Here is a 57671-nt window from a genome sequence, read left to right as displayed (position 1 = left end):
AACGAGCAGCATCTGCAGGGCTTGTATCAATTGTCTTGATATGGTCTCGACCTTCTTCATAAGGCACTGAACCAATTTCACCTTCCACTGAAGCACCAAGTGCGTGAGCAACATCGGCCACTTTACGCGTTCTTGCGATGTTCTCTTCAAGCGGTAATTGCGAACCATCAAACATCACTGAACTGAAACCCGCTTTTAGCGCGCGAAATACAATATCTTCTTCATAAGTATGGTCGAGGTGTAAGCACACTGGCACACTACTGTTATGAGCAAGATTCAGAAACATTGCCGCAGCAGTTTCAACACCGTAGAAATCAACCACATCTTTATTGCAAGCTAGAATGACAGGCTTATTTACTTCTTCTGCCGCTTCAACTACAGCGCGGGCATCTTCAAAGCCAAAGACATTAAAACAAGGAACTGAGTAGTTTGAAGCTGCTGCTTGTGGCAATAAATCATTTAAATTAACGAGCATAGTCTTCGCTCTCCTTATTATTTAAATTTGGCAATCATATCCTTGATGCCAGGAATGGTTTCCACTTGATACTCATGGTGTGGGTCGAAGTGTTGAACCAGTGATTTTGATGTTTTGCCCACGATGATCGTGAAGTAATACATTTCGTAACCTGGCGCAGCAACGCTTGGGTGGTAACCCTTATCAATCGCGATAACTGAACCCGTGCGTACATGGTAAACAGGACCGAAATCATCTTCATGCTCGTACAGAAATTGTGCACCGAAGCCAAAGTCTGGGTTAAAACGGAACTGATACACTTCTTCGTACAAGGTTTCTTTGCTACCGTCTTCTTTAACACGATCTTCATCATGCTTATGTGGCGGGAAGCCAGACCAGCCACCAGCACCAACCGTAAATAACTCACTCACCAATAAGCGGCCACGCTTGTCTGCATTAGATTGGCCTAATACATGTTTAATTTTACGGTGTGTTTTGGTGTCATCTGATCCGTATTGAACAAACTCAACATCTTCTTGACGGCTGCAAAACGGTTCCAGTGATTCTTCAAATTTACCACCAGCAATCATCACATCAGCATTGTCGCTGACACATTCAATTTCAGCGGTATAGCCAAGTGGAACATAAACCGACTCAGGGTCACCTTCCCATACCGATTTACGCTTACCGATATTGTCGAATACTTCGGTCTTTTCGCCATTGGTAACCGTGATAGAACACGTACCACCAGCTAGTACAATCACAGACTCGTAGCCTTCTACACTGTGCGTGTGTGATTCACCCTGCTTTAGGCAAACCTGATTGAAGTAACACAGTGGAGTGACTTCATCATTTACATCAACGATTGGCTGGTTCTTATTATCAAATGGTGGGATATGCTTACCCATAGTTCTCTCTCCTCACTGCCCTGTTTATAATACGTTTGTCGTTAAGCACAGCGTTATAATATTTAGATTTAATATCTTGATTTTTCAATAAAAAAGCCGGGCCTCGATGGTTTGCATATCACTTCTAAACGTGTCTAGGCTATGAATGCTGACCCGGCTGACCGTAATGACCTTTTGTCACACCGTCCGAAGACGAGTTTTAAAGGCCCTGTTCTCTAGTCTCAATAAAATCAAACAGTTGCTCTTTGGTTGGCATAGCTTCCGTACAGCTATTACCACTTACATTTATTGCTGCAGCCGCGGAGCCATGCTTCACGCCATCTTCAAGCTCTCCACCATTAACCAGCGTCCAAATAAGACCGCCTGCAAATGAGTCACCAGAACCGAATGGTTTTTGCACCTCAACACGGAAAATACCTTGTTGGAACTTATAACCATCGTTGAAATACACTTTCGAACCGAACTCACCCGCTTTAATCACCACCACTTGCGTGTTCGCACGAAGGAAGCGTTCGGCTGTCGCATCATCATCGGTATTACCCGGTGCTAACACGGTTTCCATCATGTCGAACTCTTCACGGTTACCGATAACGATGTCTGACAGACCCGCGGCAATACCGTAATAAATGGACGCATCAACATCGGTGCGCCAGGAGTACGGGCGGTAATCCACATCCAGCACCACAACGGTATTACTACGGCGCGCATGCTCCATCGCAATCAGTGTTGCTTCGCGGCTCGGGCTTTCAGACAGCGCCGTACCTGTGACAACCAGTACTTTTGAACTTGCGATGTAAGCAGGATCAACTTGCTCTGGTTTAATCGTTAAATCTGACGCCTTATTACGGTAAATCAGTACAGTGCAATCACTTGGCTTCATTTCAGTAAAAGCGACAGACGTTCGTGAGCCTGAATCGTCTGTCATCATGCCGTCAAGGTTGATACCTTGGCCTGACATGTACTGTTTTACGTAGCCGCCGAATGCATCATCAGCAACACAGCCGATGAATCCGACATTGCCACCGAGCTTGCTGACAGCGACAGCGATGTTAGCTGCAGAGCCACCAACGAACTTGTTAAACCCTGAAATATCTGCCATGTCCGTGTTGGATTCACGAGCGTATAAATCAACGCCTGCGCGGCCTAATACGATGGCATCCAAAGGACGGTCTTGCTGAAGTGCAATCTTTGTCATGGTGTTATCCTTTACTTGTATTCAACCCAAGCGGCGTTTTGGTCTGCTGACTCTACGCACTTCTCACACAGGCGTACGCCTTCAATACCCGCATCAATACCTGGGAACCAGATACCTGCCAATGCTTCTTGGTCATCGCGGTTTGCCGCATCAAATGCCATGGCGAAACGGTGGTAAAGGTTTGCCCAAGACTCAAAGTAGCCTTCTGCGTGACCACCACCAACACGGTTCGCTGCAACACCCGGTGCGTCTTGGTGTAGGTAGCCCATGCCACGCTCTAGTACTCGAGCTGGCTCGCCTTGTATTTCATAGCGAAGTTGGTTCGGTTGCTCATCCCACCATTCGATAGACGCTTTTGAGCCAACAATACGGATTTTCTGCTGGTGCATCGCGCCAGAGTTCACCGCTGAAGCCCAAAGCGTACCAACAGCACCGCCTTTGAATTCCATCATTACATGGGCATTATCTTCTAATGGCGTACGAGACTTAATGAAGCTCTGACGCATACAAGATAAGCGGTCAACTTCAAGGTCTGTCATCACTTCACACAGGTAGAACGCGTGAGTACCAATGTCACCCAATACATATGTTGGACCAGATACTTCTGGGCTTACACGCCACTTCAGACCTGGATCGTTTAACTCGTACTCTTCGTTATGGAAGCCATGCGCGAACTGCATGTTGATAACACGGATTTCACCAAGGTCGCCACGTTTCACCATTTCACGTGCTTGCTGCACCATTGGGAAGCCGCTATAGCCATACATCACACCGATAACACGGTTGTTTTTCGCTGCGATTTCTTTTAATTCTTCCGCTTCTTCCGTGGTGAAGGTAATCGGCTTTTCACACACGACATGTAGGCTTGCTTCTAGCGCGGCTTTACAAATTTCATAGTGGGTAGAGTTTGGTGTTGCAATGGAAACTGCTTGAATGCCGTCTTCACGTTGTGCTTCTTGCTCAAACATCTCTTTGTAGTTGGCATAACAACGATCGCCGTCGAGGCCAAGGTTGATACCAAAATCGCGACAACGATCAGCATTTAAATCGAATGCACCCGCGACTAATTTGAACAAACCATCACGTTGTGCTGCATTACGGTGCGAATAACCAATTTGGCTACCACGGCCACCACCGACCATTGCCCAGCGGATTGGTTGTTCAAAATGCGTTTCTTCATTAAACATAGCTTTGCTCCTTGGCAGGTATCACGACCACGTTAAGTGATACTTATCTGTGATACCTGCATATAGATATTGGAAAAATGAAAAATAATAACTTTTAACTAAATTCGTTAGCGCTTATACACCGCGACGCTGTGCTGAACGGCCTTCTTCCCAGTCAGAGACTTTTTGCGCCGTTTCATCGTTGCGCGTCACTTCAGGCAAACCGACTTCCCACCAACAGTCACACTTAGACCATGCCGCTGGTGATACTGGGTCGATATCCACCACTATCACGTAAGTGCGGTCAGCTTCTTTAGCACGGGCAAAGGCAGCATCAAATTCATCCACCGAGGTCAGCTTTTCACTGATAGCGCCTTGCGCTTCTGCATGCTTAGCGAAGTCCACACGTGCTAGCTCACCATCAGGACGACGACAGTCTTCAAGCAGGTTATTGAATGACTCATTACCTGTGTTGTTCTGTAGCTTGTTGATAACCGCGAAACCGCCGTTGTCACACACAACCACAATCATCTTGTGCCCAGTTAACACTGAAGAGTAAATGTCAGAGTTCTGGATTAGATATGAACCATCACCAACGAGTACGACAACATCGTTGTCAGGATTCGCGATTTTCGCGCCCCAGCCACCTGCAATTTCATAACCCATGCATGAGTAACCAAAGTCGATATCAAACTTACCAATTTGGTAGTTCTGCCAGTTCATTGACAGCTCGGCTGGTAGACCACCCGCGGCCGTCAGAATCGTATCGCCTTTTTCCATCGATACATTCAGTTTGCCGATCACCTCTGCATAAGAAGATGTACCCGGAAGCAAATCACCTTCTTTCGGGTGTGTGCGACGCTGTACTAATGCTTTCCACTCATCAGCTTCTGTTTTTGCCTTATCAGACCATTCATCGCCCGAACGCCAATCACCTAACAATGCAGATAACTTGGTCATTGACGATTTCGCATCACCCAATACTGGGTAAGACATATGTTTAATTGCATCAAACTTAGCAACGTTAATACTGACCAGTTTCATGTCTGGGTTTTTGAATACCGTCCAAGAGCCTGTTGTGAAATCTTGTAGGCGGGTACCGATAGCAAGTACCACATCTGCATCATTAGCCATATGGTTGGCTGAATCTGAACCAGTTACACCGATTGGGCCAGCGTTCAGAGGATTGTCCTGAAGCATAGTGGCGCGGCCTGCAATGGTCTCTACCACAGGGATATTGTGCTTACCTGCAAACTCGGCCAATTCATCGGTTGCCAGTGAGTAATGCACACCACCACCAGAAATAATCAGCGGTTTCTTCGCTTGCAGTAGAATTTCTTTCGCTTCTTCCAGAACAATCATTTCTGGCTCTGGGCGGCGAATGCGGTGTACTTTTTCAGCAAAGAAGACTTCAGGGAAATCGTATGCCACACCTTGTATGTCTTGTGGTAAGCCTAGGAATGCAGGGCCACACGTTGCAGGGTCTAGCATGGTATCAAGCGCTTGTGGCAAGGTGTGCATCAGCTGTGGAGCAGACAAAATGCGATCCCAGTAACGAGTCAGCGGCTTGAACGCATCATTTGACGTAACAGACGGATCTTCAAAGTTTTCCGGCTGTTGCAATACAGGGTCTGGTAGGCGACTAACATACGCATCGCCAGAGATAAGTAATAGAGGTAGACGGTTTGTGTGTGCAATACCCGCAGCCGTGACCATATTGGTTGCACCAGGGCCAATTGAGCTGGTTGCAATACCAATACGACGACGTTGGTTAGCCTTGGCGTAAGTAATGGCTGCTGTTGCCATTGACTGCTCATTCTGACCACGCCATGTCGGTATTTTATCTTCGATATTTTTTAGTTGCTGGCCAAAACAAGTAACATTACCGTGACCAAAGATGGCGAAAGCAGCACCGAAAAGTTGTTCTTTCTTTCCATCAATCTCAATCATTTGTGCTGCAAGGTACTTAGCAAGTGCTTCAGCAACAGTCAGGCGTACAGTATTCATCTTCTTCCTCGTTTTTCGTTATCCGAAAAATAGTGTCCTTAATCTGACTGCGTATTTTTTTCATTTCTATTGCAATCAGTGTGTTTTAAGGGGGCATCTAGCCTCGCCCCCTTAATTCGCTTTTAAACTTACAAGCCGTATTTAGTTGCGTAGCCAGTGATGTTTTCGTAAGCAGTTTTAGCGTACTGAAGTGGGTTAGCTTTTGCTGGGTCTTGCTCAGCTTCAACCAGTAACCAACCTTTATATTCACGCTCTTTTAGTGCAGCGAATACGTCGTCATAATCCACATCGCCAGTACCAGGAACGGTAAATACACCATCAAGAACTGCATTAAGGAATGATTTGTCTGCATCACGTGCTGCCTTCATGACATCTAAGCGAAGATCTTTAAAGTGCATGTGGCCAATACGGTGACCCCAACGCTTGATCATTGTTACCGGGTTACCACCGCCGTATGTGATGTGACCTGTATCCAGTGTTAGGTGAACAGAGTCGCCAGTTAGCTCCATCATTAGGTTGATGTCGTCTTCTGTTTCACAGATTGTGCCCACATGGTGGTGGAAAGACAGCTTGATGCCATGCTCATTAAGTAGGTAGTCAGCCACTGTCGTTAGTTTTTCACAGTAAACTTTCCACTCATCCATTGTTAGGATTACGCGCTGTGATAACGGCTTATTGATATCACCATGAACCGTGTTGCTTACTTCGCCAAATACCATTGCGCCACAGCCTGCAGCTTTAAGTAATTTGATGTGCACTTGCATTGCTGCAATTTCTTCTTCAGCGGTTAGCGTCATTAGGTTGCCGCTGTACCAGCCCGAAGCCAATACCAAACCGTGCTTTTCTAGAAGAGGAATTAACACTTCTGGCTCACGTGGGTATTTAGTACCTAACTCTGTCCCTGTAAAGCCAGACTCTGCCATCTCGCTCAAACATGTTTCCAATGGGATATCACCGCCAAGTTCAGGCATATCATCATTAGTCCAAGTCAGTGGGCTGATTCCATATTGCACATTGCTCATGTTTGTTCTCCAACAATTTCTTCATTAAATAATTAATTTGATGAGATAGCTTTATTGTTCTTTGGATTATGTCTTTTCCACAACCGGATAAAGAACGTTTCAATCTTCACCATTTGCTTCGTTGGAATTACTATACCCAAAAAAACACAAATGAAAAATATTTTTCGAGCGTGAAAATGATTTTCAAAAATAATTATCAACATTGAAAAAACCCAGTAAACATGCGGCCTGCGACGATTTTATGAGCAAGATCACACGCAGAAAAATAACAACAAAAACAACAGGTTAAACTAAAAACTTGGATTGATAAATATTTTTCGCAATTTGAGCCAGCTAACACTTTTGATGAAAACACTCTTTCACCTGTAGCCGGATGCGGATTGAAAGCATATGATTTGAATCACCGCCAAATGGAAAAAAATTTCCAGATAGCAAAATATAACTTCTAAATATAAATGGCGGAACCAATAACCGATACAAACATACCCTACAGTAATAAAAGTATCGGACGACTACCCAACTCAAACTTATTCGATGGTTGAGTATGAGAAGGGAATCTCAACAAGGAGTAGAACATGTCACCCACAATTGGGGCTGAGTCCCATAAACATAATATTGCCTATATAGTACGAATCTGTTGTATCGCCGCCCTGGGGGGGATTTTATTAGGCTACGACACCGCGGTAATATCAGGGGCTATCGGGCCAATAAGAGAACATTTTGGTCTAACATCTGCACAAACTGGCTGGGCTGTATCCAGTGTTGTATTAGGTAGTATTATTGGTGCAGTCAGCGCAGGTTGGTCAGCATTAAAATATGGACGTAGAAAAACCCTTTTCATCGCCGCTATTCTCTTTATGATTTCCGCCATCGGCTCTGCCGTTGCTGATACCTTCACCATTTATGTCGCATTTCGTATCATCGGTGGCATTGCAGTTGGTTTAGCGTGTGTTGTTTCACCTATGTACATGTCTGAAGTTGCCCCTAAAGACTTCCGTGGGCGTGCGGTTAGTATGTTCCAGCAATCTGCTGTTATCGGTCAGACTGGTGTCTTCTATGTGAACTACTTAATCGCAAAAGGCATGTCAGAAGCATGGTTAGTTGATATGGGCTGGCGTTGGATGCTTGGTTCAGAAGTGATCCCTGCTCTACTCTTTGCTGGGTTACTTTTCCTTATTCCTGAATCACCACGCTGGTTAGTGCTAAAAGGGCAAGTGGATAAAGCAAAAGAGACCCTATCACGTATCTCTAACCCTGCTCACGCTGAACGCCTAATCGGTGAAATCCAAGCATCTTTGGTTGATTCAAACTCACCCAACAAAAAGAAAGTTAGCCTACGCTCTCCGCTACTGTTCTCTATCTTAATCATTGGTACATTCGTTGCTGCTGCACAGCAGTTAACCGGTATCAACGTTATTATGTACTACACCCCTGAAATTCTAAAACCAATTGCAGGAGGTACTGAAAACGCCTTGTTCCAGACCACGTTCGTGGGTGTTGTCTTTATTCTCGGTAATGCACTAGGTATGTACCTGATTGATAAAGTCGGCCGTTTACCATTAATGAAATACGGTACCTTGGGCTGTGCATTAGGTATGACTATCGTCGGCTATGTGCTTTACACTGGCACTGAAGGTTATGCCGCACTATTCGCCTTGTGTTTATATGTTGTTGCATACGCAACCTCATGGGGCTGTGCATGTTGGACCATGATTTCTGAAATCTTCCCGAACAGCATCCGCTCTCGTGCGATGGCTATCGCGGTTGGTGCACAATGGTTCACTGGTTTCATCGTAACGCAAAGTTTCCCTATGCTGAACGACAATGCGTTCCTGAACGAGCACTTCAACGGTGCATTCAGTTTCTGGGTATTCGCTGCACTATCTCTAATCTGTATGGTTGTTGTAGTGAAATTTGTTCCTGAAACGAAAGGTGTTAGCCTTGAGGATATGGAAAGTGTAATGGCAGAAAAGTTGGGTAAGAAAGCCCCTGCAAAAACAGCAGAGGCAACTGCTTAATTTAACGTTTTGCTAAACAATGGCAGGCTTCCCTTGGGTAGCCTGCTTTTCGCATTAAACGGCATGTTAAAAGAGAGACGCAATGCTAGATAAAATGGCCTTCTTTGTTTATGTCATCCGCACTGGATCTATTTCTGCAGCGGCTCGTAAATTCAATATTTCGGTATCCGCAGGTAGCCGTTGGCTGCAAGATCTTGAACAAAGTTTTGGCATTACCTTATGCCGTCGTACTAATCGCTTGTTAACGGCGACACCTGCGGGGCAAAAGCTGGTTGATGAGTTCTCCCCTTTAGTGGATAACGCAGAGCAGCTGTGTCGAACCATGCAAGACTATCAAGATCACGATAAAGGTCACATCAATATCGCTTGTACGCCTGTCTATGCCAATAACTATTTGATGGAAAAGATTAGCCGCTACCTTATTGACCACCCAGAAGTAACATTCAATGTTAATGTCACGCCTTGGGCGCTTGATCATGCCAGCGATGCCGATTTAGTCATTAGCGCCAATGCTTGTTATCAAGGGTATCGAGAGAAAGATCTACATCTTGTCCGTCGGGAACTGATGCAAAGTCCATTTTCAATTGTTGCTTCACCGTCTTATCTTGCGCGCAAACCTGTTTTGTCACAACCCAGTGAGCTTGCACAACATCAATGTTTATTTGCGACAACCCTAACGGGTAGTAACGATTGGATTTTCAAAAAACAAGGCGAGACTCAAATGGTCAAGGTACCTAAATCGCTGGAAGTGAATGACAGCGACTTACTATTACAAAGTGCCATAAATGGCGCAGGTATTGCCTACCTACCAGCATTTATTGTTGAAAAAGATTTATCATCCGGAAAGCTGATTTCATTGCTAAGCGATTATGAAACCAGCATTTGGAGCTTGAACCTGTATTATCACCCGCCAGCAAAAGCTTCTGCTGTTGCTAGCCACTTTAAGGCTTTTTTACTTCAGAAATAGTCAATGGCCGTTAATCAGGGTTAACATTTAGTGCAAACAACACTTACGCTTTTTTAGATAACAGCAGACGCTTAAATCTTTCCATGTTGACAGGGCTGCTATGAAGATAGCCCTGGCTATAATCTACCTGTAAACTTGATAAGTAAGTAAGTTGCTCTTCTGTTTCAACGCCTTCGGCAACAATTTTTAATTCTAATAGTTTGGCAATACTGACAATATTCTCGACCAACTTCTGCCTTATTGACTCCCTTTCTGCTTCCCAAATAAAGCTTTTGTCAATTTTCAGGCCATCTATTTGTAATTCCCTCAGTCCCTCAAAATTCGAAAAACCCGTACCGAAGTCGTCAATAACAACGCTAAAACCAACAGTGCGCAAATGGCGAACACCTTTGCACAAAGCAGGTAGATCATGAATTTTTTGTTCCGTTATCTCAATAGTAAACATAGAGTAATATTTAAGGGGCAATAACCGATTAAATACCTGGAGAATATGATTTGAGGCAATGTCATCAGGAAAAGCATTTATCGATATACGGCACCGCCCAAGTAAGTTTTCCTGTTTTAATTCAGCCACGCACTTTCTAATAACTGCCTCGGTGAGCTCTCGAGTCTGCCGATTACTTTCAATATATTGAATGAATTTTTCAGTCGGTATCCACTGATTATCAATGGCTTTCCAACGACATAGTACTTCTGAGCCAATAATCGTATTGGATGTTAACTCAACAATCGGCTGATACTTGAGGTGTAGCTGTTGTTCATTAATACCATGGTATATCTGGCGTGGTAGGCTATACATTGAGGTATAAAGACGCCCACCTAATAACGTAACCAACCCATACACTAAGATAAAAAAGAACACCAAGAAAATAACAGCGGCAGGTTCACTTTTAAAATAGGCAATAAGGTCAACACCGATGACTTTACATTCTGAACTTCCACGGCACTCACTATAGAGCCAATGGCCGTCTTCGTACCATTGTTGTCCAGAGGTCAATTCGACAAATTGTTCAGGTGAGAAATTATTACTACCGTAACTATAAGATACCTTCCCATCAACAATCCCGAAGCTAATATATTTCAACCACAAAATTGTTGAGCGACTCTGTACTTGCTGGTAATCAAGAAAAGCTAGAAAATCCCCCTCCAGTACTGCGATCCCTGTTTCTTTGCCATCAAATAACGGGATAGGCTGTGCTAAAATCACACTGACTCCTTCAGCCGTCACCCAATCAGGATAAAGTATAGGGACTGGTTCTGCTAACAGACCACTATCAGATGTACAGACAATATTGCCATTTCGTGTATAAGCAATAGTCGTTAAGTATTTGGCATGATAATCAAGCTTTTTCATATTATGAATTAAGCCATCGTTGCAACTTATATCTTCGGGAAACAAATCCTCAAGCTCAACTATACTGGCAGAAATGTCATTATTAAAACCATCAGTCAACCTGTCTAGCTGCTCGACCAAAGTGTTTTTATGATCCTCCCACCCATTAATCAATACAAAAGCAGAAAAAGGTAAAAGGATAAGAGACGCAAGCACCCATAAAATGAACAATAGCTGGTATTTCTTAAGGCAGGTGGGTGCTTTTTTCATTATTCTAATTGCGCCGCTAGCATGTAAAGCGCAGCATAATACTGCAATAGGCCGTATCATTCACATGCTTTATATCAATAAACCTGTCGTACAGTGTAAATTAACAAAGACCGCAACAAAAAAGCTATTCAGCCATCAACTGAGCCAGAATCAGCACCCCCTGCGTAATTTCATCTTCAGTAAACCCACAAAAGCCAAGTAATAGTCCCTGTTGCGACTGCCGTTGGTCTGCATAGAAAGGGGATAATGCGGAAACGCCTAGTCCACACTGCAGTGCTCGACGTTCTATCTGCTTATCACTTTTATCAATGGAGAAGTGAAATGTCAGTTGCATGCCAGCTTGATGATCTTTGATATAACCACCCCACGACAAGTGCTCATCAAGCAATTTCATTAGATGTCGCCGACGCTTTGCATATATTCGCCTCACCCGCCGTAAGTATCGATAAAAATCACCATTATTCATAAAATCAGCCAATGGCTGCTGAGGCATAATGGGCGCTCTAGATAATAACGGTTTATTCAAAGCTTGAAATACAGGCACAAGTGACTTGGGAATCACGACGTACCCAAGGCGAAATTGGCTCGAAAACAGCTTACTGAAACTCCCCACGTATAAGGTTCGTTGTTGTAGGTCCAAGCTCGCTAAGGCCGGAATTGGGGAGCCAAAGTAACGAAACTCACTGTCGTAATCATCTTCAACGATCCAACACTCTGTTTTACTCGCCCATTGAAGCAATTGCTGTCGTCTGTCTGCAGCCATCGCCCCACCCAATGGATATTGATATGACGGAGTAACAAGTATTAGCTGAGGATTGCAATTCGGTAACATTGCCCCTTTATCATCAATGTCTAAATCAGCAACAGTATAGCCTTGTTGCTGAATAAATTGCCGTGTGGGTAAGTACCCCGGATTTTCCAAGCCAATGGTGACTCCTTTTGCAGTCAGAGCATTAATACACCGTTCCAGTGCATCCGTTGAACCCGATGTCACCACCACCTGCTCAGGCTCTGTATTCATCCCCCGCCATTGATGAAGGTGATCGCAAATCGCCCCCCTTAGCTCTGCATTCCCATTGGGGTCATCGCAAAGCAACAAAGCTTCGGGGTAATGACGACAAACCTTAGCTACCGTTTTAGCCCACAGTTTGTAAGGGAACAATCGCATATCAGCAACACCGGGCTGTAGCAACTTTTGTCGCTGTTCACCAGCGGTAGGTGATAATGCTTTCTTACCCGGAATTATGTGTCGTAACGATCCATTCGGTTGTGCTGCCGCATCTTCGGTATAATTAACTCGATAACCCGATCCTTTGATTCCTTCTATATATCCCTCGGCAACCAGTTGTTCATAAGCCATCACTACCGTTGAGCGGGAGACCCCTAACTCTGCAGCAAGCGTTCTTGTTGCTGGTAGTTTTTGCCCTCGCCCCCACTTAACACCGTGCACTTGTTGACGAACATAACGGCAAATTTGCTCAAATAATGGCAACGACGACGATTTATCTAAAGCAAAAGAAATACTACAGTTTTGTTGGGGTCGCATAATATTGGACTGGTTAAAAATACATTTATTGGACGTTAACAACAATCCAAAATAAGTACAAGATACACGTAAGGTAAGTAAACTATTCAATAAAGGAAAATGAAATGACCACGCGATTGAACCGCCTAAATCAACCTATCGGCCAAGCCCTACCGGATTGGAGCGGTGCACAGCAAACATCCCCAATGACTCTAAATGGCAATTATTGCCAATTAGCCCCCCTTAACTGTCAGCTGCATGGCGATGACCTTTATGACGCATTCTCACTCGATAGTGAAAACCGTACTTGGACCTATTTATTCATGGGGCCGTTTGGCAATAAAGCTGACTTCAAGCAATGGTTAAATGATATCGAGAACAAGGCAGACCCACTCTTCTTTGCCATTATTAATCCCACTACCCAGCGGGCTGTCGGCCTTGTTTCATACATGCGTATCGATCCTAAAAATGGGGTGATAGAAGTGGGTAACTTAGTATTCTCTCCGCAACTAAAGCAAACACCATTATCAACAGAAGCACTGCACTTATTAATAAAGCATGCTTTCGAAAAGTTAGGCTACCGACGTTGCGAATGGAAGTGTGACTCGCTTAATGAACCGTCACGCCGTGCTGCTGAGCGCTTGGGGTTTAAGTATGAAGGGCTATTCCGACAAGCTATTGTGTATAACGGACGAAACCGAGACACCACATGGTACTCAATAATTGATAGTGAATGGCCTCAGCTATCCCAAGCGCATCAAGCTTGGTTATCACCTTCGAATTTCGATTGTAATGGAATACAAAAACAGCGCTTAGGTGATTTCATCCCTCATATTTCGCCTTGTTCAAACGGTATTGCCTAACGCTGTTGCTTTCATTTAACATACAGTCTTGCCGTAACAGCCTAATAAAATTGCAATTTTAGGGACATATAGTGAAAGTTTTTCAGATCACAGATACTCACTTGACTAAGACAGCCGGAGAGCATGACGCTAACTTGGAGAAACTGTTAAATATTGTTGACCAAGACCCGGAAGAGAGCATTCTTCTACTTACTGGAGACTTAGCAAATGATGCAGTACCTGCTGCCTATAATCGGCTTAAATCGAGTATTGAAAAAAGAGCCAATATCTCCCATTGCTTTGCATTAGCTGGTAATCATGATGACTTGAACTGTATGAAAGCGTGCTTTAAAGACAGTAAAATCCAAATAAAGCAAACAGCGAATATTAATGGGATCCCTTTTCATTTCCTTGATACAAGTAAAAAGCCTCTAGGTACCGAGCTTGCTCTGGGGGCTGGAAGAGTCGCAAGAAAAGAAATGGCAGCGTTGAAGAAAACGATAAGAAAAAAGCAGGCCGTCATTGTTTGCCATCACCCTATTCTGGATGTCAGCAACCAATGGTTTAAACAAATTGGTATTGAAAACCAAAACCAGCTTATTCATGCTTTTAAAACCAAGCAAATGATCATCAGTGGCCATGCTCATCATTACTTTGAAATACAACAAGGTAACATCCAACAATTTGTTGGTATTTCATCATCTTACGGATTTGAGCATGATTCGAGTACACCACAAAGAACAAATATGGCAGGGATGACAATATACAATGTCGAAGTGACTAACAGCCAGATCAGCATCTCATTTGCAGGTACACAGTATATACACGGATGTGGGTTACAGCAGTGAGAAGAAAAACAACTCATCCTCAACCTAGAATGAGTTGTTTTTTCATTAAAACGGCGATCGGCTATTCACTTCAGTAAACTCTTGATAGAGCCCTGCGACCTCAACTGGATTAAAAGCTTCGGTATACGTCAGTTCACTTAAGCGGTGAGTGATATTTTGCAAATCGTGTGAGCGTTGCTGGGCACGTAATTGGTAGCGCTGAAATGCAGCAGGCACATCATAAAAGTTCGAAGCTAAGCTCTGAGCAAGAATAAATGCGTTCTCAATACCCAAGCTAAAACCAATCCCCATCGTCGGTAAAACCGCACAACACGAATCACCCAATAACACCGCATTATCACGAGACCAGTTATCAAAAGGTGCCACATCAGCAAGTGGTGATGGCATAATTTGCTCTTCCGGTGTTTGCTTAATCATTTCCAATAAGTACGGTGAGTAGCCGCTAAACTGTTCGAGGATCGTTGCTTTATCTAAGGTTTCACCTTGCTCAACAGCACAAGCAGCAAACCAATATTTAGCATGAGTTTCACGATCGTAAGTGTAGGTAACAATACGTGAGTGCATACCAGCGAACACATAACATTCATCATCACTGAGCTCGTCAGTATCAAAGTTTACAATACCGCGGCAACAATAGACGCTAGGATTGCGAACAGAGATGTCAGGGGCGACAAATTGACGAACTTTAGAGAAAATACCATCAGCACCGACAATTACATCGGCAATTAACGGCTCGCCATTCACCATTACGGTATCATTCTCAACACTACATCGCTGACCTGTTCGAATATTTTCCTGACCATAAGTATCTAGCAAGAGCTGATACAGATCACTGCGGTGGAACAAACCAACTTCTGCATTTACCTTGCTGCCCGCTTCACGCATAGAAAGCCAGTTTATTATCTCAGATGAAGCTGTTGCAGTGGTGAGTACATCGACCGTATTACCCAAGGCTTTTACTTTTGCTGCATCGGTTAATGCAGCAAGCACCTGCATCCCCTCAGGCCACATAATAATACCGGTGCCATCAATGCGCGGTTTATCTGACTTTTCATAAACTGTCGCTTCAATACCAAACATCCTCAGCGACAATGCTAGCGCTAACCCATTTAGCCCTGCCCCAACAATTGCCACATTTAGAGACTGTTTATCCATTACCTTCACCATATGTTATTAGTATTTTGCGATAAGGTAGCAATAAGTCGTGCAATTTAATACAGTAATGTCTAACTTTTCGGTCAGTATTATATTTGAAATAATTCTCTATAAAATTCATCGACTAACGCTTGCACTTTCACATGACTAGGTTTTAGCTATAATCTGTATTCTTCCAGCAGTACTCTTCGCAGGCATTCCCCAAGCCGCTAACACCGCGCCTCCCATCAGCGTTGCCAACAACCAGTACAAATGAGTAAAGGCGCCTGTCGTTCCATAAATAGTCGCGATAAGCCCATACGCTGCAGGGCCCGTGCTGAAACTGAGCATATACTTAAGCGCATACATTCTCGAGCGCCACTGATTAGCCGCATACTTACCTATTAACCAATCGTTGATTGGAATTTGAGCGTACATACTAAAGACTAAACCTGTTAAGCATAAAACTAGCCCCCAGCCCGAAGCGACAGAAGACAACAGAAGAAAAACTGTTTGAGCTGCAACAGAAACCAATAGTAAAGATCGTGCTGAAAGCCGATCTAACAACTCTCCGATAATGAGCTGTGAAACAGCCGCTACGAGAAAAATACCCGTTGCCAGTAGGCCAATCGCAGATAGCGAGGTGTCGAACGTGCTTTGCAAAATTTTGGGCAATACCGTAGTGATACTTTGAAAAACTAACCCACCAAACGTCGCAATAACGGCAATCGAGACAAAGAGCTTAATTAAACTGGCTTTTATATCCCCTGTTTGAGCCTTTGAGTTGTGTTTCGGCTGCTGGGGATACGCAATGGCTTTTACCGTAAAGCTATAAGCGACACCAACGAGTAAACAAAAAATACCGGGGATTAAAAAAGCCACCTGCCAACCAAACATTTGAGAGAGATAAGATGTTACAACGGCAGCACAGGCTAAACCAATATTTCCAGCAAGACCATTTATAGCAATAGCCCGCCCAGTTTTATTTGCTGTACTGTAAATAATGGCTAGCCCTACGGGATGGTATATCGAAGCAAAGAGCCCAATTGCAGTAACCCCTAACGCAAGTTGTGTCGGTGTTTGAGCAAAAGCGGTAAAAATACCAGCCAACCCCATACCGTAGAAGAAGATGTGCATCATTGCTTTTTTGCTCCAACGATCACCCAACCAGCCTGAAGGCAATGCCCCTAGGCCATACGCGAGTACACCAAACATACCTAACTTCAATAACTCTGCGTAGCCAATGTCCCATTGCTCTTGCAACCCCAGCACCACTGCTGGGAAAATTAAGATAAAGAAATGATTAAGTGCATGCCCTAAGTTCATAATCTGAAAATGTCGTCGCTGTATATTCATCATTGTTCCCGTTTATTCCATGATGAAAACAGTTTACAGCGCCAGCATTTGTCTCATAGACTTCATTAAGCCAACTTATTGCCCAAATGAGACATTATGAGTAACGCTATTTTGAATACTGGAATACCACATGCGGCCATTGTTATCCCTAAGTCTTATCCAGACGGCCACATTATTGACTGGCATCATCATAACTTTTCCCAATTAGTTTTTGCCTGCAGTGGCGTCATGATCGTGGAAACCCATGAGAACCTTTGGGTTATTCCATCTCAAAGAGCCGTATGGATACCAGCAGGTACATTGCATAAAGTATCAATGCACGGACATGCTGAAATGCGTAATTTCTATGTACAAGCTGAATATGGCAACGACAAAGAGCTACCAAAGCAAAGCTGTGTATTGAATGTAACCCCGTTGATGCGAGAATTACTCCTGCATCTAGCAACCATAGATCTGGAAACCGCAGATAAGCACGAAGTAGCAAGGCTAATCAAAGTTGTTCTTGATCAACTGCGTTCAGCCCATCAAATAACCTTCTACTTGCCTGTTGCCACAGACACAAGGTTAGTAACCATTTGTGAAGCTTTAATCGCAGCCCCTTCTAATCACGACTCTCTTAACGAATGGGCAGCACGCATCAATACCAGCAGCCGCACATTAAGCCGTTTATTTCGCAAAGAGTTAGGCATGTCTTTTATTGACTATCGCCAACAAGTAAGACTGTTTGAAGCCTTAAAACAACTAGCTAAAGGAAAGTCTGTAACCATAGTCGCTATGGAAGCAGGTTTTTCAAGCCAAAGTGCATTTAGCCGATTATTCAAAAGGAGTTTTGGGGTTACGCCTGGCAACTTTTTCAGTCAAAAGTAAGTCATTCTCATGCCAAATCCCACCCCCAAACGTGAAAAGTTAGCTGAAATTTAATGGTAATCAGGATGTTCATCACCTTCCATTATAATGCAACCTGTTAATAACTTATTATTGTTTGTTTCATTTACTCAATAAGAAAATCTAAACCAAGATTAGCTAACCATGCTCCGTGGTAACCTCTAGAAGCTGAACTCCACCTATTAAGCATAAAATGGAAACACATTAAGAGTGATTTTTACAAAACCTAACTCTTTCTTTACTATGGTTTTATATGTAACCTGTCATCAGCCCAGTTCTGATTCGTACACTCCCCTTCTAAAAAGTCATCGCTCTACACGAAATTGTAATCATATATTGCAAATCTTTAATATAAAAAAATATGATTTACACATATAATGCCATCAGTTTTTCTTATTACAGCATCGATTGATACTTTGCCTACCTCACTTGAGCAAGAAGCTTAAGTGGAAAATGGTAAACCCCGAAGGGGAAAAGATGTGCAGAACTTGGGGTAAGCATGAGTAACGGGGATTCCAACAACAATCAGCTGTTTTCACCAATGGAAATGATGGCGGAAGCGGAAAAATTCGCACTAAGTAAGGCTAAGAAAACCAGTGGCATGACACTGGGACTAGCGACCATGGCAGGGGCGTTTATCGGTTTAGCTTTCGTGTTTTATATTACTGTAACAACAGGGAGTGCCACTTCAGGGTGGGGACTTAGTCGTTTAGTCGGCGGTATTGTTTTCAGTATGGGGCTGATTTTAATTGTTTTGTGTGGAGGGGAACTGTTCACCAGTTCCGTATTATCAAGTATTTCTTGGGCTAATCGCCAAATCTCATTTAAAAAAATGCTGTCTATATGGGCCAAGGTATACATCGGTAACTTCATCGGTGCCATGTTTATGCTTTTACTGATCAGCGCTGCCGGGCTATTCCTATTGAATCAAGGCCAGTGGGGACTCAATGCACTGAATATCGCCCAACATAAAATTCACCATACGCCAGTACAAGCCTTTTCTTTAGGTGTGCTTTGTAACCTATTGGTATGCCTAGCAATTTGGATGACATTCAGCTCTGCAAATGCCTTAACAAAGGCCGTACTCATGATTCTGCCCGTCGCTATGTTCGTTTCTAGCGGGTTTGAACACTCCGTCGCAAACATGTTTATGGTACCGCTTGGTATCGTTATTCAAAATTTCGCTCCTGAACAATTTTGGCAGATGGTTGCAGCAGAACCACAGCAGTACAGTGATCTGACAATATCAACCTTCCTTATCGCGAATTTACTTCCAGTGACGCTTGGCAATATTTTTGGCGGAGCGGTATTGGTTGGGCTCACTAATTGGTGTATTTTCCGCCGCCCACAGCTAAAAGCAACGAACATCCGGTCAATCACTCAGCGTTTAGATATCGTGTCAGTCAAGGAGGCAGATATGCTCTCTCACGTAACAATAAAAGACATCACAAACACACAGCCACTTACATTAACAGCCGATATGCTTGTGCCAAATGCGGTTGATAAAATGATTGAAGGGAATGTTTCAGGCGCACCAGTGTGTGATGTAAATGGTCGCTTAGTCGGATTCCTTTCAATGTACGATTTAATGAAGGAGCTTTGGTACCAAGACTACCAGCCCAATCAGGGAACTAAAGTCGTCGACCTGATGAATTGTGATGTAGTGGCCGTTGATGTAAAAGATCGCTTGGTAGATGTTGTTGAATATCTCTGTATCGATAAAGATCAGCTTTACCCGACCTCAGCAATGGGAATAGCAACCAGCATGACTTCTCTACCATTGGAGGAGCGTGTAAAAGCCATGAAAGTAAGCAAACCGCGCATACTACCAGTGCTACAAGATGGGGACTTTATCGGTACCATCACTCGTGATAGCGTCATGGCAAAGTTACGACATGTCTACCCAAAGCACGCCACTGAAGAAGTGTCCCGGCTAGAAATTGCATAATTAAAGAAAAAGGGATCAGCATGGAAAGCTTAATGGTTATGTCATCTGCGATATTGTGGACTATTGGACGTTATTATATTTGTACCCCTACACAGTGGCAGGACAAACATTGGTTTATCAAAGGGCTTGCTATAACATTGGCACTCTTTCCGACGGTGTTATTTTTCCATTGGGATAAATTAATGACGTCTGCGATGATATCTTCAAAAAATCAGGTCATCTACTGCGAAATATCGCTACGTCTATTTTTAATAATTATCGCAATCCAAGGCGTTATGGGAGTAACTTTTATCGTTAGCTCATTAAAAAGTAGAGCGTAACCTTTATTTTTTCATGCATTTCAGAAAAGCACTTACCCTCAATATTTTTATGCCATCAAAAAAGCCCCTTAACGGGGCTTTTCAATTACGTTTATCAAATACACAGCGTTAAATAAGCCCATCAATAAAGAGTTTTAACCCCGATATAAATAAAAATACATAGCATAAACGATAAACCCATTCTTGACTGACACGGTGTAATAGCCATACCCCCATATATACTCCCACTGGTGCTAATGGTATGAGTAATAGAGCAGTCAACAAGTTGGTAGAATCAAATTCACCTAGCAAGGTATAGGGAATCAATTTAAATAAATTAATGATAGAAAAAAGCACAGCCATGGTTGCTATCAACGTGACTTTTTCAAGTTTTAAAGGTAATAGATAGATACTCGCGGGTCCGCCACCAGCATGGATCGCAGTACTAGAAAAGCCACTTAAACTACTCCACCACCAAGCACTCAATGCCCCCGATGGTTTGGACTGCTCACTTTGTTTGAGCACATACTGGGCACAAAACAACAATGACAAGCCACCTATCAATAACTTTAAACCAGCTTCTGGCGTTACACTCAAAAATACACCCGCGAGAAACACACCCAACAGTGAACCTGGCAGCATTTTTCTTAATATCGAGTAATCTGCATTTTTATAATGTTGCTTAACAGCAAAAGCATCCATAACACAAAGAATTGGCAACAAAATAGCAGCGGCTTGAGTGGGTGATATCACCAACGCCATTAACGGTACAGCGATAATACCAAGCGCCCCACCCAAACCACCTTTACCGATCCCGTAGATCAACACTGCAGGAATAGCCGTTACGTAAAACCAAGGATCGGTAACGATCATGAAGCTACACTCCAAGTTCTGCTAAGTAAGCGCGGCTCTTAACAAGATCTGATTTGACTGTCGCCGCCTGCGTAATTGGACGCTCCTGCTCAACGACTATCCAGCCATCATAATTGATTTTTTCAAGTGCTTGAAAAATTTCTGAGTAATGAATATCGCCCTCACCCAATGGGCGAGTAAGTCCAAATGTATAAGCTTGACTCGTTCCACATCGGTCACGAAGTGACTTATGAAGCTGCTGCCCATCAATATCTTTTACATGTAGGTGTTCAAGGCGATCACCATAACGCTGGATATATTCTTCAGGCTTCATACCATCAATATATAAATGCCCTACATCAAGACATAAACCAAGCAGATTGGCTGGGATACTATTCATCACGGCGGAAATTTCATCAGAAAACGCCACATACCCGCCAGAGCTAGGGTGAATCAACGTGCGAAGCCCTTGCTCTTTTGCTAATAATGCAACAGCGGCTATTGTATCAATCATATCTTGTTGTTGCTGCTTGGATAAACGAGGTGCTATTACACTGTGTCCAATATAAGCATCACGTACTGTATTGGCTTTATCCATGATGATCAGTTTATCAACACCGATCGACTTTAATTGCTGAATAACTTGTTCTGCGGCTTTAAGGATCGATTCTTTCTTCGAGGGCTGGCTAAACTCGCCATGTAAGTTACCGGCACACACTTGTATACCACGGATTTTTAATGCGCCGCGTAGCACCTCCGTTTCTGATGGGAAAAAACCAACAGGGCCCAACTCGATACCTTGATAGCCTGCAGATTGTGCTTCAACTAATACCTTGCCCCAACTTGGATTTTGTTCAAGTTGTGCTTGCTCAACACCCCAACAACATGGGGCACATGCCACTTTCATTGTCATAATTATATCCCTTCACGACAAACTACTAAAATTCAACTCAGCCTTGCTTATCAGCTACAACGCAAAACCATTATCGAGTAAATACTGACGGCTCTTTTTAATGTCGGGTAAGGTCGTGTCAGCATTGCGTGGATCACGTTCTTGTTCAATGGTGATCCAGCCGTTATAGCCAATGGTTTGAAGTGCATGCGCCACTTGTTCGTAATTAACAGCACCTTCTCCGATTGGGCACATCACCCCATCTGCACATGCTTGCCAAAAACCAACTTGCTCCGTTATGGCTTTATCTAATCGCGCTTTATTTACATCTTTAAAATGGACATATTCAAGACGCTCAGCATAGTCAATCAAACTTTGAGCAGGATCCATTTCTGCATAATAAAGATGACCAGTATCAAGGCATAAACCAGCATCATCAGCAGAGATATCATTTAACATTCTATCCAGTTCATCTTGATACTCGATATAACCCCCAGCATGTGGATGAACGACAGCACGCACCTGATATTTTTTTGCAATATCGCTGATCATTTTGATAGTTGTCATCATCACATTCCAACGCTGATCATCGAGTCTTGGTGCTTCGTCGCTTATACCTGCATAACGGCTACGAATATCATTAACACAGTCAATAACCACTAGTTTTGTGGTGCCAATATTTTGCAGAAACGCGCATAGGCGTTCAGTTTTCGCCAAAATATCAACTTGGTGTTCTAACTCAGATAAAGGTTCAAAAATGGTACCAGCACATATTTCCAGTTCTTTTAAGTAAAGCGCGGTATTAATGGTGTCGGCTTCTAACGGCAAAAAACCATATGGCCCAAGTTCTAATCCAACAAATCCTGCTTGTTTGGATTCACATAGTACTGTCATCCAATTTGGATTATATGGATTATCACTAGATTCCACACCCCAGCAACATGGGGCACATGCTATTAAGTTACCCATTTTTAAACCCTCTACAAATACATTCAATATCAATAAAATAAGCTACTGGAAATAGATCTTATAGATAGATACTCGTTAATTTCGTGATACCTCCCTCATCCTATCTTTGCATTTTCGCAAATCAGATTTGAATCTTTGGCTATAACACCTCCACATACCCTACCCGTACACTAGAACCATGTTGTTAAGTAGTCATAGGAATTAAGTTGTATGGAACCTATTTATATCGTTGCGGCAAAACGTACACCCATTGGTAGTTTTAATGGTGCTCTTGCCCCCGTTTCAGCACCTCAATTAGGCGCAACGGCTATCAAAGGCGCATTGAACCAATGTCACCTTGATCCCAGCTTTATTGATGAAGTGATCGTGGGTAACGTACTCAGCGCAGGAATGGGCATGGGGCCAGGACGTCAAGCCGCTATTGCTGCTGGTATTCCTGAAACGGTTCCAGCCTATACGCTTAATATGATCTGTGGCAGCGGTATGAAAACAGTCATGGATGCAACAAGTCATATTCGCTCAGGTGATGCAGAAGTTGTATTAGCCTGTGGTATTGAAAGTATGTCACAAGCACCTTTTGTTAGCTCATATCAGCTTCGAAATGGCGTAAGAATGGGTCACCAAAGCCTTGAAGATACCATTATCAAAGACGGCTTAACGGATGTTTTCAACCAATACCATATGGGGCTAACCGCAGAAAATATCGCTGAACAATTAAATATTAGCCGAGAAGAGCAAGACACTTACGCACTTGCAAGCCAGCAAAAAGCTGTCGCAGCAATTGAAGAACATGGCTTCAGCACAGAAATTGAGCCTGTTCGTGTTACCCATCGCCGCAAAGAGTACTACGTGAGTACTGATGAATACCCAAAATCAGATGCGACGTTTGAAAAACTACAAGCGCTACGCCCTGCTTTCAAGAAAGACGGTACGGTAACAGCAGGCAATGCATCAGGCATTAACGATGGTGCCTCTGCAATTATTCTGGCCTCTAAATCAGCAGTTGAACGTTATCAACTTGAGCCTCTCGCCGAAATTATTGCCTGTGGTCAGGCAGGTATGTCACCGCAAGTAATGGGGTTAGGCCCTGTACCCGCCATTGCGAATGCATTGGATAAGGCACAACTATCACTCACCGATATTGATTATTTTGAACTTAATGAAGCATTTGCGGCTCAAGCACTTGGCGTAATTAATAATCTAGCAGAACAGCACAATGTTGAATCAGCGTGGATTCAATCTCGCACCAACCACAATGGCGGAGCAATTGCACTGGGTCACCCACTTGGAGCCTCCGGCAATCGCATACTAACCACACTTATTTATGAGCTGGAACGTAAACAACTTAATTACGGATTAGCCTCTTTATGTATTGGTGGTGGCATGGGTACCGCGGTCATTATTCGTCGCTGTACAGCCTAAAAGGAACACATAATGAAAAAACATATTAATGAAGCAGCCATTGCTGCACTACTGCATGATGATATGACCATTATGATCGGCGGATTCATGGCGAACGGTGCCCCCGAAGGCTTAATTGATATCATTTTAAAAAGTAACATCAAAAACATTACCCTTATCACAACCGACACGGGCACACCAACAACGGGTTCAGGTCGTTTAATTAGTGCTAAGCGTGTTAGCAAACTCTTTGCCTCACACATTGGTACCAACCCAGAAACTGGCGCACAAATGAATAGCGGAGAGCTGGATGTCGAGCTTGTTCCACAGGGGACATTGGCTGAACGTATTCGTGCCGCAGGTGCAGGGCTTGGTGGCGTGTTAACACCTACAGGGCTAGGCACCGTTATTGCCGAGGGAAAAGAGGTCATTAATATCGATGGTAGCGACTTTTTACTAGAGAAACCATTACATGCAGATTTAGCTCTAATTCGTGGCTCTGTAGTCGATACAAAAGGAAATGTTTTCTACAAACGCACTACTCAAAATTTCAACCCCCTAATGGCAACAGCGGCTAAAACCGTAATTGTCGAAGCCGTGACGCTTGTTGAAACAGGTGGAATTGAACCTGAGTCTGTACACACTCCTAGCCTATTTGTTAATCATATCTACCAAGGAGCAACAGCATGACTGTTCAACGTGAAAGACATCAAATTCGCAGAATGATTGCATGGCGAGTTGCTCAAGAACTCAATGATGGTGATGTGGTTAATTTAGGCATTGGTCTTCCTTCTCTAGTTGCCAATGAAACCAATAGCGATATCGAAATCTTACTTCAAGCAGAAAATGGTTTGATCGGTATAGGTGAAATGCCAGATGAAGAAAATGTAGACCCAGATCTAGTCAATGCTGGCGGGCAGCCGATTACCGCAACAGCAGGCGCTTGTTATTTTAATAGTGCGGACTCTTTCGCGATTATTCGCGGGGGTCATGTTGACGCAACAGTACTCGGCGCGCTCCAAGTGGATGAGCAAGGTAACCTCGCAAATTGGATCATTCCGGGAAAAATGGTACCAGGGATGGGGGGTGCAATGGATCTCGTTGTCGGTGCAAAAAAAGTGATTGTTGCTATGGAGCACACTGTTAAAGGTAAGGCTAAACTGCTTAAGCACTGCTCTTTGCCATTAACAGCAGCGAATCAAGTAAATCTTATAATTACGGAATTGGGTGTTATCGAAATTACAGATCAAGGCATGATGTTATTAGAGATTGCACCGGGTGTGACAGTGGAAGACGTTGCAGCAGCAACTGAGGCTACCTTACATATTTCATCCAATCTAACTGAAATGCCAATCCCTACCAATTTATAAGCGTTCAACGACAATAAAATTGTAATAAAAAACCAGCGATTAATCGCTGGTTTTTTTATTTAGCATTATGAATATAACCATTATGCTTCTTGTTCTGACTCTTTCTGAGCATCTAATGCATTAGAAACTTCAATAGGTAGCTTCTGCAAGACATAAGAACCAGGTGCAGGTGCCAATACTGGGAAGTTATCATTGCCAGCCTGACGAGCCTGAATTGCTTCAGCCTCCTCAAAGCCTGCTAGCCAACCATTCCAGTGACCCCACCATGAACCTTCTTCACGTTTAGCACCACTTAGCCAAGTATCAGCATCCGCTGCTTTTTTGCCATTAACCCAGTAACCGTACTTGTTCTTTGCAGGGTGATTAACAATGCCAGCAATATGGCCTGATTCACCCAGAACAAACGTCGATTTTCCACCTAAGTTTTGTGCACCGCGGTATGTACCTTGCCACAAGGCAATATGGTCTTCCTGAGTAGAAATAAAGTATGTTGGAATTTTGATCTTAGCAAGATCAATATATACCCCACCCACTTTAAATCCTTTAGGGTCAACCAGCTTATTTTCAAGGTAGAATTGACGAAGCAAGGTGCTATGACAAGCAACCGCGACATTGGTACTATCACCATTCCAATACAGCAGATCAAAGTCGATCGGGCTATTACCTTTAAGGTAATTATTGATGTAATAGTTCCAATACAGGCTATTCTCACGCAGTAAACTGAATGTCACACTCAATGAGCGCCCATCCATATAACCGTTAGCTTCGTTTTGTGCTTCAATGGCCGAGATAATCGGATCATTTACATACGCACCAATTTCACCCGGTTGTGAGAAATCCAACAATGTCGTAAAGAATGTCGCTGACTTAATGCGATTACGCATTCGTTTAGCAGCATAATACGCCAAAGTCGTTGCCAGCAAAGTACCACCGATGCAATAACCAGCAGCATTGATTTGCTTCTCACCCGTTACGTCTTCAATGACATCAACAGCTTTTACAACCCCATCAATAACATAGTTATCGAAGTCAACATCAAACATGCTGGCATCAGGGTTACGCCATGACATCATGAATACAGTGTGCCCTTGTTCAACCAACCAGCGCACCATTGAGTTCTTCTCACGAAGATCCAATATGTAATACTTATTGATGAATGGTGGCACGATCAGCAACGGTGTTGCATTCACATTTTCAGTAAGTGGCTTATATTGAATAAGCTCAAACAAATCATTTTTAAATACCACATCCCCAGCTGTATTCGCGACATTTTCGCCAAGCTGGAATGCACTATCATTTGTCATTCTGATCTTCAAAACATCAGCACTTGACTGAAGATCTTGCTGTAGTAACTCCATCCCTTTAATGAGGTTTTCACCGTTGCTTTCAACGGTTAGTTTTGCCAGTTCAGGGTTGGTTGTTACAAAATTCGTTGGAGACATTGCGTTAATCGCTTGACGAGAAAAAAAGCCTAAGCGCTCTTTCGCTTTATCGTCTAAGCCATCTATTGAGTCAATGGTCTCTTTCATCGAATTACTAAATAGTAAATACGATTGCTTTATATAATTATAAAACGCTTCATTTTCCCACGCAGGATCAGTAAAGCGTTTATCATCTTTTTCAGGCTTAACAAGATCGGCTTCGTCACCCGTTTTCATGGTGACATTTTGCCAAATCTTCATCTGATTTTCCCACCAATCCATTTGCACTTTTGCAATAACGGCTGGCTGCGCTGATGCTTGTTCTATCAACTTCGTCGTATCTTCTAAGCTGACTTCATTGAGCGCTTTATTTAAGGGAGTATTCATGGCTGCCTTGCCAGAATCCAGCTCCTTCCACCATACTTGGTTCATTTCTTGGAGCTTGGCAAAGTAGTCCGTAAAGAAGTTATGGTTCATTGCAATGACCTCTATAGCTGGACTAAAAATGCCGCCCACAAGTGGGGCGGCACAGGTTGGTCATTTTGCTTAAGCTGGTGTTGCTTGCTGTACGTTTTCAGCTACTAGCTCTTCAACTTCAGTTTTGAAGCTTTGTGCAACAGAGTTGAATTTGTTGCTATCGTCAATAAGCTGCTGAGAAAGCTTAGTTAGTGTTTCCAATTGCTGGCTATTAAACTCAGCAAAAGATTGAGCATCTTTAACTTCGCCAACAGCTTTAAGCTGAGTAAGGCCTAGGTCGCTATATGCGCGAACAGCAGCAATTTGAAGCTCAGTTAGCTCTTCAACGTTCTTCGTGAACATTTTGTTGAACTTAACGTATGGTGCTAGTGATTTTTCAGTCTGCTCTGAGAATGATTTAAACATTTCCGTATACATAGCTATTTCCTTTATTTCAGTAATGTGTAAGTGTCTGAGCCATGGTGATTTCAGACACAAATTAATATCAGTTAATTAAACGTTTTTCAGTACGATTGCCGTACCCATACCACCACCAACACATAGCGTGGCAAGACCATGCTCTGTACCGCGGCGACGCATTTCATGAAGAAGACTGACAATGATACGGTTACCCGATGCACCCAGTGGGTGACCCAGTGCAATAGCACCACCATTAACGTTTGAACGTTCAGCCAAGTCTTCAACTTGTGTATCTAGTTCACCAGCAAGTTCGTGAAGCACACCTAGTGCTTGACCAGCAAACGCTTCGTTAAACTCAAATAAGCCAACAGAATCAATAGAAAGCTGAGCTTTATCTAGCGCCTTAACAACCGCTGGTACTGGGCCTAAACCCATAATCTCTGGTGAGATGCCTGCCTGAGCATAGCTTTCGATCTCCGCTAACGGAGTTAAGCCATATTTTTCAACGGCAGCTTCAGAAGCAACAATAATCGCAGAAGCACCATCGTTAATACCAGAAGCATTACCTGCTGTTACTGAACCACCTTCACGTTTAAATGCAGGGCGCAGCTTAGCAAGGCCTTCAATCGAAGCATCTGATTTTGGATATTCATCTGTATCGACAACACTCGTTTTACGACGTACTGTCACTTCAACCGGTGCAATTTCTTCAGCGAACGTGCCTTGCTCGATAGCAGCAACCGCTTTTTGTTGGCTAGCAAGTGCGAAATTATCTTGCTGCTCGCGGTTAAGACCTACTTTTTCAACCACATTTTCAGCTGTTACGCCCATATGGAAGTTATTGAACACATCAGTAAGTCCATCAGAAATTAGCAGATCAGCCATTTCAAGGTTGCCCATCTTCTGACCATCACGTAGTGATGAAGGCAGGCAGAACGGAATCTGTGACATGTTTTCAGCACCAGCAGCAACAACAAGATCTGCGTCCCCTGCCTTAATGTGCGCAGCAGCATCCATTACCGCTTTCATGCCTGAACCACAAACCATGTTCAGGCTATAAGCAGGTACTTCAACAGGGATGTCGGCATAAAGTGCAGCTTGACGACCAGGGCCCATGCCCTGACCAGCGCCAATGACGTTACCTAAAATAACTTCATCAAGGTTAGCTGGGTCAACATTGGCTTCTTTAATCGCCGCTTTAATTGCAACTGCCGCTAAGTGTGCAGCTGAAACTGTTTTAAGTGCACCATTAAAGCTACCAAGAGGCGTACGTTTTGCTGCAACAATATAAACTTTTGACATAATTTCTAGCGTCCTTTCAAACTACGAAGAAGAAGATTAGTGCATGTACAAGCCGCCATTCACAGACAATGTTTCGCCTGTGATGTAAGCCGCGCCATCGCTTGCAAGGAAAGTAACTGCCGCTGCAACTTCAGCAGGAGCAGCAAGACGTTTCATTGGAATTTCAGCTTTAATGCTATCTAGTACTTCAGGCTTAATCGCTTCAACCATTGGAGTACCAGTATAACCAGGGGCGATTGCATTCACGGTAACACCTGAACGAGCACCTTCAGCAGCAAGTGCTTTAGTAAAACCAATCATGCCCGCTTTTGCTGCTGAATAATTCGCTTGGCCAAACTGACCTTTAAGACCGTTTACTGATGAAATGTTGATAATACGTGCGTTTCCATGCTCACACATAGATGCAAACAACGGCTGAGTAACATTAAACAAACTATTTAGGTTTGTTGAAATAACATCATTCCATTGCTCTTTTTTCATTCGCTTGAAGGTAGTATCACGTGTGATACCTGCATTGTTGACCAAAACATCAATGTTACCTTCTTCTTTCAACAATGTTGCAAGAGCCTCTTCACAAAACTCTGCATCCGTAACATCTAGAGGGAAGAGACGCACCTGTTCTTCTGAATAATTATTCTCTTTAAACCATTCTTTTGCCGTTGCTTCACCGCTTGGGAAGTATGTCGCAATTACACGATATCCCGCTTCAACTAATCCTTTAGTGATCGATGAACCAATACCACCTTTCGCACCAGTTACTAATGCTTTTTTACTCATTTCAGAAGACTCCATTCCATCGCCATGATGAATTAAACTTAAATTACAACAACTTAATATTGTTTACCTTAAGACGCCAACCAACATAACTCGTTTGCCGATTTGTCTTTTTATTCTTTAAAGCATCCTAGCTAAAGAAAAAGACATTTTGGTTACCCTTACGTTGCACGTTTATTATAAGAACATAAGCACATATTAATATCAACACACGGAATCAATGGTCGTACCAATATACCTGCATAGAATCACATAACGACCAATGCAACAGATTTAACAAAGTAATGTGTCAATATTGTAAACAACGCACCAAGATATAGCAGAAAAAATAAAGCCCTCTCAAAACAACAACATACATTAAGTGCTTTGGTGCATATCAAGCAAAGTGAAACTTAATTCATCAATCTGATTGATATTTGCTTAAATAAAAAAAGCCAAGCTAATGCTTGGCTTTAAAAATCTTGAACAATATATATTAATAAATGCACACGCTAAAATTACATTTATTAACATTTGAGCAACAAGTTCGCGCTTGAATATTAATCATCAAATTAAAAAGCGACCTTTTACACTGTAACTACAAATTAGCGCTACTAGTACGCAACATTCCTTGAGTTACGATAAAATCAATAATTACATCTAAACCTGTACCTTTTTTTAAGTTGGTAAAGACATAAGGCTTGTCTGGTCTCATTCGAGCGGTATCTTGCTCCATAACTTCCAATGATGCTCCCACATAAGGTGCAAGATCTATTTTATTAATAATCAATAAGTCAGAACGCGTGATTCCTGGCCCCCCTTTTCGCGGAATTTTTTCACCCTCGGCAACATCAATCACATAAATGGTTAAATCCGCTAATTCCGGGCTAAACGTCGCACTAAGATTATCACCACCACTTTCAACAAAGACAACATCCAGATTCTTATGCCTAATTGCTAGCTCTTCTACCGCAGCGAGGTTCATCGACGCATCTTCTCTTATTGCAGTATGCGGGCACCCTCCGGTTTCGACGCCAATGATCCGATCGGCATCTAAGGCTTTTGCTTTCGTTAAAATTTTCGCATCTTCTTGGGTATAAATATCATTCGTCACAACCGCAATATTGTATTGATCACGTATCGCTTTACATAACACTTCAAGCAGTGCCGTTTTACCAGATCCAACCGGGCCACCAACGCCAATTCGTAACGGTGATTTATATGTCATTCTCTATTCCTTAAGATCGATATAGTCTTGTATATTGAGTTTCATGACGGCTACTCGCGATAGCTTGTGCAGGCGTAAAACTACCCACTTCATGATCCTCGACCAAATAGGAGGCCTCTATTGCATTCGGTAATAATTCCGAGACCGACAGCATGAGCTTTTGCCCGTCGGTTTGTCCGAGCGGTATTAATTTAATCCCTGCAGTTGTTGCGTTTTCCAACCAACTCCAAAGGTAGCCCGCACATAAGCTTTTAAGATCGATGTGCCATGAGTGAGCTGCTAACGCAAAGCAGGCAAGCTGGTTGGCTTCAACGTGCTCAATGGCATCCGGTGCAAAATGGTTATCTAACTGCTTAAGTAACCTAGCCGTCGCTTTACCTCTTTGGATCTCTTCGAGCCTTAACTCTTTCGTTTCTCGACTTGCATATAGCCATTGGTTCCACATTTCTAATGACGGTTTATTTTCAGATGCTATAGCATGGAAAGCTCGCTGTAATATCGGCAACTCTAATGTCACTAAGCTGTGGTGAAGTATATCCACCAGCCACTGCTCTAAACTTGCCCTGTCTTTTACCCAACCATTTTCAATCGCCCACTCTAAACCTTGCGAATACGTAAATGCGCCTATTGGCAAAGAAGGACTAATGAGTTGATAGAGGCGAAAGTCAGGCAGTGTTGATTTTCCTGCCTGCATATTATTTTCCTCGCTTAGCTCGCAAGTAGTAACAGCACAGTTCCACTTGCTGCCAATAAAGCACTTTGCCATTTAGGGCTAATGTATAGTGCTAATCGGTAACCGCACAAAATAATCGCAGTAGCCGCCAAAGCCATACCTGAAGCAAAGGCGACAAGGCTTACACCACTGGCTTCCGCCCCATGTGCCCAACCATGAAATAGCACCAAAAGAACGGCTGCAGAAGATATCAACGTTGATACTTTCGCTGTCTTAACTTGTTTTTGATATACAGCCAAAGCGGCTATAAATATTGAAGCAATAATAAGCAGTTCAATGCCAGTAACAAACCCTGTTACCGCACCCAGCCCCATACCTGCCACCATGCAGATAACAGCCATTGACATAAAACGTTTTTGATGGCCTTGCGGTTTATATTGCATAGCAATAAAACCAACAGCTAATAGCATGATCAAATGATCAAAACCTGTTATTGGATGAACTAAGCCAGCCCAAAATGAATCAAACATTCCCGTATTATGGTGACCATGGCCAGGGTGAGCATAAACAGAACTAGAAGCTATTAAGCCTAAAAATGCGAATAATGTCTTCTTGAATACTGTGCCTTGGCGAAATAGAAAATGGATCATAGAAAGTCCTTTTATATAGCGGCGTCATGCCAAAAAATAATTAAAATATTCTTAATAAATAGGTGTACTAATAAATAAGTGCATTAATGCGTGTGGCTGTAATCGTCACTTTCATGATGCGAATGACTATGGCCGCCACCTTGTGTGCCGCCATAAGCCCCATCTTCTGGTTCAAACGGCGCAAGTTCTGATGTTACCGAAGCACCCAAGCCTTCAACCATCGCATCTAAAACATGATCATGCTGATAGCGCACCCATTCAGGGGTAATTTGCAACGGTACATGACGATTACCTAAGTGATAGCAAACCCTTGCCATTAGATGAGAGTCATGACAATAAATAGTCGAGACTTGCTCATCGGCAGCACGGACTTGAACCTTCACCCCCTGCTCACTGACTAATACATCACCGTGGCGAAGTGTTTTCCCCCTCGGAAGAAATAACCCACCATCAGAGCCATCATCTAGGGTAACTTTTAACCGACTTTTTATTCTGGCATTAATTGGTAAGCTTAACGTTAGTGATAATTCCGTATTTTTGGCGTCTTCAGCCAATATAATTTTTGTTAGTACAATCATGTCTTCCCCTAAAATAGAAAATATCGTTGTGCCATCGGCAATACTTCTGCAGGCTCACACACCAACAACTCTCCGTCGGCTCTTACTTGATAAGTTTGGGAGTCAACTTCAATCTTTGGCTGCCAGTCATTCAGCAACATATCGGCTTTACGAATTGTGCGGCAATCTTTAGCAACACCAATCAAGCTCTTTAACCCAAGTTCTTCATTCACACCGCGTGATTTGGCCTCTCCAGACAGAAATAACATCGAAGTGCTTTGCACTGCTTTTCCATAACTGCCAAACATCGGTCGGTAATGTACCGGCTGTGGCGTTGGAATCGATGCATTAGGATCACCCATTGGTGCTGCAGCAATCATGCCACCCTTGACTATTGCACTGGGTTTAACGCCAAAAAAAGCAGGCTTCCACAATACAAGATCTGCTAACTTCCCAATTTCGACCGAGCCCACTTCGTGACTAATTCCATGCGTTATTGCGGGATTTATGGTGTATTTGGCAACATATCGCTTCAGGCGGAAGTTATCACTATAGCTTGTGTCTTGCGGCAAACTGCCTCGCTGTACTTTCATTTTGTGGGCTGTTTGCCAAGTCCGAGTGATCACCTCACCCACCCGGCCCATGGCTTGTGAATCAGATGCAATCATTGAAAATGCACCCAAGTCATGAAGAATATCTTCTGCAGCAATGGTTTCTCGACGAATTCGAGATTCGGCGAAAGCAACATCTTCAGCAATTGAAGGCGACAAGTGATGACATACCATCAACATATCTAAATGTTCGTCTACCGTATTAATGGTATACGGCCGGGTCGGATTGGTTGATGAGGGCAACACATTTGATTCACCACAGGCGCGGATAATATCAGGAGCATGTCCACCACCAGCCCCCTCGGTATGATAGGTATGAATAACCCGATCACCGATAGCAGCTAAGGTTGATTCAACAAAACCCGATTCATTTAGCGTGTCAGTATGAATCGCAACTTGCACATCGGTCTCATCTGCAACCGTCATACAGTTATCAATTGAGGCAGGAGATGTACCCCAGTCTTCATGTAGCTTCAAACCAATAGCACCGGCTGCAACTTGTTCGTGCAATGCTTCAGGTAAGCTCGCATTACCTTTCCCTAATAAACCAAAGTTCATTGGAAATGAATCCAGAGATTCAAGCATACGGTGTATATTCCAAGGCCCTGGGGTACAGGTTGTGGCATTTGTACCAGTCGCAGGCCCTGTTCCCCCACCAATCATTGTTGTCACACCAGAACAAAGCGCTTCTTCAATTTGCTGTGGGCATATGTAATGGATATGGGAATCAATACCACCAGCTGTGATAATGGATCCTTCACCCGCCATAATCTCAGTGCCGGGGCCAATCACAATATCAACACCAGACTGTACATCTGGGTTACCAGCTTTACCGATTGCACTAATACGGCCATTTTTGATGCCAATATCAGCTTTAACAATCCCCCAATAATCAAGGATTACCGCATTAGTAATCACTAAGTCTGGCGTGTGGGATGACGGAAGCTGACTTTGTCCCATTCCATCACGAATAACCTTACCACCACCGAATTTCACTTCATCGCCATAACGAGTGAAATCTTTTTCAACTTCAAGCCAAAGCTCGGTGTCTGCTAACCTAAGTCGGTCTCCGGTTGTTGGGCCAAACATTTCACCATAGGCCTGACGCGATATTGTTGCCATTTAGCACTCCACATCCTTGTTTAATCCGTTCTTATCTTTATACGATGAGACGGTATCCATTACTTTGCCTTGAAAGCCATAAATAGTTTGCGTACCGCCAAAGCTAACGAGCTCCACTGTTCGACTTTGACCAGGCTCAAAACGTGTAGCTGTACCTGCTGCAATATTGAGTCTGAATCCCAACGTACTTTCTCTATCAAAATTCAGGGCATCATTTGCTTCGAAGAAGTGATAATGAGAGCCAACCTGAATCGGCCTATCTCCGAGATTAGCGACTTTGATTGTAACTATTGGCAGACCGACATTGAGTTCAATGTCGCCTTTAGCAGATTGTAATTCACCAGGTATTATTGGCGTTGTTTGGTTTTTTTCCTGTGTCATAACCCTATCCTTAAAATGACTTAAACAATGGGATCATGAACAGTGACTAGCTTGGTACCGTCTGGAAACGTCGCTTCAACTTGTACATCATGGATCATCGAGGGTATCCCCTCCATAACATCCTCAACGCCAAGAATTGTACGGCCAAAATCCATTAACTCAGCGACAGTCTTACCTTCTCGTGCCCCTTCTAAAATGGCAGCACTAATTAAAGCGACAGACTCTGGATAATTAAGTTTTAATCCCTTTTCTTTTCGTCTTTCAGCCAATAACGCTGCGGTAAATAACAGTAATTTGTCCTTTTCTCTTGGTGTTAATTCCATTTATTTAACGCTCCTAACCGCTTTATTCCTATATGCCTGTGTGGCTATTTATCTATACCTGTGTGGCTCTGTGTCTGTGCATATATGCACTATGTCGCCCAAATTCTTGGCGCATTTGGAGAGTGACCAAACCAATGCACTCTTACTTCTTGCCATACTTGCGAGAAAAGCGTCATCATTGGTTCACTGTGATGACCTAAAGCCCGAATAACCAAGACTCGGTGTTTCTCACTTAATGAAGTGATTTCGGTGACACCAACCACTCCATCACTCCCTTTTAGGTATGTATTATTCTTATTTAGCAACTCTTGTACCAAGTTGCATAAATCATCGGTTGAACCCGTTACAAACATGGTCCCTGTCATTGGGTAGTCTCGTAATCCGGCGCTTTTTTGGTGCAAATCCCCACCTTGAACATTCAATTGTTCCGCTAAAATCAGCTCATTACCCACTTTCAAGCGAGTACAACCGACAACACTCCCCATAGTGAAGCCCTCTTTTAGTGCAGGCCGCCCAAAACAGTGCAACTCCCAACCTATAAATCGCCCCCCTTCCTCGACGTTTATTTCTGTATCCATACGTACATTGGCGTTTGGGAAATATATATTTTCTTGCGGTAGCCACTCTAAAAGTCCATTTTCTTTTACCGTCAACAGCTGCTTTTGGTGTGCATAAATCGCATCGGAACGGTAAAATTTTGTTGCCCCTGGTGTGGTCACCAAGGCATGAGCCTGAGCCTGTACTTCGGTGCTGATTAACAGCTTGTCGCCTCCAACAACACCACCTGGTGGATGAAGTAGGTATACATGACAAATTCCAGCTTCTGGATACAACGGCCGCTGTACCGCTAAGGGCCCATGCTGTTTTCGATGCTTTAAAATTGTCTTGTTATTAAGGCTATTAGTGGATGCAGCGAAGCCTAACTCAAGCTTCGCGCGCCACCCTGCTTGCTCATTTAATACAGCAGCGGTTGGCTTAGGTCTCACCGATGCAATATCAAACTCTGAAAGAGAAGAACATGGGCGTTCGGCGACAGGGGCAACATCATGACTCATACCGTGAGGTACTCCTTTACTAACTGGTCTGAAAGATTATCCATTTCACCGTTGGCGACGACTCTGCCTCTATCCATCAGGCAGAAGTTATCACCAACCTTTCTAGCAAAAGGCAATTTCTGTTCCACAAGTAGCACAGTTAGACCAAGCTCTTGATTGAGCTTACAGATAATGTCTCCAATTTCTTGCACAATATTCGGCTGAATCCCCTCTGTCGGCTCATCGAGGATCAATAAACTGGGGTCAATTACTAGTGCCCGTCCGATTGCCAACTGCTGCTGCTGACCACCCGACAAGTCCCCACCACGGCGGTGCCGCATCTCTTTTAGTACTGGGAAAAGATCGTAAATATGTTCAGGGATTTTTCGGTCGCCTCTCGGGCGAATGGGTAAACCAATCTGCAGGTTTTCTTCTACGGTGAGCAAAGGGAATATTTGACGCCCCTGAGGTACATAACCAATACCGTGCCTTGGCCGGCTCTCTGCTGAACGCGTTGCGATGTTTTCGCCACGAACGAGTATTTCGCCTTCCTTTATCGCTTGAAGCCCCATAATGCACTGAAGCAATGTTGTTTTACCGACCCCATTTCGCCCCATTAATACTGTGCACTTTCCTTTCGGTATCATTAAATCGAGATCCCACAGAGTATGGCTTTGTCCATAAAATTGATTAAGTCCTTTGATTGCCAGCATGATTACTCTCCGAGGTAAACTTCTTTAACTTTTGGGTTGGATTGGATATTAGCCATGTTACCTTCGGCAAGAACATGCCCTTGGTGGAGTACCGTCACCGTAGAAGCAATAGAGCGGACAAAATCCATATCATGCTCAACGACCACCACCGAATGCTCACCAGTCAATGAATTCAACAGTTCTGCGGTGCGATCCATTTCTTGATGCGTCATTCCAGCAACAGGCTCATCAACCAACAGTAGCTTTGGCTTTTGCATCAGTAGCATTCCAATTTCTAGCCATTGCTTCTGACCATGAGATAAACTTCCGGCGAGTAACTGAGCATGATCTTGTAAGCCAATGAGTGACATCACGCGGTTAATTTCATCGCGTTGTTCACCATTTAATTGCGCTCTAAATACTCCCCAGACGCTACGTACCCCCACCATTGAAAGTTCTAAGTTGTGCCAAACAGATAGACATTCAAAAACCGTCGGTTTCTGGAATTTACGGCCAATACCTGTATTGGCAATTTCAGCCTCATCCATTTTTAACAGATTGATTTTCGAGCCTAACCACACTTGGCCTGAATCAGGTCGCGTTTTTCCCGTAATAATATCCATCATGGTCGTTTTACCAGCACCGTTAGGGCCGATAATGCACCGCAGCTCGCCTTCTTTGATATACAAGTTCAGGTCATTAATTGCCTTAAAACCATCAAATGACTTATTAACCCCTTCTAAATACAACAACACGTTGTGTCGGGTATCTATTAATGGGTTTGCTTGTGGCTTTAAAAATTCAAACACCTCATCGCGTTTAACAAATTGAGACACTGAATGGCGCAGTGAATTTGGAAACAATGAACTTGTAGTTGCTGCTTGAGGCTTATCCGCATTCTTTGCGGGTGACAACGTCGTGTTTAACGAATTCATGCTGTCACCTCCTTCTGTGTTTGGGGTTTCGCTTTCTTAGCCGTCAATTTTTCAACTAAGCCAATGACACCTTTGGGTAAGAAAATCGTTGCGAGAACAAACAGGCTACCCAGCACGAACAACCACACTTCTGGGAACTCAATGGTGAACCAACTCTTTGCGTAGTTGATGAGCAATGCCCCAACCACGGCACCAAAGAGTGTTGCCCTGCCACCAAGTGCGACCCACACAACAATTTCAATTGAGTTTAGAGGCGCGAACTCTCCCGGATTGATGATGCCAACCTGCGGTACGTAGAGTGCTCCCGCGATACCGGCAATCACAGCAGAAAGAACAAAAATCCAAAGCTTGAATTTATCGACGTTGTAACCGATAAACCTCACTCGAGATTCTGCATCGCGCGTGGCAATGGCGACCTTCCCCAATCGACTGGCAATCACTGCGCGACAAGTCAGATAGCAGAGACTCAATGCCAATACGGTTGCGACAAATAACCCAATTCGGGTTGATTGTGCTTGAAGGCTAAAACCGAGAATTTCTTTGAAATCGGTTAATCCGTTATTACCACCAAAGCCCATTTCATTGCGGAAAAAAGCCAGCATCAAAGCAAAGGTCAGTGCTTGGGTCATAATTGATAAATACACACCTGATACTCGGGAGCGAAATGCTAAGTAGCCAAACCCCCACGCCAAAATACCCGGCACTAATACCACCATCAAACAAGCAAACCAGAACATATCAAAGCCTTGCCAAAACCAAGGGAGCTCAGTCCAATTCAGGAACACCATAAAATCAGGCAAAATGGGATCGCCATATACACCACGGTCCCCCACTTGACGCATTAGGTACATCCCCATCGCGTAGCCACCGAGAGCAAAAAATGCGCCATGGCCAAGACTTAATATGCCGAGGTATCCCCAAACGAGATCCACAGCCATCGCTAATAAAGCGTATGTCAGGTATTTGCCAAGCAACGAGATAGTGTAAGTTTCAACATGCAAGAAATGACCTTGCGGCACAAGTAGGTTTAGCGCAGGAATAACTAACCCTGCCACCAGTAGTAATATCAATAGCAGTTGACCACCACGATCATCTTTTAAAATTGAGCGAAACATTAATTAGCCCTCCACTGCACGACCGCGCTGTGGAAATAATCCACGAGGGCGCTTTTGAATAAACAGAATAATGAAAACAAGAACAAGTATTTTAGCTAATACCGCTCCAGCCCAAGGTTCTAATATTTTATTAAACATACCGAGAGTAAGCCCCGCAACGAGCGTGCCCCATAAATTACCTACACCACCAAATACCACGACCATAAATGAATCGATAATATAGCTCTGCCCCATATTCGGGCCCACATTCGTTAGCTGGGATAACGCCACGCCTGCCACACCGGCAACACCTGAACCTAAACCAAACGTCATAGCGTCAACCCATTCGGAGCGTACACCCATCGCCTTAGCCATCGAGCGATTTTGCGACACGGCACGGACTTGCAAGCCTAACGGGGTTTTCTTCAATACCAATACCAAAGCAGTGAAGACCATTAGACAGAAAATAACGATATAGAGGCGGTTATATGTCAGTGATAACATTGGATTGATTTCAAGCATCCCTGTCATCCAATCCGGCGTAATTACTGAGCGGTTTAGAGGAGAAAAAATACTGCGTACAGCTTGCTGCAAAATCAAGCTAATACCAAACGTAGCTAATAACGTTTCTAGTGGGCGCCCATATAGAAAGCGGATCACTCCCCGCTCAATAGCAATACCGACTAAACCTGAAACAATAAAGGCTGCAGGAATGGACACCGCTAGCGATAAACCGATGTGATTGGGCATTAACTGCTGTATTACGTAGGTTGTATAAGCGCCAAGCATAATTAGCTCGCCGTGCGCCATATTGATCACCCCCATTACCCCAAATGTAATGGCAAGGCCAATACCAGCCAGCACCAACACAGAACCTAAGCTCAAACCAAAAAACAGCGTTTCAGCAACATCATAAACCCGTTGGCTCTGCTGATAACTGGTAATCGCTTGTTCCAACTGTTTGACAAAGACGGGATCGGGCGCGGCTTTCGCCTGTTCGACATCAAGTGCCGAGTTAATAGCTCTAAATACCGCCGGCTCTAAAGAGTCAGACAAGGTTTCTATGGCTTGATAGCGCAATTCACCATTATCAGACTTCAGCTGATCCATCGCTAAAATAAGCGCAAGATATTCTTTTACTCGCGACGATACTTCAACGGAGTACGCCGCTTTAACAAGACTAATTACAGTCGAACTACTATTACCAAGTAAACTCTTTGCCGCAGCTAACCGCTGTGCTTCTGATTCAGAGCCTAGATGAATTTTGGCAATCCCTAATCGAATAACTGAGCGAAGGCGATTATTCAACCCTACTTTTCTGAAGTCTCGCTTATTCTCCACCTCGACTTGAGTCGTATCAAATAACCGAATCGCAAGCTGGCCTTGCTCTAAGCTATCAATGAAATAGATTTGACTATTCTTTCGATGGTAATAAACTTCGCCAGCTAATAAGCCTGTGAATAATTGCTCACTCTGAGCAGGCTGAGTTTTAATTACCCACTCAATAGCTTGTTGTTTCTTCACAAAGTTTCTTTGTGATAACTGTTTTTCTACTCCCTGAAAATCATTAACCGTAGCGTTTGTAACGAAGGGGAAAAGCCCAACTAAACAGAGCACGACAATAAATAGTCGACTTAACGCTCTACGAAACGTTGATATCTCCCCAATAAGGCAGCACCAATTTTTAATTATCATCATTTGTCTTCCATGAAAAACACAAATACTCGGCACTTATCTTTGATAAGTGCCGACGTTAATCAGAATTAACTTAATTGTTTTTATTTAGAGCCAGTGCATTTACCGGTAACAACATTAAAGCTGCCGCACTCTAATGGCTTCAGCCAGCTAGCATAGAGATCTTTTGAGCCAGGAAGGTAGCTCGACCATGCATCACCCGCGACAACGCCCGTTGTTTCCCACACCACATCAAACTGGCCGTCGTCTTGAATCTCACCCAGTAATACTGGTTTAGTGATATGGTGGTTTGGCATCATAGTGGCGTAACCACCAGTCAAGTTAGGAACGGTGATGCCAATAATCGCCTGTTGCACTGCATCGGAATCGGCGGTTCCCGCTTTTTCAACAGCCTGTGCCCACATATTGAAGCCAATGTAGCTTGCTTCCATTGGGTCATTGGTTACACGGCTGTCATCCTTGATAAATGCTTGCCATTTTTCGACAAAATCGAGATTTTCATCGGTATCAACGCTCATGAAGTAGTTCCACGCAGCCAGATGTCCAACCAATGACGACGTATCCATCCCTGAGAGTTCTTCTTCACCGACAGAAAAAGCGACAACGGGAATGTCTTCTGCCGATACGCCTTGGGAAGCTAATTCTTTATAGAACGGTACGTTTGCATCACCATTAATGGTCGAGACAACGGCTGTTTTCTTACCCTCAGCACCAAACTTTTTAATATCAGAAACAATAGACTGCCAATCGGAATGGCCAAATGGCGTGTAGTTGATCATGATGTCGCTTTTGGCTACACCTTTTGACTCTAGGTAGGCTTCAAGGATTTTGTTCGTGGTGCGAGGGTAAACATAGTCTGTACCCGCCAGTACCCAACGTTCAACCTCTAACTCATCCATCAAGTAATCAACCGCAGGAATAGCCTGTTGGTTTGGTGCTGCACCTGTGTAGAACACATTTTTTGATGACTCTTCACCTTCATATTGAACGGGATAGAACAACAAACCATTCAGTTCTTCAAATACAGGTAACATCGATTTACGCGATACTGATGTCCAACCACCAAAGACCACATCGACCTTCTCTTTTTCGATCAACTCACGCGCTTTTTCAGCAAATAAAGGCCAATTTGAGGCAGGGTCGACAACAACAGCTTCAAGCTTCTTCCCTAGCAGGCCGCCTTTAGCATTTTGGTCTTCAACTAACATCAATATAGTGTCTTTCAATGTCGTTTCACTGATGGCCATCGTGCCAGACAATGAATGAAGAACCCCTACCTTGATGGTTTCCTCAGCAGCTATAGCCTGAAAGGATAAAATTAATGATGCCGCTGCACCAACGACTGCACTTTGTAACGCCTTGTTAGACATACCAACATACTCCTTTAGAATAATTATTCTTGATAGAGCAAACATCAGGCCAGTTTCACAAAATTGATGAAAAACTCATTTAAACCATTATATTTCAGTACGTTAAACAAAGCACAAGTCCGTGTGAATGTCAGAAACCCAAAATGTATGCTGTATTATCGTGCATACATCTTCAATGGTGCACCAAATCCAAACGCGAGTGCACTGTTTTAATACGGGCCTATTTTTTATTGCACTACAATTTCTCATTCCTCCCGTTTCATCGTTATAAATGCATTTCAAATTAATAAGCATCGGCTATATTTACAATGGCTTAGATGCTTAAGTTGAACGCACCTTGAACAACAAACAAGCAACCAGTGCTTAGTGATGAACTAAACCGCTTTTTTTTAGTCAGAATGTCCATACTCTCTTTTTGACTGTTTTGTATTTAAAGGAAAAACCATGTTAACGTCGACTTTCCAGCAACTTCAAACTTACCTGAATAGTCAGGTTATTGGTCAGCCTGCGCTTGTAAAACAGTTAATGATAGCCTTACTTGCTGATGGGCATATTCTCGTTGAAGGGCCACCAGGGTTAGCGAAAACACGCGCCGTCAAAGTGCTTTCAGACTGCATTGAAGGTAGCTTTCACCGCATTCAGTTTACACCCGACCTTTTGCCAGCCGACCTAACAGGTACTGATATTTTCCGACCAGAAACGGCCGAATTCACATTCCAGCCAGGTCCTATCTTTAATGCGCTCATTTTAGCCGATGAGATCAACCGCGCGCCGGCAAAAGTGCAGGCAGCCATGCTAGAAGCAATGGCTGAGAAACAGGTTACAGCAGGGCGTAAGACCTACCCCCTTCCGGATTTGTTTTTAGTGATGGCAACCCAGAACCCGATAGAACAAGAAGGCACTTACCCACTACCAGAAGCACAACTTGACCGTTTTTTATTACAGCTGAATGTCGAGTATCCAAATGCCGAAAGTGAACTTGAGATTTTACGCTTAAACCGCGGTGAAGCCCTCGGTATTGAAAAACCACAAGCCGTTCAAATATCACAGCAAGAAATCTTTACAGCCCGACATGAAACCCTGAATATTCACATGGCAGAAGATGTTGAGCAGTACATCATTCGTCTCACGATGGCGACCAGAGAGCCTACCCGTTACAGCGACGAATTAGCCAGTTGGCTACAAATGGGCGTAAGTCCTCGCGCAACCTTGGCACTTGATCGCTGTGCTCGTGCACATGCATGGCTTGATGGCCGAGACTATGTGATTCCTGAAGATATTCAGCAAATGGCTTACCCTGTACTTCGTCACCGCCTGTTCTTGAGCTACGAAGCGCAAGCTGAAGGTATTTCAGCTGACGCCATTATAGAAACGTTGATCGCTCAAGTGGCCTGCGCATGACTGAAACAACGATAACGCCAGCCTTACCCGTACACAGTAATGGCGTTAATGTTTGTCTGGCTGAACTATTACAATATAAAAACCAATCCGTGCGTTGGCTTTCACCTGCGCAAAGTGTTTGGTCGCAACTTAACGGTCAGCACCAAAGCCGCCGAAAAGGCCGGGGGATGAATTTCTCAGAGGTACGGCCTTATCAAGCAGGTGATGACGTACGTTCAATTGATTGGCGAGTTACCGCTCGTACTGGCAAAACCCACACAAAACTGTTCGACGAAGAACGTGAACAGCCTGTGATGTTACTCGCCGATATCAGTGCCAGCATGAACTTTGGCTCTCAGCTTTTACTCAAATCAGTTCAAACTGCTCACTTCACCAGCCTACTCAGCTGGCTAGCGGTTAGCGAAAAAGACCGAGTGGGTGCAATCGTTTATAACGGCCGTAAACTCGTCGAGTGTAAACCTACCGCGCGCCAGCAAGGTCCATTAACCGTCATTAACGCCCTTATAGAAGCACACCACCCAACCAATAATGAACAAACATTGCCTTTTTCTACAGCATTAAAACACCTGCACCACCTTTGCCCTAAAGGCAGTGAAATCGTCATTATCAGTGATTTTTATCAGCTCCAAGAAACGGATAAAAGGCGCTTAAATCAGTTACGCCAGCATAATAGGATCCAGTTTGTCCAAGTTTCAGATCCTCTTGAACAAGGACAAACCCTGTTCAAAGGCACGGAGTTTGTGTCAGATAGTTCTCAATCTGCTTGGTTAGACTTTTCTGCAAAGAAAACACGTCAAGGCTTGAGCGAGCACTATCAAGCGCATCAGCAATTTATCCAAAATATCTGTAAAAGTCTTGCGATTCCATTACATCAACTTTCAGCAGCAATACCACTCATGACTCAACTCGGGCAGACAAGAAAATCGACGCAAGGGGGGCTTCATGGTTAACGAAAAATCAGCTGCAACTCTACCCCTGGCCGAACTGCATTTACCTGAAATGCCAAACCAGTGGCCACTCGCGTGGGGCTGGTGGGTTATCATATTAATTGGCTTCGTGGTCATGGCTTATACGATATATAAGATGATGATCGTAAAAAAACAAAATCAAGCCCGAAGAGAAGCGTTGACCTTACTTAAATCATTACGCTCAATCGACAGGTTCAACGATATTAATTTATTACTTCGCCAAGTCGCGATTTCTTATTATCCAAGGCATGATGTCGCGGGCTTAACAGGCACTCAATGGTTAGGGTTTCTTGACAGTCTCCTCCCCGAATCTAAACGTGGCTTTGTGGCGTTATCTCAACAATGGCAGCAAGGCTTATTCTCAAGCCATGCGTTGGCTAAGAACGATTTTGATGCTTGTTATAAGCAAGCCGTTTTGTGGGTAAAAAAAGCCAACTTCAGTCAAGGAGCCAATAATGTTTGAGTTTCTTTGGCTTTGGTCAATATGCTTGCTACCACTACCTTGGTTTATTTATCGTTTCAGTCAGCCAGCGATCCAACCCTCAGCCATTCGATTACCCCAATTACCTGACGGCTTAGGCCAAAAGCAACAGAAAAGCCGCTGGTTAATGGGATTGTTAATCACGGTATGGATAAGCCTTATTGTTGCCCTTACCCGCCCTGTTTGGTATGGCGATCCTATCGAGATAATGCCTGATCACCGTGACATGCTACTCGCGGTTGATTTATCAGGCTCGATGTCCATTGAAGACATGGTCATGAATAACGGTGATAGCATTGATAGGCTAAGTGCCGTAAAACAAGTTTTGAACGACTTCATTGGCAGCCGCAAAGGCGACCGCCTTGGTTTAGTCCTATTTGCTAATCATGCCTATTTACAAACACCACTAACCTTCGACCGTAATACGGTTCAGCAACAACTTGACCGGACAGTTTTAGGGCTCATTGGACAAAGTACGGCGATTGGTGAAGGGCTAGGGATTGCAACGAAAACCTTTATCAATAGTGAAGCCCCCCAACGGGTTATTATTTTACTCAGTGACGGTGCAAATACTGCAGGTGTTATCGACCCCATTGAAGCCGCAGAACTCGCTGCACGCAGCGACGTAACCATTTATACCGTCGGTGTTGGTGCTGAAGAGATGGAGCAACGTACTTTTTTCTCAACCAGAACCGTTAATCCATCTCATGATCTTGATGAGAATATGCTTACTCGTATTGCAGAAATGACAGGTGGGCAATATTTTCGTGCACGTAACCCTCAAGAACTTAACAATATTTACCAGCTAATAGACCAAATGGAACCCATAAATACAGCGCAACAAACTTGGCGGCCACAACAAGAGCTATTTCGCTTCCCGCTCGCCTTCACCATCCTACTGTCTGTGATCATTATGGTGTTAAGGAAACGACATGGCTGATTTTACGCTTTTATACCCTGCTTGGCTTTGGGGACTATTACCATTAGTGATTTTGCTACCGTGGCTAGCGCATTCGAAATCGAAACAAGGCTTAATTGCTCCTCATCTAGCAAAACAACTGGGTATCACTGAAAATAAACAGGCCAATAAAACACCTTGGCTTGCGGCTTTCTGGATAATTGCTGTTGTTGCGATGTCAGGACCAAGCTGGCAAAAAAACACGTTACCAGCCTACAGCTTATCGGGAGCCAGGGTACTTGTTATGGATATGTCTCGGTCGATGTATGCAACAGACATATCGCCGAACCGACTCACTCAAGCGCGCTTTAAAGCGCTTGATATGCTACCGGGCTGGAAGGAAGGTAGTACTGGCTTGGTCACTTATGCTGCTGACGGTTATACCGTTAGCCCGCTGACCCAAGATAGCCATACTCTGGCGAATTTGATCCCACATCTGTCACCTGAAATATTGCCCATTCAAGGCAGTAACGCTGCTGCTGGCATTCTTGAAGCCATTAGCTTATTAAAGCAAGCTGGCCATCAGCAAGGTGATATTATCTTAGTGACCGACGGGTTGAGCGAGAACGAATCCTCTGAGGCCTTAACACTGCTTTCTGGGAATAAATACCGACTCTCTATTTTAGCGATGGGAACCACACAGGGAGCCCCAGTAAAGTTACCCGATGGCCGATTATTGAGTAATAATGCAGGCGAAACTGTCATTGCAAAAGTAGATATCGACACCTTGCTTCCACTTACCCAGCAAACTGGGGGGCTATTACTACTTTCCAAGCCAACGAATGATGATGTCGAACGCCTAATAGCCGCAACGGCAAAACCCCAAGAAGCACCAGATGAAAGTAAGCATAAAGAATTAGAAGAACGGCTAAATAATGGTTTCTGGCTACTGTTACCACTTATTGTTCTGTCATTATTTGGCTTTCGCCGAGGTGTAGTGTTAGCACTGCTTATCACTGTGATGCCTATTGACTCAGCGTACGCCGCATCATGGAAGGAGCCCTTTAAAAATGATGATGTCGTTGGTTTTGAATTATTTGAACAAGGCAAGTTTGCCGAGGCGGCGAAACACTTTAATGCGCCAGCTTGGAAAGGTGCGGCTGAATATAACGCTGGGGATTTTGAGTCAAGCATTGAAACATTAAGCCCATTAAACGACGAGCGCTCTCGCTATAATCTTGCTAATGCCTATGCGCAAAATCAGCAGTTTGATCAAGCCAGCGAAATATACCAGAAGTTAATTGAGAAGAACCCAAACAATGAAGATGCTAAACGTAATCTTGCGTTAGTGGAGCAACTGCAAAAGCAACAAGAACAACAAAAGCAGTCACAACAAGGTAACGAACAGCAAAATCAATCACAGGACCAAGCGCAGGATCAGCAGCAAGCCAGCGACTCTTCGCAGCCAGATCAAGATCAACAGTCGAATAATCCACAAGAACAAGAATCTCAATCAGATGAACCTTCTCAACAGGCGATGAATAATCAAGAAGGCTCCGAACAATCTAATGACGCTTCTCAACAAGGTGAAAACCAACAGTCGACCGAGCAACAAAACCAAAGTCAGGGGCAGTCAAGTGACAGCGCCCAACAGAATGCAGCTAACGAAGAGCAAACTGATGAGCAAGGAGGCGCTCAAAGTAAGCCGCAAACTGACGATAATTCACAGCCTTCACAAGCTGGTGCAACCTCTGATGATAACGCCAAAGATGAAAGCGTAAGCTCAGCATCACTGAGTGACGATGAACTCAATGGTGAGGAAGAACCCAATACGCAAGCAATACAAGCAGAGGGGGATGCAAGTGGTGAAGCTACGAGTAACGGTATATCAGCCAGTGACCCGATCCTGAAAAAACTTGAGCAAATCCCCGATGACACCGCCGCATTAATCCGCGCTCAAATGATTTTGCAGGCAAGACAAAGACAAGCTCCTGAAGCAACGGAAAACTCATGGTAATAGCAATGATACAGGCATTAATAAATCAACGTCGTCCATTAAGACACCAAAAAGTTAACACTTTACTTAGCTATTTTATGTTTCTACTTTTTTTCGTATTCACATCAAGTAGCCATGCTGCCCAAGCCGTTGCAACAGTATCGAAAAATGTCGTGGGCGTGAATGAAGTATTCCAGCTAAAAGTTTCTGTTGATGACAATGTTAACACCAGCTCATTAGACCTGACGGTACTAGATGAAAACTTCAACTACGGCACCCCATCAGTAAGTAGTGGCACAAGTTACAATAATGGTGTTGTTAGCCGTAATACTGAATGGACTGTCGCGCTAGCCGCTAAAGAAATTGGCGAGTGGACAATTCCAAGCTTCCGCATCGGTGCTAGCCAAACCGACCCCATTGCAATTACATCACTTAAGTCAGCCAGTAACAATACGGACTACGATACAAGCAAACCAGACATTCATATTGACTACAATATCGATAAAGACAGCTTATACATTGGTGAGAGTATTCGCTATACCGTACGTATTCGTATTGGAGAGCAACTCAGCCAACCTTCACTTATCGCCCCTTCGGGTGAAGGGCTCGACGTCAAGCAAGATGGCGATGACCACCAAGCTGAAACTATTCTAAATGGTAAACGCTATATCATTATCACTCGTGATTACCAAATAACGGCAAAGAAACCTGGTAACATTTTACTACGGGGCGCAGAGTTCAAAGGAAGTGTTATTAAGGGTAGCCGTGGCTTCGGCTCAACATTAAGGGTACCGGTTGATCTGCAAATTCAAGACGTTACCATCGAAGTCAAAGACAAACCAGAGGATTACAAAGGGCTATGGCTGCCAACTGAAGATCTCGTATTGGAACAACATTGGCAGCCAGAAACAAATGAAACAAAGGTAGGTGAACCTATCAGTCGTACCATCATGTTAAGAATAAAGAATGCTGAACAAAGTACGCTGCCTAACCTTACGCTTAATTACCCAAGCAACGTTCGTGTTTATGACGAAAAACCAATTTATGGCAGTGATGCTGGTTATACAACAATGACAATTAAGCAAGTCATTATTGCTCGCACCGAAGGTACTATTACGTTACCAGCATTGACCATTAACTGGTGGAACACCTCAACGAATAAGCAGGAACGCAGCCATATTGATGGCCTTGAATTAACCGTGTTACCCGGCGATGCGGCAAGCACATCATTACCGGTACAGCCATCACCAGCAATCACTCCTGTTACGCAAGAATCGACCAAACAACCTCTAATCGCAGAGGAAAAATACAATTGGTGGCCTTGGCTAAGCCTTGCCCTGTTTGCTCTTTGGCTTGCGACCATTAAATTATGGTTAAACGAACGTAAGAAACAGCCCAAGTCAGCAGGTGAGGAAGCACAACGTCGTTCGAAAGCGTTAACCCCGATCGAAGGGATGCTTCAAGCTGCTAAATCAAATCAACCCATTCAACTTCAGGCTTATTTTGAACAATGGCGTGGTATGAACCCGGAGCACCCATCCACTAAGACGCTCAAAGCCAGCATAGATGTTTACATGCAACAACGTTACGCCAAGAATAATGAAGGAGCAGGATCGACAGAGGCACTAATAGAACAGCTAGTCGCATTGGAAAAGCACCAGCATACGCATAATAGTGCGCAACCTGGTGCGCTTGCTCCAATCATTCCTAACACTTAGTGCTACATCCCTGACTTCCATTCATTTAACAAAAAGCCCATGACAACATGGGCTTTTAACATTTTGCTACCGCCCCCCCCCTCTTACACTCCCTGAACTAATACCGCTAAGGCCTAAGTAAGCAACGATTTATAAGACCTCTCGAAAAGGTTGTTAAACCAGCGTGACAGGAAAGTTTCTAAAATCAAAGGTAGATAAATATGGTAAATTCTGTTAAAAACCATCCCCGAAGTAAGATTAAATGCTTCAATATATAAATATAAATTATTCATATGCAGGATGTAACATGAATCAAACACAACCATTTCTAGCCCGAATTGCGAGCGGAAGCCTCGTAATACAGATACTGATTGGTATCGTTGCAGGTACCCTTATTGCCACAATATCACCAGACAGTGCCATCAAGGTGGGTTTTCTTGGTGACTTATTCGTTAGTGCCTTAAAAGCCGTTGCACCAATACTGGTATTTATCCTTGTTGCTTCTTCTATTGCAAATCAGAAGAAAGGTGCACATACCAACATGAAACCTATTATCGTACTGTATCTTTTCGGTACGTTAATGGCAGCCCTTACTGCGGTAACGATGAGTTTCCTTTTCCCTACCACTTTGACTCTAGTTGCTAGTGCTGCAAGTGCTACCCCACCGGAAGGTATCGCTGAAGTACTTAATACGCTGCTATTTAAGATTGTTGATAACCCAGTTAACGCATTAATGACGGGTAACTTCATTGGTATTTTGGCGTGGGCAATTGCACTTGGCTTTGCTCTTCACCAAGCAACTGACGCGACAAAACAAGTTTTCCATGATGTGTCGAACGGCATCACCATGATTGTTCGCTTCGTTATTCGCCTTGCGCCTATTGGTATCTTTGGTCTTGTTGCAAATACTTTTGCAGAAACAGGCTTTGATGCACTATTTAGCTATGGCCGTCTACTTGCTGTACTGCTTGGCTCAATGGTGATCATTGCACTTGTTGTTAACCCAATCATTGTTTTTGTGAAAACACGAGAGAACCCATACCCGCTTGTACTACGTTGTATTCGCGAAAGTGGTATCACTGCCTTCTTTACTCGTAGTTCAGCGGCAAACATCCCTGTTAACATGCAGCTATGTAAAGATCTTGATCTTCACGAAGACACTTACTCAGTATCAATTCCGCTGGGTGCAACTATCAACATGGCAGGCGCTGCCATTACGATTACAGTACTAACACTTGCTGCTGTTCACACCATGGGTGTTGAAGTCGATATCGCAACAGCTGTTCTTCTGAGTGTTGTCGCAGCAGTTTCTGCTTGTGGTGCATCGGGTGTTGCAGGTGGTTCATTGCTTCTTATTCCATTGGCTTGTAGCCTGTTTGGTATTCCAAACGAAGTCGCAATGCAGGTTGTTGCGGTTGGTTTCATTATCGGTGTAATTCAAGATTCAGCTGAAACAGCGTTGAACAGCTCGACAGATGTCATCTTCACTGCAGCGGCATGTAAAGCGGCAGAAGCCAAGCTTGAAGCGCAAGCTAAAACAGCATAACAACTGTTTTAACCGCATAAAAAAACCAGCCTAAAGGCTGGTTTTTTTTCGATAGCATAAATTAAATCTTCAGTATTCCCACCACTACTTCGTCATTTCAAAGCCTGGTACAAAGACTTCTACTCGACGGTTTTTAGCTCGCCCTTGCTCGGTATCGTTAGGGGCAATTGGCTCAAGCTCACCTTTCCCTTGAGCAACAATGCGTGAACTATCAATACCAAAGTGGCTACCAACATACCCTGCAACAACCGCGGCTCGCTCTTCAGATAATGTTTGGTTATATTCTTCACTACCACGTGCATCTGTATGGCCGACAACATAAAGCTGCGTTTCAGGGTAATCAACAAGCTGTTGAGCAACAGGCTGTAGTAAGTCAATATCAGCTTGCGTAAGTGCATCGCTATCAAATGCAAATGGCAGCATTGCACTAACTGCGGCTACTTTCACCACTTCAGGCACAGGCTCTGGCATTTGTTCTGGCTCAGGCTCAATAATGGCGACAGGCGCAGGTGCTCCCCAGTGGTAAACCAAACTTAAGCCATAGAAATGAACGTCGCTCTCACCAGGTTTATTCGTACCTGTATCACCGACTTGATTGTAATATTGGTATTCTAAACGGGTCGATAAGTTATCACTAAAATAATATTCCGCACCAACACCAGCCGTTGCAGATACACCACTTTCGTCTTGGTTATTTACCCCGTTGTCGGCATCAAATATAAAACCACCCGCTTTTGCAAATAGGTCAAATGAGTTAGACACTTCGTAGGTAAACTTACCGACAAAATCGAGGCCTTGCACCTCAAAACCATCGTTCGAATAATCAGCCTGGCCTAAATAGGTATAACCACCTTCTAAGCCAAACCAAGAGTTCACATTGTACCCAATAAAAACACCGCCGCCCCAGTCGTCTTTATCAAGATTTTGCCCCTTCAAGGCACCGTCAACACTATCAAAACTTGTTCCACCAACACGAGCCCCCACATACCATGGGTTTTCTGTCGCAGCCTGAACCGTTCCAGAAATTAAAATAGCCAGAGGAAGCAATTTAAATGCGTTTTTCATAACTTATTGTCCCTATTTATTATATATATCCAATTCACTTAGATATGCCACTACATAAATAGGTGTAGAACAATAACGCTTTTTTTCCAAATATTTAGAATAGAAATAGCTGATATATTCTAGCTTGCTCAAAAAACACGACTGAAACTATTTAAAGGCGCTATATATTAATGAACATGTTAATAAATAACGCCCGACATATCGAATTTGTACCTATTATTGCTCAGCCATTGCCTCAGCAGTGGCATCTTCAACCGCCAAAAATAGATAGTTAATCTCACCATTTGGGGATGTCATCGGGTTTAACGTGACATTCTGATACATGAAGGGAGCTTGCTGAGTGATCGGTCGGACATTTCGGCATTTAAACAAATACGGACGCTGGCGCCAAATTAAAAAACTGCGGCAACCAAGATTAAACACCGGTTTAGACTTAGCGATAAACCATGCTTGTGGGATCTCAGGAAACAGATCAAATATATTTTTTCCAATCGCGTCATGAGATTGTTTGCCACTGTGGTGTGTCATAAAGCCATTCCACACATGAACATTAAAATCACGATCAAGCACAATCAAACCGACATCGACATGCTGCACCATATCAACCATCCAGTGAAACTGTTCAAATTCTGCAGGTAATGAAAGCATCTCTAATCACCATCCATTAAATAAGCTAACTTGTTATCAAGTAATGGCAGTGACTCATCAACAAACATCAATAACAAATCACATTTAATATTTGTTCCTTCGATGCCATAGCTCACTTCAAATGTCATGGTGCGGCGCCAATTTCCTGCTGTTTTTTCAATCATGCTGTCAATGGGCGTGTGTTGACCAAGCACTACAGGGTGACTTTGAAAAAATTTAACTTCAGCTTGATGACCTAACCCTTGTAAGAAAGAACCAACCAAAATATTACTTACATCCATCAACAGTTCTAACTCAGAGTCACTCCCCATAATATCTGAATAGTCCATTAAGCGGACGAGGTCTGAAACGCTGGTATCACTAAGTAAGACTAATGCTTCACCCGCAATGCCCTCACCACTGAACCCCTGACATACCCCCGACATCGTACTGCTACTTGCCAAATGGCGCATTGTCATATGCAGCTCACTCACTTCAAATACATTCACGTTTGGCAATGGAAGATTAACGAACACATCAAAATGACGAGCGAGTGAATCAGCTGCTCGGCCAATCGCAACATTAGCAACCTCTAAATAGACATCGCGGCGTCTCAGTGCTGGCGTTGATACATGTTGAATGACGTCATCAAAGCTTCGGGGTTCTTGCGCAATAAGCGGCTGTAATATTGCCTTTAGTTGCGCTTTATCTATTGGTTTTTTTAGAAACTCGATTGCCCCAAGAGCTTTAACACGTGTTTGGGCTTGGGGCTGAATATCACCAGAAACCACAATCACTTTCGTGTCATTAAGATGCTTACCCGACAACTGCATTGCTTCTAATGTCTGGTAGCCATCCATTACAGGCATGGTTAAATCTAAAAACATTAAGTCGAATTTTCGGCTATTGAGCGCTTCTATCGCTTCTTTCCCATTAACAGCAAACGTTACATCAGCTTTGATGCTCGACGGTAGTGCCCTTGCCATTTGCTTTCTTGCTAACGCGGAATCATCACAGATCAGAATTGACGTCGACATTTTTCCCTCAATGAAGCAATAAATATATGCACGTTTACGTTACACCGTACTTTGACGGCATGATAGCAGCAGAATGATGCGCGGTCTGCATAGAACACAATAAACCTAAGCTTTATAAGGATTACAGGATGGTTAGTAACAACTTTTTTACACGTTATGGTGTTTTAAATACGCCTAAGGAACAGTAGAATGCAACGTATCATCAGACATTGTTTTAAAGCGGCTCGTAACACTTATGAATGCTCTTGGCTCACAACAAAAAAGCCACAAATCTACACCCACTGTTGGTATTATTGGTGGTGGTATTGCTGGTTCAACCATAGCCCTTCGTTTGGCGGAGTTAGGCATTCAAGTTGATATTTTTGAAGAAGGTGCAAGTTTAGTTAACGGTCCGCCTATATGCCACCTACACGCTGGTGGTAATTTATACCGTGAAATATCAGACGAGCACTGCATTACGCTATTAAAGCAATCAATCGATACGCTTCGTGTATTTCCTCACACTGCGAATATTCGCCCTACCGTTATTGCGATCCCTTCACACGATAAAGGGGAACCCGATGCAATTTTACCTCGTTTAAATCAACTACGTAGTGTATATCAACACTTGGTAGAAGAAGATGGCTCAAACGAAGTATTGGGCAAGCCTGATCACTACTTTAAGCTATATAGCCGTGAAGCATTGACCGCTTTAGCTGCGGAACAAAATCCAGATGCACCAGCATGTCTTGATGATTGGATGATCCCTGTCGCAAAGAATATCGACTTGGAAAAATTCAAATTCCCCTTGGTATTAGTACAAGAATACGGACTAAGCGTATTCAGGCTAGCTGCAACCGCCAATTTAGCGCTCGAACAGTTACCTAACTGTAATGTGAATACCGCAAGCAAAGTCGTCAATATTTCGCAATGTGCCGAAGGGAACTGGGATATTGAATACCAAGCGTTTGACCCAATAATAAGCGATAATGTTACTCGCCAATGCCACGTCGACTATCTAATCAATGCCTGTGGCTTTCAAACAGGTACAATCGATGACATGGCAAAGTTAAAACGTAAACGCCTTGTTGAATTCAAAGCGGCTTACGTTACACACTGGCCAGAGTGTAGTGGTATTTGGCCGGAAGTTATTTTTCACGGTGAACGTGGTACGCCTGATGGCATGGCACAATTAACGCCGTATGCCGATGGTTATTTCCAACTGCATGGCATGACTGATGATATTACCCTGTTTAAACAGGGTCTAGTTACTAGCACAAACACTAGCTCACAGCCTGAACTTGAGCAGCGCTTCATTAGGAAAATCAAGCAAGGTTGGAGCTCTGAATTAATATCACTTCGCTCTCAACGTGCAATTAACCATATGTCTCGGTTTGTACCGTCCTATCAAACAGCCACCGTTGGCGGAAAACCATTATTTGGTGCACAACAGATCCCAGGGGATGATCCAACCCTCCGCGCCGCTGATGTATCCTTTGACGGTAGACATTACGCCAGAACCGAAATTGTTAAAGCCTCTTCAGCACTCTCTGCAGCTAATAGCATTCTTGATCAACTTGTAAGCAGTGGCTTGGTTGACAAATCACTGACCCAAAACTCAATGGCTAGCACCTTCAAGGTGACAACGTCACTTAGTCAGCAAACTGTTGAACAAAAAGCAATTGAATTAGCCCACGAAAGGCACTACCCAGAAGCCTTAGCGAAGGTTGTTGCTTACCCGCTTAGCTAATTTGACTACGAATAAAATACGGCAAGCCAGATAGTTTCGCTGTCTGGTTTTGTCCAAGTAACTCGATGTCGCTGATGAGCCGGAATATTAATATGATCACCGGCCTGCATCTCAACTTCACGCATCCCCTCTTCAAACAATATCTTAGCCTGCCCTTGTAACACCATTACCCATTCGCTTTCTTCTTGGTCATACCATTCATCCGTTGGCGTTGTATGCCCTTTAGATACTATCTTCTCTATACGAACATTCTCTGTAGAGACAATATCTTCAAAGATTTCTTCGGGTAATTGGCTAGGTATATTGGAAAAAATATTATTCATACTATCAACATGCATATATCGATAAATGACATTTAGTCTACAGACATTATTTATGAAGATCGGAATTTTTGGCATTTATGAGACTTTTCCGACACTATTTTTGGCATTATACAATTATGCTAAAGGTAGTTATTAAGCAAAAGGAGGACGTTATGAAATACAAACATATCCTTGTCGCATTAGAACTATCTGAAGAGAGCAACGTACTTATTGATAGAGCAGTTTTTCTTGCAAAGCTACTCGATGCAGACCTATCTTTTATCCACATCGACGGAACACACGGGGAGATTTATCCAGAGCTGGTCGACATAAAAGCCGATGCCAACAATCGGCCGTTAAACGAACGTTCAATGATACAATTGAACGGCTTCTTGGAACATTCAGATTACCCAGTTAAACACTTCTTAGTGGGAACTGGCGATTTAAGCGACAAACTTAGTGATACCATCCCAGAGTACGGCGTTGAGCTATTAATCTGTGGGCACCACCATGATTTTTGGAGCAAAATCATTTCATACTCCAAACATCTGATTCATAAATCTACGGTAGATATTCTTGTTGTGCCAATTCAGTCAAACTAGTAAACCAAAGAAAGCCCATGACGTTAACTAAAATAAGCTTTCGTCATGGGCTTTTAAAAACCTACGCTCATCTTTACGCTGATCAGTTTTAGACGCTCATTTATCGTAAATACAGATTTATCGAATCAAGAACCGCAATCCATCCATATCGATATGTAAGAAAATATTTATCACACCCTCTGTAGAAATACACTCCATAAATATCCATCTATTTTATTACTTTCAATACGATAAGCGATTAACCATATAAAAAAAGAGGCTAACTAGTCACAGCTCTCGCTTCGCTAAGAAACAAAATATTACAACTAACCCACCACTTTAGTTGTACCCACAACAAAATTATGGAGAATACAGTTTTGTTGTGCGCACAACATAGTTGGGATATCAACGAAACATCAGTAAAATGCAGTTATAGATAATAAATGGTTGAATACAATGACGACAAAAGCTCGATACTCACAGCTATCAATAAGCAAAAATCTCGAAGACTCCCCCTTCTTTATGATGGGCGTTGTACATAGATACTTTAGAAACCAAGCTCAAAAAGAACTATCAGCTAAGTACGACATTACAACAGAAATGCAAAAGGCATTAGAAGTTGTTAATAGCTTTGAACTTATTAGCCAACAAAAGCTTGCAGATGCACTTATGAATGAAAGAAGTGCAACAAAACGCCTAGTCGATAACCTTATTAAAAGAGATTTACTCATCGCGGTTAAAGATGAAAATAACCAAAAACATAAATTACTGAAACTTAGCGATTTAGGGGCAGAAGTGAGAGCTTCAGGAAATACAATAATGAAACAACTTGAAAGCGACTGGTTAGAAAAGTTAAGTGAAACTGAAATTGAAGATCTAAATAAAACTTTGCGTAAGCTTACTATGAACTTTTAATACATTGTCTCTATAGAGCAATATAGGTGAATGAGTTGTGTTTATTCACC

Annotated in this window: 54 protein-coding genes (1 of these 54 running past the window's edge); 20 read left to right on the top strand and 34 right to left on the bottom strand. The window is 43.4% G+C overall.

Going from position 1 to position 57671, the window contains the following annotated elements:
* The 6 genes from L4D78_RS22935 to iolE all read right to left on the bottom strand — a co-directional run.
* Positions 1–475: the 5' portion of a class II fructose-bisphosphate aldolase gene (locus L4D78_RS22935; protein ID WP_428469077.1), read on the bottom strand. Its footprint begins 353 nt before the window's first position; the window shows 475 of its 828 coding nt (coding positions 1–475); the start codon lies at positions 473–475; its stop codon lies beyond the left edge, outside the window.
* A 17-nt stretch (positions 476–492) separates the two neighbouring features.
* Positions 493–1362, bottom strand: coding sequence for a 5-deoxy-glucuronate isomerase (locus tag L4D78_RS22930; protein WP_428469076.1), 870 nt, complete (start codon positions 1360–1362; stop codon positions 493–495).
* Between the two features lie 199 nt (positions 1363–1561).
* Positions 1562–2557: a 5-dehydro-2-deoxygluconokinase gene (gene iolC / locus L4D78_RS22925; protein ID WP_428469075.1), complete on the bottom strand. Its 996-nt coding sequence runs from the start codon at positions 2555–2557 to the stop codon at positions 1562–1564.
* Between the two features lie 11 nt (positions 2558–2568).
* The gene (locus L4D78_RS22920) at positions 2569–3744 is read right to left on the bottom strand and encodes a Gfo/Idh/MocA family protein (protein WP_428469074.1); all 1176 of its coding nucleotides are present in this window, start codon (positions 3742–3744) and stop codon (positions 2569–2571) included.
* Between the two features lie 114 nt (positions 3745–3858).
* Complete coding sequence (iolD, locus tag L4D78_RS22915) at positions 3859–5730, bottom strand: 3D-(3,5/4)-trihydroxycyclohexane-1,2-dione acylhydrolase (decyclizing) (RefSeq protein WP_428469073.1); 1872 nt, start codon at positions 5728–5730, stop codon at positions 3859–3861.
* A 128-nt stretch (positions 5731–5858) separates the two neighbouring features.
* Positions 5859–6752 (bottom strand): myo-inosose-2 dehydratase, encoded by an 894-nt coding sequence (gene iolE, locus L4D78_RS22910; protein WP_428469072.1) that lies wholly within the window; start codon positions 6750–6752, stop codon positions 5859–5861.
* 575 nt (positions 6753–7327) lie between these two features.
* On the opposite strand from iolE, the gene L4D78_RS22905 reads away from it, so the two are divergent.
* Both L4D78_RS22905 and L4D78_RS22900 read left to right on the top strand, forming a co-directional pair.
* Positions 7328–8770, top strand: a complete 1443-nt coding sequence (locus L4D78_RS22905; protein ID WP_428469071.1) for a sugar porter family MFS transporter — start codon at positions 7328–7330, stop codon at positions 8768–8770.
* An 82-nt stretch (positions 8771–8852) separates the two neighbouring features.
* Positions 8853–9737 (top strand): LysR family transcriptional regulator, encoded by an 885-nt coding sequence (locus L4D78_RS22900; RefSeq protein WP_428469070.1) that lies wholly within the window; start codon positions 8853–8855, stop codon positions 9735–9737.
* Positions 9738–9780: 43 nt separating this feature from the next.
* Here L4D78_RS22900 and L4D78_RS22895 read toward each other — a convergent pair whose 3' ends face one another.
* Both L4D78_RS22895 and pdxR read right to left on the bottom strand, forming a co-directional pair.
* On the bottom strand, positions 9781–11340 hold the full coding sequence (locus L4D78_RS22895) for an EAL domain-containing protein (protein WP_428469069.1): 1560 nt from the start codon (positions 11338–11340) through the stop codon (positions 9781–9783).
* Between the two features lie 124 nt (positions 11341–11464).
* Positions 11465–12886 (bottom strand): MocR-like pyridoxine biosynthesis transcription factor PdxR, encoded by a 1422-nt coding sequence (pdxR, locus tag L4D78_RS22890; RefSeq protein WP_428469068.1) that lies wholly within the window; start codon positions 12884–12886, stop codon positions 11465–11467.
* Between the two features lie 104 nt (positions 12887–12990).
* Between pdxR and L4D78_RS22885 the strand changes: the two genes are divergently transcribed.
* Together L4D78_RS22885 and L4D78_RS22880 are read left to right on the top strand one after the other, a co-directional pair.
* Positions 12991–13728 (top strand): GNAT family N-acetyltransferase, encoded by a 738-nt coding sequence (locus L4D78_RS22885; RefSeq protein ID WP_428469067.1) that lies wholly within the window; start codon positions 12991–12993, stop codon positions 13726–13728.
* A 71-nt stretch (positions 13729–13799) separates the two neighbouring features.
* Complete coding sequence (locus L4D78_RS22880) at positions 13800–14555, top strand: metallophosphoesterase family protein (protein WP_428469066.1); 756 nt, start codon at positions 13800–13802, stop codon at positions 14553–14555.
* Between the two features lie 45 nt (positions 14556–14600).
* Here the strand turns inward: L4D78_RS22880 and L4D78_RS22875 are convergent, their stop codons facing one another.
* Both L4D78_RS22875 and L4D78_RS22870 read right to left on the bottom strand, forming a co-directional pair.
* Positions 14601–15710, bottom strand: a complete 1110-nt coding sequence (locus L4D78_RS22875; protein ID WP_428469065.1) for an FAD-dependent monooxygenase — start codon at positions 15708–15710, stop codon at positions 14601–14603.
* Positions 15711–15857: 147 nt separating this feature from the next.
* Entirely contained in the window at positions 15858–17048 is a 1191-nt protein-coding gene (locus L4D78_RS22870; RefSeq protein WP_428469064.1) for an MFS transporter, read from the bottom strand.
* Between the two features lie 93 nt (positions 17049–17141).
* Here L4D78_RS22870 and L4D78_RS22865 point away from each other — a divergent pair, with 93 nt between their 5' ends.
* The 3 genes from L4D78_RS22865 to L4D78_RS22855 all read left to right on the top strand — a co-directional run bounded on the left by L4D78_RS22865 (position 17142) and on the right by L4D78_RS22855 (position 20198).
* Positions 17142–17912 carry an AraC family transcriptional regulator gene (locus L4D78_RS22865; protein ID WP_428469063.1) on the top strand — a complete coding sequence of 257 codons (771 nt, stop codon included), beginning with the start codon at positions 17142–17144 and terminating at the stop codon, positions 17910–17912.
* A 517-nt stretch (positions 17913–18429) separates the two neighbouring features.
* A complete protein-coding gene (focA, locus tag L4D78_RS22860) occupies positions 18430–19878 on the top strand; it encodes a formate transporter FocA (RefSeq protein WP_428469062.1) in 1449 nt (482 codons plus the stop codon).
* 20 nt (positions 19879–19898) lie between these two features.
* Entirely contained in the window at positions 19899–20198 is a 300-nt protein-coding gene (locus L4D78_RS22855) for a hypothetical protein (protein ID WP_428469061.1), read from the top strand.
* 108 nt (positions 20199–20306) lie between these two features.
* Here the strand turns inward: L4D78_RS22855 and L4D78_RS22850 are convergent, their stop codons facing one another.
* From L4D78_RS22850 to L4D78_RS22840, 3 genes are read right to left on the bottom strand one after another with little or no spacing between them, the layout of a single operon-like run.
* Complete coding sequence (locus L4D78_RS22850) at positions 20307–21050, bottom strand: sulfite exporter TauE/SafE family protein (protein ID WP_428469060.1); 744 nt, start codon at positions 21048–21050, stop codon at positions 20307–20309.
* A gap of 4 nt (positions 21051–21054) precedes the next feature.
* Positions 21055–21942: a sugar phosphate isomerase/epimerase family protein gene (locus tag L4D78_RS22845; RefSeq protein WP_428469059.1), complete on the bottom strand. Its 888-nt coding sequence runs from the start codon at positions 21940–21942 to the stop codon at positions 21055–21057.
* A gap of 54 nt (positions 21943–21996) precedes the next feature.
* A complete protein-coding gene (locus L4D78_RS22840) occupies positions 21997–22890 on the bottom strand; it encodes a TIM barrel protein (protein ID WP_428469058.1) in 894 nt (297 codons plus the stop codon).
* A 210-nt stretch (positions 22891–23100) separates the two neighbouring features.
* Between L4D78_RS22840 and L4D78_RS22835 the strand changes: the two genes are divergently transcribed.
* The 3 genes from L4D78_RS22835 to L4D78_RS22825 are packed head-to-tail and all read left to right on the top strand — an operon-like array spanning position 23101 to position 25661.
* Entirely contained in the window at positions 23101–24312 is a 1212-nt protein-coding gene (locus L4D78_RS22835) for an acetyl-CoA C-acetyltransferase (protein WP_428469057.1), read from the top strand.
* A 12-nt stretch (positions 24313–24324) separates the two neighbouring features.
* Positions 24325–24981, top strand: coding sequence for a CoA transferase subunit A (locus tag L4D78_RS22830; RefSeq protein WP_428469056.1), 657 nt, complete (start codon positions 24325–24327; stop codon positions 24979–24981).
* The gene (locus L4D78_RS22825) at positions 24978–25661 is read left to right on the top strand and encodes a 3-oxoacid CoA-transferase subunit B (RefSeq protein WP_428469055.1); all 684 of its coding nucleotides are present in this window, start codon (positions 24978–24980) and stop codon (positions 25659–25661) included. Before L4D78_RS22830 ends, L4D78_RS22825 begins: the two co-directional genes overlap by 4 nt.
* Positions 25662–25741: 80 nt before the next feature.
* Here L4D78_RS22825 and phaC read toward each other — a convergent pair whose 3' ends face one another.
* From phaC to urtA, 17 genes are all read right to left on the bottom strand, one after another.
* Positions 25742–27559: a class I poly(R)-hydroxyalkanoic acid synthase gene (phaC, locus tag L4D78_RS22820; RefSeq protein WP_428469054.1), complete on the bottom strand. Its 1818-nt coding sequence runs from the start codon at positions 27557–27559 to the stop codon at positions 25742–25744.
* 69 nt (positions 27560–27628) lie between these two features.
* Positions 27629–27976, bottom strand: a complete 348-nt coding sequence (locus tag L4D78_RS22815) for a phasin family protein (RefSeq protein WP_428469053.1) — start codon at positions 27974–27976, stop codon at positions 27629–27631.
* 75 nt (positions 27977–28051) lie between these two features.
* On the bottom strand, positions 28052–29260 hold the full coding sequence (locus L4D78_RS22810; RefSeq protein WP_428469052.1) for an acetyl-CoA C-acetyltransferase: 1209 nt from the start codon (positions 29258–29260) through the stop codon (positions 28052–28054).
* Between the two features lie 36 nt (positions 29261–29296).
* A complete protein-coding gene (locus L4D78_RS22805) occupies positions 29297–30037 on the bottom strand; it encodes an SDR family oxidoreductase (protein ID WP_428469051.1) in 741 nt (246 codons plus the stop codon).
* A 574-nt stretch (positions 30038–30611) separates the two neighbouring features.
* A complete protein-coding gene (gene ureG, locus L4D78_RS22800) occupies positions 30612–31241 on the bottom strand; it encodes an urease accessory protein UreG (protein ID WP_428469050.1) in 630 nt (209 codons plus the stop codon).
* A gap of 10 nt (positions 31242–31251) precedes the next feature.
* Entirely contained in the window at positions 31252–31935 is a 684-nt protein-coding gene (locus L4D78_RS22795) for an urease accessory protein UreF (protein WP_428469049.1), read from the bottom strand.
* A gap of 14 nt (positions 31936–31949) precedes the next feature.
* On the bottom strand, positions 31950–32564 hold the full coding sequence (locus L4D78_RS22790; RefSeq protein WP_428469048.1) for a HupE/UreJ family protein: 615 nt from the start codon (positions 32562–32564) through the stop codon (positions 31950–31952).
* 83 nt (positions 32565–32647) lie between these two features.
* Positions 32648–33142, bottom strand: a complete 495-nt coding sequence (gene ureE / locus L4D78_RS22785) for an urease accessory protein UreE (RefSeq protein ID WP_428458912.1) — start codon at positions 33140–33142, stop codon at positions 32648–32650.
* An 8-nt stretch (positions 33143–33150) separates the two neighbouring features.
* Positions 33151–34854 (bottom strand): urease subunit alpha, encoded by a 1704-nt coding sequence (ureC, locus tag L4D78_RS22780; RefSeq protein ID WP_428458911.1) that lies wholly within the window; start codon positions 34852–34854, stop codon positions 33151–33153.
* Entirely contained in the window at positions 34855–35235 is a 381-nt protein-coding gene (locus L4D78_RS22775) for an urease subunit beta (RefSeq protein ID WP_428469047.1), read from the bottom strand.
* 20 nt (positions 35236–35255) lie between these two features.
* Positions 35256–35558 carry an urease subunit gamma gene (gene ureA, locus L4D78_RS22770; protein WP_428469046.1) on the bottom strand — a complete coding sequence of 101 codons (303 nt, stop codon included), beginning with the start codon at positions 35556–35558 and terminating at the stop codon, positions 35256–35258.
* 89 nt (positions 35559–35647) lie between these two features.
* Positions 35648–36613, bottom strand: a complete 966-nt coding sequence (locus L4D78_RS22765; RefSeq protein WP_428469045.1) for an urease accessory protein UreD — start codon at positions 36611–36613, stop codon at positions 35648–35650.
* Positions 36610–37305, bottom strand: coding sequence for an urea ABC transporter ATP-binding subunit UrtE (urtE, locus tag L4D78_RS22760; RefSeq protein WP_428469044.1), 696 nt, complete (start codon positions 37303–37305; stop codon positions 36610–36612). The genes L4D78_RS22765 and urtE overlap by 4 nt, the downstream gene beginning before the upstream one ends.
* A gap of 2 nt (positions 37306–37307) precedes the next feature.
* Positions 37308–38219, bottom strand: coding sequence for an urea ABC transporter ATP-binding protein UrtD (gene urtD / locus L4D78_RS22755; RefSeq protein ID WP_428469043.1), 912 nt, complete (start codon positions 38217–38219; stop codon positions 37308–37310).
* Positions 38216–39334 carry an urea ABC transporter permease subunit UrtC gene (urtC, locus tag L4D78_RS22750; RefSeq protein ID WP_428469042.1) on the bottom strand — a complete coding sequence of 373 codons (1119 nt, stop codon included), beginning with the start codon at positions 39332–39334 and terminating at the stop codon, positions 38216–38218. Before urtC ends, urtD begins: the two co-directional genes overlap by 4 nt.
* A 3-nt stretch (positions 39335–39337) precedes the next feature.
* Positions 39338–41008 (bottom strand): urea ABC transporter permease subunit UrtB, encoded by a 1671-nt coding sequence (gene urtB / locus L4D78_RS22745; RefSeq protein ID WP_428469080.1) that lies wholly within the window; start codon positions 41006–41008, stop codon positions 39338–39340.
* Positions 41009–41091: 83 nt separating this feature from the next.
* The gene (gene urtA, locus L4D78_RS22740) at positions 41092–42378 is read right to left on the bottom strand and encodes an urea ABC transporter substrate-binding protein (protein WP_428458904.1); all 1287 of its coding nucleotides are present in this window, start codon (positions 42376–42378) and stop codon (positions 41092–41094) included.
* 444 nt (positions 42379–42822) lie between these two features.
* Between urtA and L4D78_RS22735 the strand changes: the two genes are divergently transcribed.
* From L4D78_RS22735 to sstT, 7 genes are all read left to right on the top strand, one after another.
* Positions 42823–43779 carry an AAA family ATPase gene (locus tag L4D78_RS22735; RefSeq protein WP_428469041.1) on the top strand — a complete coding sequence of 319 codons (957 nt, stop codon included), beginning with the start codon at positions 42823–42825 and terminating at the stop codon, positions 43777–43779.
* The gene (locus L4D78_RS22730) at positions 43776–44729 is read left to right on the top strand and encodes a DUF58 domain-containing protein (protein ID WP_428469040.1); all 954 of its coding nucleotides are present in this window, start codon (positions 43776–43778) and stop codon (positions 44727–44729) included. Before L4D78_RS22735 ends, L4D78_RS22730 begins: the two co-directional genes overlap by 4 nt.
* Positions 44722–45210 carry a DUF4381 domain-containing protein gene (locus L4D78_RS22725; protein WP_428469039.1) on the top strand — a complete coding sequence of 163 codons (489 nt, stop codon included), beginning with the start codon at positions 44722–44724 and terminating at the stop codon, positions 45208–45210. The genes L4D78_RS22730 and L4D78_RS22725 overlap by 8 nt, the downstream gene beginning before the upstream one ends.
* Positions 45203–46168, top strand: a complete 966-nt coding sequence (locus L4D78_RS22720) for a vWA domain-containing protein (protein WP_428469038.1) — start codon at positions 45203–45205, stop codon at positions 46166–46168. The genes L4D78_RS22725 and L4D78_RS22720 overlap by 8 nt, the downstream gene beginning before the upstream one ends.
* Positions 46161–48143, top strand: coding sequence for a vWA domain-containing protein (locus tag L4D78_RS22715; protein ID WP_428469037.1), 1983 nt, complete (start codon positions 46161–46163; stop codon positions 48141–48143). The genes L4D78_RS22720 and L4D78_RS22715 overlap by 8 nt, the downstream gene beginning before the upstream one ends.
* Entirely contained in the window at positions 48137–49840 is a 1704-nt protein-coding gene (locus tag L4D78_RS22710) for a BatD family protein (RefSeq protein WP_428469036.1), read from the top strand. The genes L4D78_RS22715 and L4D78_RS22710 overlap by 7 nt, the downstream gene beginning before the upstream one ends.
* A gap of 286 nt (positions 49841–50126) precedes the next feature.
* Positions 50127–51365, top strand: a complete 1239-nt coding sequence (sstT, locus tag L4D78_RS22705) for a serine/threonine transporter SstT (RefSeq protein ID WP_428469035.1) — start codon at positions 50127–50129, stop codon at positions 51363–51365.
* A gap of 84 nt (positions 51366–51449) precedes the next feature.
* Here the strand turns inward: sstT and L4D78_RS22700 are convergent, their stop codons facing one another.
* The 3 genes from L4D78_RS22700 to L4D78_RS22690 all read right to left on the bottom strand — a co-directional run bounded on the left by L4D78_RS22700 (position 51450) and on the right by L4D78_RS22690 (position 54094).
* Positions 51450–52430 (bottom strand): outer membrane beta-barrel protein, encoded by a 981-nt coding sequence (locus L4D78_RS22700; RefSeq protein WP_428469034.1) that lies wholly within the window; start codon positions 52428–52430, stop codon positions 51450–51452.
* A gap of 216 nt (positions 52431–52646) precedes the next feature.
* Positions 52647–53078, bottom strand: coding sequence for a PAS domain-containing protein (locus L4D78_RS22695; RefSeq protein ID WP_428469033.1), 432 nt, complete (start codon positions 53076–53078; stop codon positions 52647–52649).
* Positions 53079–53080: 2 nt separating this feature from the next.
* Positions 53081–54094, bottom strand: coding sequence for a response regulator (locus L4D78_RS22690; RefSeq protein WP_428469032.1), 1014 nt, complete (start codon positions 54092–54094; stop codon positions 53081–53083).
* 235 nt (positions 54095–54329) lie between these two features.
* Between L4D78_RS22690 and L4D78_RS22685 the strand changes: the two genes are divergently transcribed.
* Positions 54330–55823 carry an NAD(P)-binding protein gene (locus L4D78_RS22685; protein ID WP_428469031.1) on the top strand — a complete coding sequence of 498 codons (1494 nt, stop codon included), beginning with the start codon at positions 54330–54332 and terminating at the stop codon, positions 55821–55823.
* A 5-nt stretch (positions 55824–55828) separates the two neighbouring features.
* On the opposite strand, the gene L4D78_RS22680 is transcribed toward L4D78_RS22685, so the two are convergent.
* Complete coding sequence (locus tag L4D78_RS22680; RefSeq protein WP_428469030.1) at positions 55829–56146, bottom strand: cupin domain-containing protein; 318 nt, start codon at positions 56144–56146, stop codon at positions 55829–55831.
* A 152-nt stretch (positions 56147–56298) separates the two neighbouring features.
* Between L4D78_RS22680 and L4D78_RS22675 the strand changes: the two genes are divergently transcribed.
* Positions 56299–56727, top strand: coding sequence for a universal stress protein (locus L4D78_RS22675; RefSeq protein ID WP_428469029.1), 429 nt, complete (start codon positions 56299–56301; stop codon positions 56725–56727).
* A 435-nt stretch (positions 56728–57162) separates the two neighbouring features.
* Complete coding sequence (locus tag L4D78_RS22670; protein WP_428469028.1) at positions 57163–57621, top strand: MarR family winged helix-turn-helix transcriptional regulator; 459 nt, start codon at positions 57163–57165, stop codon at positions 57619–57621.
* Positions 57622–57671: the final 50 nt, after the last annotated feature.

It is taken from the genome of Photobacterium minamisatsumaniensis, assembly GCF_050336695.1.
Classification (GTDB): Bacteria; Pseudomonadota; Gammaproteobacteria; order Enterobacterales; family Vibrionaceae; genus Photobacterium; species Photobacterium minamisatsumaniensis.
This window is presented reverse-complemented; position numbering and strand designations above follow the sequence as displayed.

What these genes read in the sequence shown, in the direction of transcription:
- L4D78_RS22930 (WP_428469076.1), bottom strand. Translation starts at nt 1,362, where the DNA reads ATGGGTAAGCATATCCCACCATTTGATAATAAGAACCAGCCAATCGTT.
- iolC (WP_428469075.1), bottom strand. Translation starts at nt 2,557, where the DNA reads ATGACAAAGATTGCACTTCAGCAAGACCGTCCTTTGGATGCCATCGTA.
- L4D78_RS22920 (WP_428469074.1), bottom strand. Translation starts at nt 3,744, where the DNA reads ATGTTTAATGAAGAAACGCATTTTGAACAACCAATCCGCTGGGCAATG.
- iolD (WP_428469073.1), bottom strand. Translation starts at nt 5,730, where the DNA reads ATGAATACTGTACGCCTGACTGTTGCTGAAGCACTTGCTAAGTACCTT.
- iolE (WP_428469072.1), bottom strand. Translation starts at nt 6,752, where the DNA reads ATGAGCAATGTGCAATATGGAATCAGCCCACTGACTTGGACTAATGAT.
- L4D78_RS22905 (WP_428469071.1), top strand. Translation starts at nt 7,328, where the DNA reads ATGTCACCCACAATTGGGGCTGAGTCCCATAAACATAATATTGCCTAT.
- L4D78_RS22900 (WP_428469070.1), top strand. Translation starts at nt 8,853, where the DNA reads ATGCTAGATAAAATGGCCTTCTTTGTTTATGTCATCCGCACTGGATCT.
- L4D78_RS22895 (WP_428469069.1), bottom strand. Translation starts at nt 11,340, where the DNA reads ATGAAAAAAGCACCCACCTGCCTTAAGAAATACCAGCTATTGTTCATT.
- pdxR (WP_428469068.1), bottom strand. Translation starts at nt 12,886, where the DNA reads ATGCGACCCCAACAAAACTGTAGTATTTCTTTTGCTTTAGATAAATCG.
- L4D78_RS22885 (WP_428469067.1), top strand. Translation starts at nt 12,991, where the DNA reads ATGACCACGCGATTGAACCGCCTAAATCAACCTATCGGCCAAGCCCTA.
- L4D78_RS22875 (WP_428469065.1), bottom strand. Translation starts at nt 15,710, where the DNA reads ATGGATAAACAGTCTCTAAATGTGGCAATTGTTGGGGCAGGGCTAAAT.
- L4D78_RS22870 (WP_428469064.1), bottom strand. Translation starts at nt 17,048, where the DNA reads ATGATGAATATACAGCGACGACATTTTCAGATTATGAACTTAGGGCAT.
- L4D78_RS22865 (WP_428469063.1), top strand. Translation starts at nt 17,142, where the DNA reads ATGAGTAACGCTATTTTGAATACTGGAATACCACATGCGGCCATTGTT.
- focA (WP_428469062.1), top strand. Translation starts at nt 18,430, where the DNA reads ATGAGTAACGGGGATTCCAACAACAATCAGCTGTTTTCACCAATGGAA.
- L4D78_RS22855 (WP_428469061.1), top strand. Translation starts at nt 19,899, where the DNA reads ATGGAAAGCTTAATGGTTATGTCATCTGCGATATTGTGGACTATTGGA.
- L4D78_RS22850 (WP_428469060.1), bottom strand. Translation starts at nt 21,050, where the DNA reads ATGATCGTTACCGATCCTTGGTTTTACGTAACGGCTATTCCTGCAGTG.
- L4D78_RS22845 (WP_428469059.1), bottom strand. Translation starts at nt 21,942, where the DNA reads ATGACAATGAAAGTGGCATGTGCCCCATGTTGTTGGGGTGTTGAGCAA.
- L4D78_RS22840 (WP_428469058.1), bottom strand. Translation starts at nt 22,890, where the DNA reads ATGGGTAACTTAATAGCATGTGCCCCATGTTGCTGGGGTGTGGAATCT.
- L4D78_RS22835 (WP_428469057.1), top strand. Translation starts at nt 23,101, where the DNA reads ATGGAACCTATTTATATCGTTGCGGCAAAACGTACACCCATTGGTAGT.
- L4D78_RS22830 (WP_428469056.1), top strand. Translation starts at nt 24,325, where the DNA reads ATGAAAAAACATATTAATGAAGCAGCCATTGCTGCACTACTGCATGAT.
- L4D78_RS22825 (WP_428469055.1), top strand. Translation starts at nt 24,978, where the DNA reads ATGACTGTTCAACGTGAAAGACATCAAATTCGCAGAATGATTGCATGG.
- phaC (WP_428469054.1), bottom strand. Translation starts at nt 27,559, where the DNA reads ATGAACCATAACTTCTTTACGGACTACTTTGCCAAGCTCCAAGAAATG.
- L4D78_RS22815 (WP_428469053.1), bottom strand. Translation starts at nt 27,976, where the DNA reads ATGTATACGGAAATGTTTAAATCATTCTCAGAGCAGACTGAAAAATCA.
- L4D78_RS22810 (WP_428469052.1), bottom strand. Translation starts at nt 29,260, where the DNA reads ATGTCAAAAGTTTATATTGTTGCAGCAAAACGTACGCCTCTTGGTAGC.
- L4D78_RS22805 (WP_428469051.1), bottom strand. Translation starts at nt 30,037, where the DNA reads ATGAGTAAAAAAGCATTAGTAACTGGTGCGAAAGGTGGTATTGGTTCA.
- ureG (WP_428469050.1), bottom strand. Translation starts at nt 31,241, where the DNA reads ATGACATATAAATCACCGTTACGAATTGGCGTTGGTGGCCCGGTTGGA.
- L4D78_RS22795 (WP_428469049.1), bottom strand. Translation starts at nt 31,935, where the DNA reads ATGCAGGCAGGAAAATCAACACTGCCTGACTTTCGCCTCTATCAACTC.
- L4D78_RS22790 (WP_428469048.1), bottom strand. Translation starts at nt 32,564, where the DNA reads ATGATCCATTTTCTATTTCGCCAAGGCACAGTATTCAAGAAGACATTA.
- ureE (WP_428458912.1), bottom strand. Translation starts at nt 33,142, where the DNA reads ATGATTGTACTAACAAAAATTATATTGGCTGAAGACGCCAAAAATACG.
- ureC (WP_428458911.1), bottom strand. Translation starts at nt 34,854, where the DNA reads ATGGCAACAATATCGCGTCAGGCCTATGGTGAAATGTTTGGCCCAACA.
- L4D78_RS22775 (WP_428469047.1), bottom strand. Translation starts at nt 35,235, where the DNA reads ATGACACAGGAAAAAAACCAAACAACGCCAATAATACCTGGTGAATTA.
- ureA (WP_428469046.1), bottom strand. Translation starts at nt 35,558, where the DNA reads ATGGAATTAACACCAAGAGAAAAGGACAAATTACTGTTATTTACCGCA.
- L4D78_RS22765 (WP_428469045.1), bottom strand. Translation starts at nt 36,613, where the DNA reads ATGAGTCATGATGTTGCCCCTGTCGCCGAACGCCCATGTTCTTCTCTT.
- urtE (WP_428469044.1), bottom strand. Translation starts at nt 37,305, where the DNA reads ATGCTGGCAATCAAAGGACTTAATCAATTTTATGGACAAAGCCATACT.
- urtD (WP_428469043.1), bottom strand. Translation starts at nt 38,219, where the DNA reads ATGAATTCGTTAAACACGACGTTGTCACCCGCAAAGAATGCGGATAAG.
- urtC (WP_428469042.1), bottom strand. Translation starts at nt 39,334, where the DNA reads ATGTTTCGCTCAATTTTAAAAGATGATCGTGGTGGTCAACTGCTATTG.
- urtB (WP_428469080.1), bottom strand. Translation starts at nt 41,008, where the DNA reads ATGATAATTAAAAATTGGTGCTGCCTTATTGGGGAGATATCAACGTTT.
- urtA (WP_428458904.1), bottom strand. Translation starts at nt 42,378, where the DNA reads ATGTCTAACAAGGCGTTACAAAGTGCAGTCGTTGGTGCAGCGGCATCA.
- L4D78_RS22735 (WP_428469041.1), top strand. Translation starts at nt 42,823, where the DNA reads ATGTTAACGTCGACTTTCCAGCAACTTCAAACTTACCTGAATAGTCAG.
- L4D78_RS22730 (WP_428469040.1), top strand. Translation starts at nt 43,776, where the DNA reads ATGACTGAAACAACGATAACGCCAGCCTTACCCGTACACAGTAATGGC.
- L4D78_RS22725 (WP_428469039.1), top strand. Translation starts at nt 44,722, where the DNA reads ATGGTTAACGAAAAATCAGCTGCAACTCTACCCCTGGCCGAACTGCAT.
- L4D78_RS22720 (WP_428469038.1), top strand. Translation starts at nt 45,203, where the DNA reads ATGTTTGAGTTTCTTTGGCTTTGGTCAATATGCTTGCTACCACTACCT.
- L4D78_RS22715 (WP_428469037.1), top strand. Translation starts at nt 46,161, where the DNA reads ATGGCTGATTTTACGCTTTTATACCCTGCTTGGCTTTGGGGACTATTA.
- L4D78_RS22710 (WP_428469036.1), top strand. Translation starts at nt 48,137, where the DNA reads ATGGTAATAGCAATGATACAGGCATTAATAAATCAACGTCGTCCATTA.
- sstT (WP_428469035.1), top strand. Translation starts at nt 50,127, where the DNA reads ATGAATCAAACACAACCATTTCTAGCCCGAATTGCGAGCGGAAGCCTC.
- L4D78_RS22700 (WP_428469034.1), bottom strand. Translation starts at nt 52,430, where the DNA reads ATGAAAAACGCATTTAAATTGCTTCCTCTGGCTATTTTAATTTCTGGA.
- L4D78_RS22695 (WP_428469033.1), bottom strand. Translation starts at nt 53,078, where the DNA reads ATGCTTTCATTACCTGCAGAATTTGAACAGTTTCACTGGATGGTTGAT.
- L4D78_RS22690 (WP_428469032.1), bottom strand. Translation starts at nt 54,094, where the DNA reads ATGTCGACGTCAATTCTGATCTGTGATGATTCCGCGTTAGCAAGAAAG.
- L4D78_RS22685 (WP_428469031.1), top strand. Translation starts at nt 54,330, where the DNA reads ATGAATGCTCTTGGCTCACAACAAAAAAGCCACAAATCTACACCCACT.
- L4D78_RS22680 (WP_428469030.1), bottom strand. Translation starts at nt 56,146, where the DNA reads ATGAATAATATTTTTTCCAATATACCTAGCCAATTACCCGAAGAAATC.
- L4D78_RS22675 (WP_428469029.1), top strand. Translation starts at nt 56,299, where the DNA reads ATGAAATACAAACATATCCTTGTCGCATTAGAACTATCTGAAGAGAGC.
- L4D78_RS22670 (WP_428469028.1), top strand. Translation starts at nt 57,163, where the DNA reads ATGACGACAAAAGCTCGATACTCACAGCTATCAATAAGCAAAAATCTC.